Annotated in this window: 47 protein-coding genes and 1 pseudogene (2 of these 48 running past the window's edge); 28 read left to right on the plus strand and 20 right to left on the minus strand. The window is 47.1% G+C overall.

Features of this window, described 5'->3' with window-relative positions; translation table 11 throughout:
• The 3 genes from H5715_RS13460 to H5715_RS13470 form a co-directional block, all read left to right on the plus strand.
• On the plus strand, positions 1–1,563 hold the 3' portion of the coding sequence (locus tag H5715_RS13460) for an LruC domain-containing protein (RefSeq protein ID WP_075187210.1). Its footprint begins 408 nt before the window's first position; 1,563 of the gene's 1,971 nt are visible here — the last part of the coding sequence; its start codon lies beyond the left edge, outside the window; the stop codon is at positions 1,561–1,563.
• Between the two features lie 26 nt (positions 1,564–1,589).
• On the plus strand, positions 1,590–2,165 hold the full coding sequence (locus tag H5715_RS13465; RefSeq protein WP_139309877.1) for a hypothetical protein: 576 nt from the start codon (positions 1,590–1,592) through the stop codon (positions 2,163–2,165).
• 429 nt (positions 2,166–2,594) lie between these two features.
• Entirely contained in the window at positions 2,595–4,166 is a 1,572-nt protein-coding gene (locus H5715_RS13470) for a carbohydrate-binding domain-containing protein (RefSeq protein ID WP_083608179.1), read from the plus strand.
• Here the strand turns inward: H5715_RS13470 and H5715_RS13475 are convergent.
• The 4 genes from H5715_RS13475 to H5715_RS13490 all read right to left on the minus strand — a co-directional run bounded on the left by H5715_RS13475 (position 4,163) and on the right by H5715_RS13490 (position 10,424).
• The gene (locus tag H5715_RS13475; protein WP_175574317.1) at positions 4,163–4,315 is read right to left on the minus strand and encodes a hypothetical protein; all 153 of its coding nucleotides are present in this window, start codon (positions 4,313–4,315) and stop codon (positions 4,163–4,165) included. The two genes, H5715_RS13470 and H5715_RS13475, sit on opposite strands and share 4 nt — an antisense overlap.
• 192 nt (positions 4,316–4,507) lie before the next feature.
• Positions 4,508–7,177: a glycoside hydrolase family 9 protein gene (locus tag H5715_RS13480; RefSeq protein WP_425507042.1), complete on the minus strand. Its 2,670-nt coding sequence runs from the start codon at positions 7,175–7,177 to the stop codon at positions 4,508–4,510.
• A 778-nt stretch (positions 7,178–7,955) separates the two neighbouring features.
• Complete coding sequence (locus H5715_RS13485) at positions 7,956–9,008, minus strand: hypothetical protein (RefSeq protein ID WP_075187207.1); 1,053 nt, start codon at positions 9,006–9,008, stop codon at positions 7,956–7,958.
• A gap of 9 nt (positions 9,009–9,017) precedes the next feature.
• Positions 9,018–10,424: an MBOAT family O-acyltransferase gene (locus H5715_RS13490; RefSeq protein WP_075187206.1), complete on the minus strand. Its 1,407-nt coding sequence runs from the start codon at positions 10,422–10,424 to the stop codon at positions 9,018–9,020.
• A 1,674-nt stretch (positions 10,425–12,098) separates the two neighbouring features.
• Here H5715_RS13490 and H5715_RS20595 point away from each other — a divergent pair.
• Both H5715_RS20595 and H5715_RS13500 read left to right on the plus strand, forming a co-directional pair.
• Positions 12,099–12,407 carry a class I SAM-dependent methyltransferase gene (locus H5715_RS20595; protein ID WP_425507043.1) on the plus strand — a complete coding sequence of 103 codons (309 nt, stop codon included), beginning with the start codon at positions 12,099–12,101 and terminating at the stop codon, positions 12,405–12,407.
• Between the two features lie 952 nt (positions 12,408–13,359).
• The gene (locus H5715_RS13500; protein WP_075187205.1) at positions 13,360–13,659 is read left to right on the plus strand and encodes a hypothetical protein; all 300 of its coding nucleotides are present in this window, start codon (positions 13,360–13,362) and stop codon (positions 13,657–13,659) included.
• A 454-nt stretch (positions 13,660–14,113) separates the two neighbouring features.
• On the opposite strand, the gene H5715_RS13505 is transcribed toward H5715_RS13500, so the two are convergent.
• Complete coding sequence (locus tag H5715_RS13505) at positions 14,114–14,956, minus strand: GlxA family transcriptional regulator (protein ID WP_075187204.1); 843 nt, start codon at positions 14,954–14,956, stop codon at positions 14,114–14,116.
• Between the two features lie 141 nt (positions 14,957–15,097).
• On the opposite strand from H5715_RS13505, the gene H5715_RS20415 reads away from it, so the two are divergent.
• The 3 genes and pseudogenes from H5715_RS20415 (at position 15,098) to H5715_RS20420 (ending at position 15,636) form a co-directional block, all read left to right on the plus strand.
• Positions 15,098–15,364 (plus strand): cysteine hydrolase family protein, encoded by a 267-nt coding sequence (locus H5715_RS20415; protein ID WP_221892293.1) that lies wholly within the window; start codon positions 15,098–15,100, stop codon positions 15,362–15,364.
• Positions 15,365–15,381: 17 nt separating this feature from the next.
• Positions 15,382–15,453: pseudogene (locus H5715_RS20600) on the plus strand (isochorismatase family protein); the annotation flags it as partial.
• Positions 15,454–15,636 (plus strand): cysteine hydrolase family protein, encoded by a 183-nt coding sequence (locus H5715_RS20420; RefSeq protein WP_343044288.1) that lies wholly within the window; start codon positions 15,454–15,456, stop codon positions 15,634–15,636.
• Between the two features lie 725 nt (positions 15,637–16,361).
• Here the strand turns inward: H5715_RS20420 and H5715_RS13515 are convergent.
• A complete protein-coding gene (locus tag H5715_RS13515) occupies positions 16,362–16,856 on the minus strand; it encodes a hypothetical protein (RefSeq protein ID WP_075187203.1) in 495 nt (164 codons plus the stop codon).
• Positions 16,857–18,180: 1,324 nt separating this feature from the next.
• Between H5715_RS13515 and H5715_RS13520 the strand changes: the two genes are divergently transcribed.
• Positions 18,181–18,561, plus strand: a complete 381-nt coding sequence (locus tag H5715_RS13520; protein WP_083608177.1) for a hypothetical protein — start codon at positions 18,181–18,183, stop codon at positions 18,559–18,561.
• 587 nt (positions 18,562–19,148) lie between these two features.
• Positions 19,149–20,099, plus strand: coding sequence for a type 2 periplasmic-binding domain-containing protein (locus H5715_RS13525; RefSeq protein WP_083608176.1), 951 nt, complete (start codon positions 19,149–19,151; stop codon positions 20,097–20,099).
• A gap of 554 nt (positions 20,100–20,653) precedes the next feature.
• Here the strand turns inward: H5715_RS13525 and nhaA are convergent.
• Positions 20,654–21,871, minus strand: a complete 1,218-nt coding sequence (nhaA, locus tag H5715_RS13530) for a Na+/H+ antiporter NhaA (RefSeq protein WP_075187201.1) — start codon at positions 21,869–21,871, stop codon at positions 20,654–20,656.
• 496 nt (positions 21,872–22,367) lie between these two features.
• On the opposite strand from nhaA, the gene H5715_RS13535 reads away from it, so the two are divergent.
• Entirely contained in the window at positions 22,368–23,045 is a 678-nt protein-coding gene (locus tag H5715_RS13535) for an IS630 family transposase (protein WP_185906536.1), read from the plus strand.
• A 13-nt stretch (positions 23,046–23,058) separates the two neighbouring features.
• Positions 23,059–23,355: a transposase gene (locus H5715_RS20605; protein WP_185906620.1), complete on the plus strand. Its 297-nt coding sequence runs from the start codon at positions 23,059–23,061 to the stop codon at positions 23,353–23,355.
• 135 nt (positions 23,356–23,490) lie between these two features.
• Here H5715_RS20605 and H5715_RS13545 read toward each other — a convergent pair whose 3' ends face one another.
• Together H5715_RS13545 and H5715_RS13550 are read right to left on the minus strand one after the other, a co-directional pair.
• Entirely contained in the window at positions 23,491–23,712 is a 222-nt protein-coding gene (locus H5715_RS13545) for a transposase (RefSeq protein WP_484600452.1), read from the minus strand.
• 486 nt (positions 23,713–24,198) lie between these two features.
• Complete coding sequence (locus H5715_RS13550; RefSeq protein WP_185906537.1) at positions 24,199–24,405, minus strand: hypothetical protein; 207 nt, start codon at positions 24,403–24,405, stop codon at positions 24,199–24,201.
• 1,107 nt (positions 24,406–25,512) lie between these two features.
• On the opposite strand from H5715_RS13550, the gene H5715_RS13555 reads away from it, so the two are divergent.
• The gene (locus H5715_RS13555) at positions 25,513–26,721 is read left to right on the plus strand and encodes a glycoside hydrolase family 26 protein (RefSeq protein WP_083608278.1); all 1,209 of its coding nucleotides are present in this window, start codon (positions 25,513–25,515) and stop codon (positions 26,719–26,721) included.
• Between the two features lie 162 nt (positions 26,722–26,883).
• Here H5715_RS13555 and H5715_RS13560 read toward each other — a convergent pair whose 3' ends face one another.
• The 3 genes from H5715_RS13560 to H5715_RS13570 form a co-directional block, all read right to left on the minus strand.
• Positions 26,884–29,184 carry a hypothetical protein gene (locus H5715_RS13560; protein ID WP_185906538.1) on the minus strand — a complete coding sequence of 767 codons (2,301 nt, stop codon included), beginning with the start codon at positions 29,182–29,184 and terminating at the stop codon, positions 26,884–26,886.
• Between the two features lie 205 nt (positions 29,185–29,389).
• Complete coding sequence (locus H5715_RS13565) at positions 29,390–29,932, minus strand: chorismate--pyruvate lyase family protein (RefSeq protein ID WP_075188210.1); 543 nt, start codon at positions 29,930–29,932, stop codon at positions 29,390–29,392.
• A 12-nt stretch (positions 29,933–29,944) separates the two neighbouring features.
• A complete protein-coding gene (locus tag H5715_RS13570) occupies positions 29,945–30,229 on the minus strand; it encodes a TMEM165/GDT1 family protein (protein ID WP_075188211.1) in 285 nt (94 codons plus the stop codon).
• A 150-nt stretch (positions 30,230–30,379) separates the two neighbouring features.
• Here H5715_RS13570 and H5715_RS13575 point away from each other — a divergent pair, with 150 nt between their 5' ends.
• Positions 30,380–31,657, plus strand: coding sequence for an aspartate aminotransferase type Ic (locus H5715_RS13575; protein WP_075188212.1), 1,278 nt, complete (start codon positions 30,380–30,382; stop codon positions 31,655–31,657).
• A gap of 118 nt (positions 31,658–31,775) precedes the next feature.
• Here H5715_RS13575 and H5715_RS13580 read toward each other — a convergent pair whose 3' ends face one another.
• From H5715_RS13580 to H5715_RS13595, 4 genes are all read right to left on the minus strand, one after another.
• On the minus strand, positions 31,776–32,096 hold the full coding sequence (locus H5715_RS13580; protein WP_075188213.1) for a DUF3144 domain-containing protein: 321 nt from the start codon (positions 32,094–32,096) through the stop codon (positions 31,776–31,778).
• A 155-nt stretch (positions 32,097–32,251) separates the two neighbouring features.
• Positions 32,252–33,370: an NADH:flavin oxidoreductase/NADH oxidase gene (locus tag H5715_RS13585; RefSeq protein WP_075188214.1), complete on the minus strand. Its 1,119-nt coding sequence runs from the start codon at positions 33,368–33,370 to the stop codon at positions 32,252–32,254.
• Positions 33,371–33,448: 78 nt separating this feature from the next.
• Positions 33,449–34,465, minus strand: a complete 1,017-nt coding sequence (locus tag H5715_RS13590) for a zinc-dependent alcohol dehydrogenase family protein (RefSeq protein ID WP_075188215.1) — start codon at positions 34,463–34,465, stop codon at positions 33,449–33,451.
• 4 nt (positions 34,466–34,469) lie between these two features.
• Entirely contained in the window at positions 34,470–35,219 is a 750-nt protein-coding gene (locus H5715_RS13595) for an SDR family oxidoreductase (RefSeq protein WP_221892294.1), read from the minus strand.
• Between the two features lie 193 nt (positions 35,220–35,412).
• On the opposite strand from H5715_RS13595, the gene H5715_RS13600 reads away from it, so the two are divergent.
• Positions 35,413–36,309, plus strand: a complete 897-nt coding sequence (locus tag H5715_RS13600; protein ID WP_075188216.1) for an AraC family transcriptional regulator — start codon at positions 35,413–35,415, stop codon at positions 36,307–36,309.
• Positions 36,310–36,389: 80 nt separating this feature from the next.
• Here the strand turns inward: H5715_RS13600 and H5715_RS13605 are convergent, their stop codons facing one another.
• Together H5715_RS13605 and H5715_RS13610 are read right to left on the minus strand one after the other, a co-directional pair.
• Positions 36,390–37,148, minus strand: a complete 759-nt coding sequence (locus H5715_RS13605; protein WP_075188217.1) for an alpha/beta fold hydrolase — start codon at positions 37,146–37,148, stop codon at positions 36,390–36,392.
• Positions 37,148–37,483: a DUF1820 family protein gene (locus H5715_RS13610; protein WP_075188218.1), complete on the minus strand. Its 336-nt coding sequence runs from the start codon at positions 37,481–37,483 to the stop codon at positions 37,148–37,150. Before H5715_RS13610 ends, H5715_RS13605 begins: the two co-directional genes overlap by 1 nt.
• 182 nt (positions 37,484–37,665) lie before the next feature.
• Here H5715_RS13610 and miaB point away from each other — a divergent pair, with 182 nt between their 5' ends.
• The 7 genes from miaB (at position 37,666) to H5715_RS13645 (ending at position 46,338) form a co-directional block, all read left to right on the plus strand.
• Positions 37,666–39,024: a tRNA (N6-isopentenyl adenosine(37)-C2)-methylthiotransferase MiaB gene (gene miaB / locus H5715_RS13615; RefSeq protein WP_075188220.1), complete on the plus strand. Its 1,359-nt coding sequence runs from the start codon at positions 37,666–37,668 to the stop codon at positions 39,022–39,024.
• A 135-nt stretch (positions 39,025–39,159) separates the two neighbouring features.
• Entirely contained in the window at positions 39,160–40,155 is a 996-nt protein-coding gene (locus H5715_RS13620; protein WP_075188221.1) for a PhoH family protein, read from the plus strand.
• Position 40,156: 1 nt separating this feature from the next.
• Complete coding sequence (gene ybeY / locus H5715_RS13625) at positions 40,157–40,627, plus strand: rRNA maturation RNase YbeY (RefSeq protein WP_075188222.1); 471 nt, start codon at positions 40,157–40,159, stop codon at positions 40,625–40,627.
• Positions 40,628–40,659: 32 nt separating this feature from the next.
• Positions 40,660–41,535 (plus strand): CorC family transporter, encoded by an 876-nt coding sequence (locus H5715_RS13630; protein WP_175574351.1) that lies wholly within the window; start codon positions 40,660–40,662, stop codon positions 41,533–41,535.
• Positions 41,522–43,051 (plus strand): apolipoprotein N-acyltransferase, encoded by a 1,530-nt coding sequence (gene lnt, locus H5715_RS13635; RefSeq protein ID WP_075188223.1) that lies wholly within the window; start codon positions 41,522–41,524, stop codon positions 43,049–43,051. The genes H5715_RS13630 and lnt overlap by 14 nt, the downstream gene beginning before the upstream one ends.
• A 295-nt stretch (positions 43,052–43,346) precedes the next feature.
• Positions 43,347–45,263, plus strand: a complete 1,917-nt coding sequence (locus tag H5715_RS13640; RefSeq protein WP_075188224.1) for a di-heme-cytochrome C peroxidase — start codon at positions 43,347–43,349, stop codon at positions 45,261–45,263.
• Between the two features lie 202 nt (positions 45,264–45,465).
• Complete coding sequence (locus H5715_RS13645; protein ID WP_075188225.1) at positions 45,466–46,338, plus strand: DUF6279 family lipoprotein; 873 nt, start codon at positions 45,466–45,468, stop codon at positions 46,336–46,338.
• 6 nt (positions 46,339–46,344) lie between these two features.
• Here the strand turns inward: H5715_RS13645 and H5715_RS13650 are convergent, their stop codons facing one another.
• Positions 46,345–47,310: a lytic murein transglycosylase gene (locus H5715_RS13650; RefSeq protein WP_075188226.1), complete on the minus strand. Its 966-nt coding sequence runs from the start codon at positions 47,308–47,310 to the stop codon at positions 46,345–46,347.
• Between the two features lie 288 nt (positions 47,311–47,598).
• Positions 47,599–49,638 (minus strand): FG-GAP repeat protein, encoded by a 2,040-nt coding sequence (locus tag H5715_RS13655; protein WP_075188227.1) that lies wholly within the window; start codon positions 49,636–49,638, stop codon positions 47,599–47,601.
• A 241-nt stretch (positions 49,639–49,879) separates the two neighbouring features.
• Here H5715_RS13655 and H5715_RS13660 point away from each other — a divergent pair, with 241 nt between their 5' ends.
• From H5715_RS13660 to H5715_RS13685, 6 genes are all read left to right on the plus strand, one after another.
• Positions 49,880–52,372 (plus strand): cadherin-like beta sandwich domain-containing protein, encoded by a 2,493-nt coding sequence (locus H5715_RS13660; protein WP_075188228.1) that lies wholly within the window; start codon positions 49,880–49,882, stop codon positions 52,370–52,372.
• Between the two features lie 319 nt (positions 52,373–52,691).
• Complete coding sequence (gene leuS, locus H5715_RS13665; protein WP_075188229.1) at positions 52,692–55,151, plus strand: leucine--tRNA ligase; 2,460 nt, start codon at positions 52,692–52,694, stop codon at positions 55,149–55,151.
• 59 nt (positions 55,152–55,210) lie between these two features.
• Complete coding sequence (locus H5715_RS13670) at positions 55,211–55,720, plus strand: LPS-assembly lipoprotein LptE (RefSeq protein ID WP_075188230.1); 510 nt, start codon at positions 55,211–55,213, stop codon at positions 55,718–55,720.
• Between the two features lie 3 nt (positions 55,721–55,723).
• Positions 55,724–56,773: a DNA polymerase III subunit delta gene (holA, locus tag H5715_RS13675; protein ID WP_075188231.1), complete on the plus strand. Its 1,050-nt coding sequence runs from the start codon at positions 55,724–55,726 to the stop codon at positions 56,771–56,773.
• A gap of 17 nt (positions 56,774–56,790) precedes the next feature.
• Entirely contained in the window at positions 56,791–57,129 is a 339-nt protein-coding gene (locus H5715_RS13680; RefSeq protein ID WP_075188232.1) for a hypothetical protein, read from the plus strand.
• A gap of 329 nt (positions 57,130–57,458) precedes the next feature.
• A protein-coding gene (locus tag H5715_RS13685) for an RNA polymerase sigma factor (RefSeq protein WP_075188233.1) crosses the window boundary here: on the plus strand, positions 57,459–57,671 show its 5' end (the start). It continues 336 nt past the right edge of the window; 213 of the gene's 549 nt are visible here — the first part of the coding sequence; the start codon lies at positions 57,459–57,461; the stop codon falls past the right edge of the window.

The raw sequence follows: 57,671 nt of genomic DNA on the forward strand, positions 1-57,671 counted from the left end.
ATTGTGTTTCCCAACCTCTCGTTTCCGCATCTGGCCACGGGCCACCGATTAAGCCTCGGACACTTCAGTGCAGGTACCACCATCGGATTTTTCCTGGCTGCCAACGCTTTCTGGTACGACACCGGCGTTAAACCCTGGGAATCCCCGTTTTACTATTCCCTTCAAGACCTGAACCCAGACCCAACCGATAAGCTGCGTCAGCACAACGTGCTGCTCTACGACCAGGTAGTAGACGAGGTTGTTATTGGCTTCGAAGACTTACCGCGCTCCTGGGGAGATAACGATTTTAACGATGCGGTTTTTTCCGTAAAAGCCGCCTCACCGACCGCTATCGACACAGCGAATCTCGCGACCATGCCCAGTGCCGATGACAGCGATGCCGACGGTGTGGCCGATTGGGAAGACGAGTTCCCCAACGATTACCGCCGCGCCTTCAGCGCCTTTTACCCTTCCGCTAACGATTGGGTCACCCTCGCCTACGAAGATAACTGGCCCCATATGGGCGACTACGATATGAACGACCTGGTGGTTCGCGAACGCCTGCAAACTACCTACAACGCCGATGGCAGTATTAGCGGCTTTATCCTCGACGGCTTTATCGATGCCCGCGGCGCGGCGCAACACAATGGTTTTGCCTTACGTCTTATGGGGATGAGCCCGGATATTATTGCCCAGGGCAGCGTTACCATCGATGGCCAATCATTCGAACGCAGCCCGGAGCAATGGCAGTCAGAAGCGGTGCTGGTGCTCTGGCAGGACAGCCACGTGCACACCCAAACCGGTGAGTCCGACAGCTGCTCTCATTTCAACACCAAAAAAGAATGCGCCACCTTCGACCCGGTTCCATTCCGCCTGGATATTCATTTTGCCTACGCACCGGCCAACCTGAATCACTCGGAACTGGACTTCTTTATTTTCAAAACCGACTACCGTGGCCGCGAAATTCACTTCGCCAACTACCCACCAACCGATTTATTCGACGCAAGCCAATTCGGTCGTTACGAGGACACATCCTCCCCCGAAACCGGCCGCTATTTTAAGAACAGCACCAACCTACCCTGGGCATTAAAAGTGAACACCAACTGGTGCTACCCACGCGAATATATCGATGTGGTGTGGGCATATCCCGAGTACGAGCAGTGGGTGGAAAGCTCGGGTGGACTCGCCGTTGACTGGTTTCACCGCTCAGACCGCGATACCCACTTCTACTGCAGAGCAGATAACACGTTCAAACCCCTGGTAGCAGAAATTCCCGTCTCCAAAGCCGACCAACTGTCCTGCGAGATTACTTTTTTCAACCCGTGGAATAACGGCTACCAACTGGATCTTGCGGTAAACAATACCAGCTCTACGAATGTCGACGGCTGGCAGGTAACCCTGCAATTTGAAGAGGCTCCCGAGATCATTAATAGCTGGAGTTCATCGTTGGTAACCAATGGCACCACGGTCACCGCCAGCAACCTGGACTGGAACAGCAGTATCGCACCGGCAGGCTCAGTGTCCTTCGGCTTCGAGGGCTTGTCTGATGGCACGCTCACACAACCCACATGCACCGTAAATTAATGGCTTTAATACAGCAGGTATCCACCATGGCTTTTCAAAAAATACTTTGTCCACTTATGGCCGCTGCGCTACTCACTCTAACGGCCTGCGGTGGAGGCGGAGCCAGCCCTACCTCGGCAACGGCAACGAATACAACAGTAAGCTCGTCCAGCTCATTATCCAGCAACGCTGTCGATCCCACACCGCCCCCCGCACCGACGGCGAGCCCGGTAAGCTATTCACCAGACGAGGCCTTACTGGACGCCGGTGCCGCAGACTCAACCAAGCTGTATATTGAAGAAAGTTTCAATTTTGATCAGCACATCAACCTGCATTTGGACGTGCAAGCGATAAGCGCAGAGGGTGTTCCAATGGCCAATAAACGCGTGAAGATTACATCCATCAACGCAGCCATTAGCTCTTGGGACGATAGCCGGCTCAGCGAGAGAGCTTTGCTCGCAATCGGCAGTACCGATGCCAACGGATATTTTGTTAACACTCTTCAGATCCCCGCCAGCGTGCAAAAAATATTGCTCGAAGTGAATGTGATCGGAATACAAAATAAAGTGATATTGGCGATTGGTCTAGGCCAGGAAATGTCCATTTCACATATTTTTCATTAGGCACTCGACACGTTTTATTGACACAGGCCAATCAATAAATTGGCCTGCTTTTTTTCCAACACTAAAAACAAATCCGGTAGTTCAATAAACAATTGCTACACGATATTACACAGCTTTACCGAAAAAATTCACCCACCGTCGCCACACTTTATATCGCAAAAAGCCCTTAAATTAAGCCTCTATCCTCGCGGCTTATCCCAATTGAAAAACCAACCTGTTTTTTTCATAGCGCAGAAAATCTCAATAACTTCCACACGACATTCTTGCCATTTATGAAGCCGCACATCGACGAATGAGGCCTGCACCACAACTCCGCCATCCTATTTACATTAGCATTGGTCGGCAGCTTTGCTGGACGCTGCTTATGCTGTTTACCTCCACCATGCGAGAACAGACCCTTAAAAAATAACGGATAATATCAGGTGATTTATGAAAACGTTTTACAAGCAACTCCGGCTCTTGGGGCAAATACTCTTTATGCTAATTTTGAGTCTTGCAGCTTCCCGCGCTCTGGCACAACAATGTAATTGGTACGGAACCCTCTACCCCCTGTGCGACACAACCACCACCGGCTGGGGATGGGAAAATAGTCAAAGCTGTATTTCCATTAGCACATGCAGTGCTCAGCCCTCGCCCTATGGCATTGTCGGGGACACGTCCTCTTCACAATCGTCAAGTTCGTCTAGCAGCAGCGCCTGCCAAGGTACCACCATCACGCCTTATGCACAGGTTAACGGTGGCAGCTGGCAACAAACCGGAAGCGTTAACCTTTCCAGTGGTGACACCGTAACCTTCGGCCCCCACCCTACCAGCGGTAGCTGGAACTGGGAAGGCTGCTCGACCGGTGGCACAAGCCGAGAGCAAACGATATCGCCAAACAGTAGCTGCCAGGCGACTGCGCGCTACACAAACAGCTGCGGCGCAATAACCGAGTACACCCACACCGTTACGGTATCTGGCAGCAGCTCCAGCAGTAGCTCGAGTTCTTCCGCATCCGAGTGCGGCTCGGGAACACCGGATGCTCGTGTTACCGGAAGCCCAGGCAACTACCAAATCAACGGCAACCCAGCGGGGAGCAGCTACTTTGCAGCCATAAGCTCTGCCGTAAATAGTGTTGGCTACGGGCAACGCGTAACCGTTGATGCCAACGGCGCCATCGGAGATAACTCTATCGATTTACCCAGTGGCATTACCTTCGAGGTATGCGGCACCATGGACGTTGGTAACGTCAATAGCCGCGGCGCCGTTCAAGCCATTGGTCGACAAAATGTGAGTATTCCCCACCTTAAAATGACCGGTAGCCCTTATTTCGGTTTACGCTTTGGCGATGTCGACAATCTACACCTGGGGCAAATTGATCTTCGTTTGAACGGCGGGTTGGGTATTCGTTTTGAACGCGACCTGCCCGGCAGCAGCAATGTTACTATCGACTATGTGTATGTCTCAGGCACCGGGAATCACGGTGTTGAAACCTGGAATATAGATGGCCTTGAAATCGGTACCGTGGTTGCTCGCGATGTCGCTTACGCTGGGCTCCTGCTCAACAATACGCGCAACGCCACAATTGGGCTGGTTGACGGTGATAATGTTGCTACCGGAACGGGCTATGCAACCCTGCGCTTCGCCAATGAAAATGGCCGAATCAATGGCGGTTACCCCTCTAATATTTATGTAGAAAGTGTTATTTCCCGTGGTGGTGGCAGAGGGCTTTTCTGTGTATCCAATTCAGGTGGAGCGGAAATTAACCGTATTGATTTTGCCAACAATGGAAACAATTCGATTCTTATCGAAAATTGCCACAACGTTCGCATTAACGGCGGCCAAATCCGAGACGGTGGTGAAGTTCGATTATCGGCACGCGATGAGTTCCCGAACAACAGTGACATCACCATTTCCAACATTACAATATTAAACACCAACGTTCGCGAAAGCCCATGCGGTAATAATATTAACTGGGTAAATCTTAATGTGCAGGGAGGCAGTTTAAATATCTGTAACTAAACACCCCTAACAACGATTAAGCGAATACGGTCAACAACCCCGTTGGCCGCATTCGCTTTTACGACCGAAAATTCCGCATCAATGCGCACTAGGCGCATTCTTTTCAACGGTACACCAGCAAAAACACCTAACAAATACTGCACTATCACGCCAGTATCCACGCTTCAAATGGGATAAAAGTGGTTATCGGAATGCATGGGGCTATTAGCGGTTTAAATAAAAAATGGATGTGGTTGGCGTTATCAACACAGAGGCGCTATGCCAGAAAAGGCTCCTGCCTTTTAAGGAGGCAGGAGCGGTGGAGAACGATCAGACCATCAATCGTATTTATTAATCCTTAATTAGTGACATATTTCGACGACGCCACCATCCCCCCACTGATCGCTGCAGGTAGCGGTGCCAATACAGTTTTGGTTATTTTCCCATCCCCAGCCGGAATCCTGATCGTTACATACGGCGTAGTTACTTCCATACCAATCGCACTGTAGTTCACACTGGCTACTGCTGCTCGAGGAGCTCGAACTACTACTTGACGAGGATGAACTGGAACTGCTGCTGGACGAACTACTAGACGACTCGGAACTGCTGGACGATGAAGAACTGGAGCTTGATGAGCTGGAGCAATTATCCACCACGCCGCCATCACCCGATTGGCTACTACAGGTATCAACACCAATGCAGCTTTGCTGATTTTCCCAACCCCAACCACTCGTCTGGTTTTCACACAAAGGCCGCGTTTCACCGTACCAATTACATTCAACGCCGCAGCTACTGCTGGAACTGGATGAACTGCTAGAGCTTGAACTTAACGAGCTACTTGAACTTGAAGAACTACTCGAGCTTGAAGAACTGCTTGAACTTGAGCTTGACGAGCTGCTTGAACTTGAAGAACTACTCGAGCTAGAAGAACTGGAACTGCTAGAGGAACCGTCAGGTTCTGTTCCCCATACCAAATTAAAGTCTGCGTCATATAAAGCGATACTTTCGGCAAGCGTAAACGTTTCGCCGTTTAACCCTGCGGCAGAAGGGTCGTTACTATAATCCCATCCGCTGCCAACATAATCGCCAATGAATAGTTCCATTATTGCCGATTTTTCAGAGTCGCCTACGGGAGAAAGAAGCCCGGAGGTACCTTGTATATAGTACATTCCTGGCTCTGACCCCCATTTTTCAAGTGCTATCTGATTTTTGTTGGACGAATCATAGTAAGCCGATAACGTTAAGTTGTCTGGATCGTACCCGTTCGCTACCTCATCGGTAAGATCCATAAAATAGCGGAAGCTTACGTCAGCGATCTCTCTCGGTGGGTAGGCGGTTTCGTTAATCATTTCAATATTGATTAACGCCCCGGACTGTCGATCATCACCACTGGGGTAGCCAACTTTTGCTTGTACATACGCTTCAGGGGCGGATCTATCTTCTGGTTCAGGGAAGTTCGCCAGTGCCGTGCCGCCATAGATCTCCACCAAGCCAGCCAACGCACCAGTTAACCCGGCATTCATATCGGTGGCCACTTCCGTCATTGGGAAATCAGCACGATCGGTAGAATAGCTGTCATCATCCGCTGGGCCACCGGCAATTGCGCCGTAGAGAATGTGACGTGGAATTTCTGGGTCGCCAATATCGTTGCGGCTACTGCCATGTGAAGAGCGATGATGGGCAGCCAACTGCCACTGATCGCCGTAGCCCACCATATAGCTAAGATCATGTGGGTTATCGCCTAGAACATAATTCATCTGCGTCGTCGCGAATGCTGCAAGTTCGCTCTGAAATGCTGAATCCTTCGATTGCTCTACAAGATAATCACGATGAATTAAAGCGACCATTGAGGCCATCGCCGTTGCACGGGCCGAGGCAAAGCCATCAAGATAAATCATGCCGCCAGGAGTGTAATTTTTATTGTGTAACAACTCATTCAAATAGTTGGTGCAGTGCACCTCGTAATCGTAATAGCCGTCAATGTGATCGCTGTCGGTAATAAGGGTATCGGTTGCGTAGTCAGACGTTGCGGCAACCTTTTCCATCAGATAATAGACGGCGTTGCGAATATCATCCCAGGCCGGATACCAGGCAAAATGCCCGGTGTTGCCAGCAATCGCACTATAACCTTCCTCGGCCTTGTGTAAATAATCCGGATTTTGTGTAGCAAGATACAGCCAACCTGCAGCCCAAGGAATTTCATCTTTTGCACCGGAGGATGAATTATAGTAATTCATCGCATAATTGGTACCCTCGTCATCAACCAGCGAATTGGTATAGGTGCCGGGGTTTGGGTCATCACCACCGTGGGTAAAGTCTTTTGTTTGGTAGGCAAAATCAAACAGTTGCTCGGCGTGCTTTAACAACTCTTTTGCGTAGACAGCATCCTGCGGCTCGTTAACACTGTTTTTCTCAAAGATTAACGACGCTATCGTTAATGCCGCCGCTGTTTGACCAACAAGATCTGCCCCTGGGCTCTCTAGGGTAAGCTTTAAGGCTGGTCGGTATGTCTCAGCGCCGTGAATTCGCTTAAGTTCTGGCCCCTGGGTTTCGGGCGCGGCCCAAAGTGAATGGTCAATCACGCCGTCGCCCACTTGAGCATAAAGCTCATACTCCGCAACGTGCGCTTTTAAAAAGTAATCACTGACCCAACGCATATTGTCGATAGCGTAGGAAAGTTGCCCACTAGCTTCGTAGGCATCCCAAAACTCGAGAATACCCCAGCCGACGACACTAGCCGAAAAGGCCATTGGCAGACCAAACTTCACATGGTCTCCTGCGTCATGCCAGCCGCCGGTGAGATCCAAATCAATAAACTCACCAAACTGGTTGTATTGACCATCATCCAAATACGAATCACCGCGCCATTCAACACGGTTAATTAAAAAGCCATTGTGGAGATCGGTCGCTAAAAAATTATTCTCGCTATCGGGCAAAGGTCCGGACCGCTGAGTTTCGTAGAAATAAATCGATTTCTGCAGTGCTTCCGCGTAATTTTGGTCTGAATGAACGTGCGCAGAGGCACCAAACATGATTGCACAAATAAGGGGAATGCTGAATCTATGATTACAAGACATCGGGTCCTCCAGTTGGGGTTAGCCGAGGCATTCCCTTCCGAATAAAGGAAAATGAACCTGGCTATATCTTGTTGAGATTTTTTGCAACTAAGTTGGCATTATTATTTTGGGTAACACAACCGCATAACATCTTAAGGAAGATCAGCGTAGTCTTGTTATTGGACGATGTAAAAAACAAAAAATCCAGCTTATTAACGAGGCCATCTTTTTTTTTGATTTGGATTAAGTATTTTATGGATTAATATGGGCAGGGTTCGAACACTACACACCATTAACCAAAATAATCAGAACTACATATCTTATATAAAAAATAAATATTAAATTGCATCTAACTTATCGGGATCATTTAACGAACACGTTATAGCTAAAAAATGGATTCATCATATTAGAATCGCACAAAAACAACTTGGGCACCTTATCGCGATGCGTATTCGCCGCTACCCCGCCGGAACTATCTAAACCTACTGCCCAAAACGCAGGTTATAGTGAATACAATTTTGTTTTGAAACCCGGGAGCGGCTTACGGACTGAAAGAGTAACCGTCGTCGATATAGAAAAGAGGCGCCGTTATTGCTATAAGCAATAACATGTCGAAAATAAACAGAAAAATCAAACCAGCGCCCCATAATTTTACTGCCATCTTCGTACAAAAAATGAGGGTAAGTAGGCGATGGGCGATTTATGATGTTAGATAAACGGTGGGAATAACGAGAAAAACGTAAAACATCTACTACTAAAAGTCACAATTGTTTTTAATCTCCAATTCATTAAGAACGAGTGGCAACTCGCTGCTAAGAACATCAGCTATTAACCGACTATACCTTTCGTTTGGATGCGTATCGTTCTTCAACACGAAATGCTCTTGATAATATTCAGACAACTCTTTGCTGCCCATATCGGAACGAAAACTATCTGCGTTAACCTGCACTGCGGATGCATATTCTGACAATTCCGTTAATTTCCCTATTTCGTTGAAGAGATAATTTCCCGCGTCTGTTTCGTCAGAATTTCTTAGAAAGAATATCAGATTCGCTTTCTTACGTTCAGAATAATCTACAAGATCCTCCAGCGATCCCATATGGTTACCTAAGTGCTTAGCAATTCGCAACATATCGAACCCTAACGGTATTGGATTACCGCTAACCTTATTAGTCTCATATTTTCCCGCAAAGTTTTCAGTAATATACATTAACTTACGCAAGGAATATGCTCCAAAATTATCGAAATTCAAAATTCTTTTCTTGATACGATCTCGCTTCAGCCACTCTTCTCTATCGGATTCTGAAACAACCTTCGGATAGAGCGTGAAATCACCATAAGATAGCATTACCAGCATCAAATCCGGATTAAATATGTCGTAGTAAGCCTGCATATAATTCGCCCAATGATACGGCCCCCAACCTGGATTCGAGGAATTATATATAACGTAGTTATATATAGATGAACTTTCACTTGAGTTTAGGTAAGCTGACCATGTTTCATCTTGCTTTAGGCCAGAACCAAAGCCGCTCGAACTTCCGGTCGCTAGAATACGGTATTTGTTACATAAAAGTTTTTGATCCTTCTCTCGCGTCCCTACCGCACTTATAGATACCACATTAGATCGCCGCGTCATACCATGGGTCCAAGTAAATCCATTCTGTGATTCTTTGTATTTATGAAATGTTGCGTTATCGGTCCTATTAACAAGTACCGTCCCAGGATGCATTACGGTAAAATCCAATTTACCTATAATGTAAAAAATAGCAACAATAGATAACATATTAGCCATATTTTTTAAATACATACTACCCTCCTAAAACTGGAAGTAGATGAAACCAGGAGATTGAATAGATCCGTAAACAAACAAAAGATATATCCCCAACGCTATCAAGCAGTGCTGTACACTTTTGTAAAATTTTAAATAAAACGACATGTCTTTAGTGATAAACTGTAATAGCTGTATTAATATGAGCGGCCAGATATAACCCCCAACAAATTCAACATCATTGATAATTTTTTCCCAACCAATTCCCCATGTAGAAAATAGCCTACTTGTCATAACCGCCAACTGACGGAAAGAGTCACACCTGAATATTAACCAGCCATAGCACGTAAAGATAAACATTAAAAAAACAGAACAAATTGAAAAGTATTTATTAGTGGGAAGTTTAAAATTTGAAGATATATACCTATGGGCACAGAGTAGAAAGCCGTGATATGCGCCCCACATTACAAACGTCCATGCAGCCCCATGCCACAAACCTCCCAACAACATTGTTAGCATTAAGTTTCTATAAGTAACTAATGTACCTTTACGATTACCTCCCATCGAGATGTATAAATACTGCTTAAGCCAGTCGGAAAGGCTCATATGCCATCGTCGCCAAAAATCGGAGGGATTTTTAGCGAAATAAGGCAAATTGAAATTAAGTCTCAATTCGAACCCCAACAACCTAGCTGTGCCCCGCGCAATATCTGAATACCCGGAAAAATCACAATAAATCTGACACGCAAAGGCCACTGAAACCAGGGCAACTTCCACAGCCGATAAACTAGCATAATTAGAATAGCTTGCATCGACGAATGTAGATAGATTGTCCGCAATAAACACCTTTTTTACGAGACCCCAAAGAATTAGTACACCGCCAGATGTATAGTTGTACGAAACAATTTTTCTAGGGTTCTGAATTTGAGGCAATAATGAAGAGGCCGTTTCAATTGGGCCTGCCACCAGCTGAGGGAAAAAAGAAACAAACAAGCTGAAATCGACAAAAGAGTGGGTGGCTTTCACCCTTCTTCTATAGACATCCACACTATATGTAATCGTTTGAAAGGTGTAAAAAGATATTCCGACTGGCAATACTACATTAACTTCAAACCAAGATGGGCTATATCCAATCAGAGAGAGAGCGTGAGTGAATGAATCAGAAAAAAAGTTGAAGTATTTGAAGAACATCAATATTGAAATATTCACAACTATACTAAGAAGTACAAACCTCTTAGCGTCATGCTTGTTTTTGGCGAAATAGATACTCCTACCACAAAAATAGTCTACAACTGTGGAAATTAGAATCAAGCCAAGAAATCGCCAATCCCACCATCCGTAGAAGAAATAGCTCGCGCCTACAAGAAATATATTTTGACACCTTAGATTAAGATACCTGTATATAAGAAGCACAGCAGGGAGGAACATAAAAAATTCTATTGAATTAAATAGCATACAAAGAACCGTCCGTATTCATTGCCAACATCATTATTGGTGTATACTTAAAGCAACTATTTTTCTATTTATTAACTTGGATCACTCTAGACATCCACAAACTCTCTACTATCTTTTTATTCGTTTCTGTAACACATTAAATATTTACGCTGCGAAAAATGCAGAACTTTTCGAATTCACATCCAATGCGAACAAAGAAAGATAGTTCGAAAGAAGGCGGAATAGCAACAACCTAATACCTACGAACTAGCAGAGCTACATTTTCTTTGGCAACCGGATTATGTGGTAATTTTTACTACATCAGTATCGAATTTAGATATCTCATTTTCATTTTTTTCATCAATATGGCCGAATACAACACCCTTTTCATAAAACACACCATAACGAGTGGATTTTGCGAAGCCCAACTTTCGTCAGCATTACGCAAGGAAAAATGGATGTTTTCGATATTCTTTAACTTACGCTAACGCGTAAAGCTATTCACTTCAACTGTCAGCTCTACCGTTAACCTAGAAACCGCTGTCCTTGTCGTTGTTGCAGAGACCGATACGCCTAACGCCACTATGACGACAGAAAGAACTACAACTATATTTTTCGTCCTATTATGAGTATTAAAGATATAGTTCTATTCAGCAATAAGCTCCCAAAAGAAATTAACATAAATCAAATTTATAACGCAGGCCGATGACCCATAAATCTAACAGCTTGTGTTTCGCTGATTTTTCAAAACACTGAACCCGTATTGTAAACCCACACAGAAACTTAATATAAGTAACTAATTTGTTGCTGAACGTATTCCCTTTTCTAGAGATTTTTTACAAGATAGATCAAATTAACCCAAATTTACCTACGATTTGTCACTATATTATCAAAACAGGTCCTTGGCTTTATCTCAACACCCTACCTATGGAGCGTTGACTGCCAACCTTCCGCTAGCATGAAATTTATGTACATCAAAGACCCGCACGGCAGAAACCACTAGTATTATCCCGACTTTCGGCAATAGAAATCACAAACGCAGCAGTCAATGCCTACATTCATATAGAGCCATGCATACCGACTTCTAGTAGAAAACGGTGCTTTTCCCGGATACCTCCATTTTATTATCCGGCGTACTCTCTCTTGCTGACGGAACCTTATTACCAGCTTGATCTCTCGCAGATCAGCTCGCTTCATTGGATTTTTTCCGCAGGTATCCGGCGGTTATACCGACCTCTATTGTTACTTTTTTCTTTTGGATTATGCTGCGACTGAATTCAATGCCTAAAAATCGAAGTTTTCATCGCTTTTAGTTATTTAAGTAATGCTCTAATCACCGAACATAAATAGGGTGCTATTCAAGAGATTCGTCCCATAGATATAACTTCTGTAAATTTGATAATATCGCCAGTGGAAATTAGAATTAAATTCATTATGGCCTGACCGACGTCCCCTCCAATCGAGAGCCCCATATTTTCGGTGAAAATATGTAAAACCAACTAAAAGAGATAAGCCATAGACCAAAGCCGTTCGAATTTCATACCGCTGATTCCCTATTGTCCGACCCATATACATTGAAGAAAATTCTGGCTTATAATCTAAACGAAGACCTAGATATGGCTTCGAGAAATAATATCTATTCAAAGCTCCATTGAATGAATTGTTTCCCATTTTTCTGTTGATAGACAAACCAAAATTTGTGGTTTTGGCTACTATCCAGGCCTCTACATATTCGGTTTGGCAAGTACCTGCGCGGGAGTAAGGGGAGTAGATTTTTCAAACGGCTCTATTGAATACGCTAAAGCATACGCAAAAAAAGAGGGCCGAAGTATTGATTACATTCTTCAAAATTATCTGGATTACGCGTCTGAAGAGCAATACGACATCATTGCCATGATTATGTGTGACTTCTGCACTCTAAGCCCAACACAAAGAAAGGCAGTGTTCGAAAACTTTCATCGCCTACTTAAAAACAACGGGTGCTTATTATTAGATGCCTACTGATTAAGAGGTTTTGAATAAAGAGCGGAGACATCACTGTATGAACACATACAATTTTCTGGGTTCTGGCCAGGCAACGACTATTACGTTCGAATATGAGTGATAAAAAGTTATTCTGGATAAATATACCATTGCCTAAGAAAGCACTTCGAACGATGTTTATAACTGGCTACAGTATTTCGGTGGAGATACACTCAAGAAGGAACTAAAAGAGGCCGGCTTTAAAATTCAAGCGCTTTATGGCGATGTTGCCGGATCTAGCTATTCCGAAAATAGTACCGAATTCGCGATTATTGCAGACAAATAGACAAAGGTAAGCCATAGCAATACCATAAAAAATAGACGATAGAAAGAAACGAGCTATGAGGCAGGACCTCGATCATTAGAGAAGCCTGCTTTCGCTCCACCCCGGGATCGACTTATTCAATGCTGTTCGATAGCGTAAAACTTACCAAGGGAACCCCTGATTAAACATTCACGATGTCAGTTTATACATCACCGCGAACCTGGCAATATTTACATGGCTCAGAATTACGAGCGAAACATTGCACATGCCCCATACTAATCAATATTGGGTATATGGAAGGTACTTAGTCCATATTCTCAAGCCCTGCTTTGAGCTCCCTGTGGCACACAGGCCTCTACCAACCTGTTGTTAGCTCATGGTTCGGCCGCTGTTCTTTGATGCTCTATTTCTCTATGACAATCAGATGCGAATGGCGAGCGTATCGTTAGTCACAGAGCATCGCACCCTTTCAAAATGACTCGATTTACTCAAAACACAAACAGCAATAACGTTTTCTTGAAAGCGGCAATAGCTTTAATCGTAAGCTTGTATGTGGCTCCGTCTTTTGCTGCCAACGAAAAACTGCATATCAAACACCTTTATAAGGTTGCCACCGAAAAAATATACGCTAAATAAACAAGATGCTTAGTAGAACTACTCGATCTAACAATGAATAATTCTGGTTTAGATTATTCCCTGGAAAAAGTTCAATTAGATACCGTAACGGCGAATAGAAACACCCGCAATCTTGTATCGGGACTGTATGACGTTAATTGGATGCATACCAGTAAAGAACGTGAGCAAGTATTGCTCCCTATACGCATCTCCCTGTTTAAACAGCTTACTGGCTGGCGATTGATGATGCTAAGCAAAGGTAGTCAGCAGACGTTTGATTCGCTTACAAACGTGGCCGACATCAAACAGCTGGTTGGACGGCAGGGCACGACTGGCCCGACAACGAGATCCTGATATATCAGAGATTCCGCTTAATAAGCTCTACAAACCGAAGCAGCCTTACCCGCATGCTAGCGGGAATATGAGTGGACTATTTCCCTCGGACAGTAATGGAAATCTGGGACGAGTTGGAAGTCTACAAAAAAGAACCACTTGAAGTAGAATCCCGATTTGCATTGGTCTAGCCAACAGCACACTATTTTTCGTAGAACGCCATAATTTGAAATTGGCGGGCGCTTTAAGCAAGGGGCTAAACAGGGCCATTGAGGATGGTTCATTTAACGCCGTGTTTATCTCCCATTAAGGGGAAGATATTGCACAATCAAACCAGAAATTCCGAAAAATGTTTTACCTCGACGACGCCAACCTTTCACCGGAAACACCATCAAGTAGGCCGGAACTATGCTATTCCGTTGATACTGAAAAAATTTAGCACTCACACGCTGACCTTTTGCTTTGCTTTAAATTCCTACGGAGGAATGCCCGATATACTCTTAAATATCTTTATAAAATTACTGCTATCAGAATAACCAAGATCGGCACTGATTTCGTCAATACTGATCTTTCCTTGCTCCATGGATTTCTTAGCATCCTCTACCTTCAATTGCAGAATATATTGTTTTGGCGTAAAGCCCGTTGCCTCTTTAAAACGGCGTAGCAACGTGCGTTCGCTCGTATGGCAGTGCCCTGAAATGTCCAATACGCTTACATTTAAACGTAAACGAGAAGCGCAATACTGCTGCGCTTTGACTATCAATTTGTCGCCATGAGAAAAATCCGGATAAAACCGATTATAATAAGCCTGAAGTCTGCCATTAAGATCAAGAAGACAGAAGTCAGACACTTTTTTTGCCAAGGTATAGCCTGAAAATCTTGCTATAAGATGCAAAATTAAATATTGAAAAGCGTAAAGACCAGCGGCAGTGACGATATCGCCTTGGTCAACAACGACCTCCCTTCCATCGACAGACTTTATATTCGGAAAGTTATCGGACAAACGCTGACATAACCTCCAGTGAGTTCTCACTTGCTTACCATCCAATAGCCCAGAATTCGAAAGCCAAAACACGCCAGCGCAAGCTGCAACAATAACTGCTCTAGATTTATACCACAGCCTTAACAAAGCTAATGTATCCGGGTGTGAAAATGAGGGGAGATCTTCGGATAAGCATGGAGGAATAAATATAACTCTCCGCTCCCATTTAGTTTTTGGTACTGCGGATGTTAAAGGGTTAACAACAAATAGTGATTCACCAGCTTGATGGTTCGCAATTGTAAAGAGGTCTTGAACCCCAGTGATCGCGGACGGCATCGCTTCAGAGTATTTAAGTATGTAGAGAGAAATTTCTTTTTTTATGACGGCGATATATAACCATAATTCGTCATTTTACGCCATATCTATTTTCAGCTGGCTTTCTTATCATTCTCACATCAACACAACGCAGAGGTGGTAATGAAAAATACTGCATTAATTGTAATTGATATTCAAAATGACTATTTTCCTGGAGGAGCGCTTACCCTAGACGGTGTATCTGCCGCCGCAGAAAAAGCAAGCCAATTGATTCGGATGTTTAGATCGCACAAGCTACCTGTAATTCATATTCAGCATGAAAACACCAAACCGGAAATGGAGTTTATGCTGCCAGGTAGCTTTGGCCAGGGAAATCAGAAGGCAGCTATACCAAAAATTATCCAAGCGTATTTTGGAAAACGAAATTAGAAGCTTACTTAAATGATCTCAATATCGAGCATATCGTTATTGCTGGCATGATGACTCACATGTGTGTGAGTTCTACAACGAGAGCTGCAATGGAACGAGGGTTTTTAACGACCTTAATCAAAGATGCCTGCGCTACTCGCGCGATTGAATTTGATGGTGTCGTGATATCAGGAGAAACTGTACATAGAAAAGCTTTGGCGGAATTAACTCTAATTTCTAAAATAACTTCTCTTAGTAATTTTTCACAAGAATATTTTGGAGTTAATGTTTAGACTATTCAAGATAGTTTTTGGGGTTTTCGGCTGCACTAGAGAAACTTCCGCTTCAACTCGGAAGTTCGAACGTCCTCGTAACGCAGTGGTAACATGCGTTTTCTGACTAGAAAATATTTTATGCAAGATAGCGAATCCACCGAAAAACAGGGGAAACAAAATATTTTTCGGTGGCAGCCATTCATAGAAACGAAAAGCTGAAGACCACAAAATAAAAGGCAGAATATAATTGTCCGCTATAGCGCCATTACTAAATGGCCGCTAAAACTGCGGGCCAAAATTACACTTTCACATTGCAAATCAATTAGGTGGAAATACCGATTATTCTCTGGCCCGCCTATACAGGCCTTATATTTTAACCCTTTGCATTTGTTTTCTACCAAGTATTTTTTATGGACTTGTATTCGGGCAACCTTTTTAGCTTGACGTCACTCTAGTGACTTAAACTTCGGCTACAAGGTTCCCGTACGTAACGCCGCTCTCCACATCTGAAGACACCGGCACACTTGACCAATCATGCGCTCTCGATCAAGGCCGACTTCTCATTTCACAAAGTCGGCCCCTTGATCATTACTGGTATGGATTCTATTACCATTTTTTAGTAGGATTCCGTAACATTTTTTAAAACATCCAGCAACGAAGAAAACATAAAAATGCAAACACTATCAAACTAGAAAAAACCTGCTTTAACTTTCCCTCCATTGTTCGCCCCGATTAAGAATCAATCAATAAACCAGTTTCACTTTATATCGCGTAATTTCAGCACTACCTGCATATGACTCAACGAGTTTGTTATCTAAATACAACCCGACCTTACAGCCAACCACCTCTGAGCCACCGGCACGGGAAAATTCAAATTTCGTAACCAAATCTGCGCCAGCTGGCGGCGTAAGATCAAATTGGACACCGCACGTACCAGAGAATCCACCCCCTCCCTGCATCAAATTCAGAATGTAAGTTAATTCTTGCTGGGCAGGAATGCTAAAAGAAAATGAGGGCTTGTCATTCTTAATCAACTGTTGACCACCCCAACTTTCGTCACCATTACGCAAAGTAAAATAAACATTTTCGATATTCGTTAGCTTACGTTCAGGTGCAAAGTTAGTAACTTCAACAATTAGATTTGCCGTTGGCCCAGAGACCGGTGCCGTTATCGTTGTAGCACAACCCGATACGACTATAGCTATTACGGCTACTGAAAGAACTACCATTAACTTCATTTTTTTCTCCAATTATGGGTATTCAAGAAATTGCTATATTCCGCCATAGGAACCAAAATATAATTAACATACATCAGAGTTATACGACACAAGAACGAGCAAGAATCCGCAGGGACTATTTACGGTGTTCATCCATGCTCGTTTCTACATCTCCGTATTTCGCGATTTTCTCATAAGACGTATTCTTTATCGCAAGCCGTCAAAGACACGGACTATATATGCATCAAAATTGTTTTCTAACATATTCCCTTTTGTACCGTTTTTTTCAAGATAAATCAAATTAAACTAATTTAATCGGGGACTCTTTCCATATTATTAAGATTAACCATAGGTTTTAACTTAGTGTTTCTGTATGGAACATTAACAAACAATTCTTCCCGAAAACATGAAAATTTCATCCTGGCCGGCCGCATGGCAGTGACTATAAGTCTTTTCCCGCCTTTCGTTAACGGCAATCTTAAACTCAACAATCAGTGCCTGTGTACATATTAAGCCATGTAACCCAATATCCAGTTCGCAACTGGTGTACATTTATTATCCGGCGTATTCGTTCGGGCCGAGGTCACCTTACTGCCAGGCTAGTTTCCTGCAGTTTAGCCCATTTTGTATGTTTCTTTTACTGCAAGTGCTCGCCGGTTATACCAAGTTTTATCGTGGCTTATGCCGTTGAATTATTCTGGCGCGAACGCAATGATTGAAAGCCAATATTTTTATCCTTCTGGTGGTTAAGCCGATACTCTTGTTGCCAAACCCAAAATGATGAGTTTTACAAATTTAGTGATGTCGCCACTGGCAATTGGAATCAGATGTATTATGATCTGACAGTCTAGCCCCCTTAAATAGAGACCAAAATATTTTCGGTGGGAAATAACGTACGAACAACTAGAAGAGGTAAACCATAAACCAAAGGTCTTTGAATTTTATACCGCTGATTCTCTGTGGTCCGACCCTCATACATCGAACCAAATGCTAGCTTATCATTTAAACGAAGATCTTGACTTGCGTCGAGAAACAAAATATTTATTCAAAATTCATTGAATGGATTATTTCCCACTTTTCTGTTAGCAAACAAACTATAATTTTCGATTTCGGATGCAGACCGGACCGCTACACAGCAGGCTTGGCGCGTACCGGCGCGCAAGTAACGGGAGTAGATTTTTAAAACAGCGCCATTGAATACGCGGAAGCATACGCAAAACAAGAAGGCCTAAGCATAGACTATATTCTTCAAGATTATCTTGGGTACGATTCGGAAGAACAATACGACATCGTTACAATGATTATGTGTGACTTCTGTGCTCTAATCCCAACCCAGAGAAAGGGAATGCTCGAGAAATTTCATCACCGGCTTAAAGACGGAGGGAGATTACTATCATACGCCTATTCACTAAAAGGCTTTGAGGAAGGAATGGAAGCATCACTGAATGAACACATGCAATTGTATGGGTTCTTGTCAAGTAGCAATTACTGCGGCTTTATCAATACGTTCAAATATGAGGGCGAAAAAGTAATTCTGGATAAATATACTATTATCGAAGAAACCACTTCAAAAGTTATTTATAACTGGCTGCAGTATTTCAATAAAGATGCACTCACGAACGAACTGAAAGAGACCGGCTTTAAAATTCACGCTATTTATGGCGATGTCGCCGGATCTAACTATTCAGAAAATAAAACCGAATTTGCAGTTATCACAGACAAATAGAGAGCGGTATATAAACGACGCTAAAGTCAAACTAATACTGTAAAAAAGGCAACCACGAAATCCGCGCCAATATTACAGTACAGCCCTGTTTTAGCTCCTGTCCCCGCGCTCAAGCTCTTCGACTCTACTCAATAGAGTAAAAATTTACCAAGGAAACCTCTGATAAACATTCACGGTGTCAATTTACGCATTACCGTAATCCCCTTCAAACAGCGCACCCCTAGCAGCGATAGAACTTTGCATTTCTCTTATAGTAATCACCTGCTCGGGTGTCCACCGACTGGCGCTTTTCTTTACTCTAGCGGCCCTAAGCTATACACAAATAGCATTAACTTGGCCACATTACATTGCACTCAAATTGCGAGCGAACCTATCCACCTGCCCTGCACTAAGCACTATTGGGTATATTGATTCCACATTCCCAAACCATGCTTTAAACTCCCAGTGGCACGCGAGCCTGTACCGGCCTATTCTTAAATAGAAATTTGGCCCTGGCTCTACGGCCTTCTCTTTCCAGCTTGCAGTCGGGCGCTCACGGCCAGCGCATTGTTAGCAAAGAAGCAGGGGGTTATACACACCCGTGCAACATGACAGGATTTACTCGAAATACAGTGCCGAACAGCGTCTACCTAACGGCGGCAATAGCCTTGATTGCTGCATGGTGCGTGCCTACGTCTTATGCTTACAGTGAAACACTGCATATCAAGCACCCATATAACATTGCCAGCGATGAAATATATGCCGAAAAAACAAGGTACTTGGTAGAACTACTCGATCTAACGATGAGAAAATCTGGCTTGGATTATTCCCTAGAAAAAGTTCAATTAGATACCGTAACGGCGAATCGTAACACCCGTAACCTTCTTTCAGGACTGTATGACGTTAATTGGATGCACACCAATAAATATCGCGAGCAGATATTGCTCCCTATACGCATTCCCCTATTTAGAGGGCTGACTGGCTGGCGATTGATGATGCTACGCAAAGGTGGTCAGCAGGCGTTTGATTCAGTTAAAAGCCTGGCGGACATCAAACAGCTGGTTGCTGGCCAGGGCCACGATTGGCCGGATACAGCAATTTTGAAGTATCACAACTTCCGTTTAATAACCTCTACAAGCAGAAACAGTCTTACCCACATGCTAGAGGGAAAACGAGTGGACTATTTTCCTCGGGCGGTAATGGAAATTTGGGACGAATTGGAAGTTTATAAAGATGAACCGATTGAAATAGAATCCCGCTTTGCAATCGTTTACCCAACAGCTAATTATTTTTTTGTAAAACACAATAATTTTACATTGGGCGCAGCTTTAAGTAAGGGGCTAAACAAGTCCATTGCGGATGGCTCGTTTAACGCGCTATTTATGTCCCATTACGGAGAAGATATTGCACGATCAAACCTGCAATCCCGAACGATATTCTATCTCGACAACCCCAACCTTTCTCCGGAAACACCATTAAGCAGGCAGGAGCTTTGGTATTCAATTGATGCCGAAAAAAATAGCCCCATATTGAAAACGACGAATACTGTTACCCCCTAACAACACAAACGACCAATACTAAAGATCTATTCATTGGCCACGTTAAATTCTATGCATTTCTGCCGCTCCGCAATATAAGAGCCCCCCTAAATTTTCCGGAATTTTTTTTGGGCAAGCCGACCTAGATATAGGCCTTTACCCGAAGAGTATCCCGCCTGAAACGTAATAGCCTCTTGCCCATATGACAGCTATAACGGCTAATGCGGGAAAATATCGTTGGAAACTTTAAGGGTTTAAAACAACTTACCACTTAGCGTTAGAAACGCTATTGTGAAGATCAAGGTTAACGACCAAAATAAACTTTGTTTTACCCAATACAACAACGATGAAGCTTCATTTTTAAACCAAGATTCGTAACACAACGGAAAAAAAGCATAGCTAAAAGTAGCCGCTGAGCAATACAAACCAACCAGCTGCCAACTCTGTATAGAAATATTGCCAGAACCTCGCAGAGAAGTTAGGCAGGCGGCAAAAATTACCGCAGACAATATTTCAATTATAATCAGTGAGGGCCTAATTCTCGCGATAATCTCCATAATTACTGCCTCAATTCTTCAACCCACCGAGGTTTTTGTTTTCGGCAGAACCGGCTTGCTAGAACTTAAACAAACTCGCAGTATTGCGTACCCTAAAAGACCGGAAGCCAAAGAGCCGAAAATAATACCGAGCCTTTCATCAAACAACAAATTGACACCCGTTTCTTCGAATGCAAGAGAACCTACAAATAAGCTCATCGTGAACCCTATGCCACACAATGCTGAAGTACCATACAACGCAGGCCAACTCATTCCTGTAGGTAACTTAGTGATATTTAACTTCACACAGACCATACAAAAAACAAAAATACCTACCTGCTTACCAACAAATAGCCCCAGGGCTGTACCGATAGATACATTATGCGTTATTTGATCTAACGCTATACCCGCGAAGCTTATTCCTGCGTTTGCGAAGGCAAAAACAGGAAGTACAAAAAACGCGACAACGGAATGTAGATCATGTTCCAAGGATTTAAGTGGCGAATGATCTGAATTTATTTTTGAGCGAAGCGGAATAAACATCGCCAAAATTACACCGGCCAACGTAGCATGAACCCCAGACTTGAGAGTGGCCACCCACATTATCATACCCACTAAAAGATATGGGCTATTTGAAACCACATTACGCTTATTTAGTAGAGCCAGAACAAAAATACAAATAAAAACAATAAATAACGCAGACATTGATATTTTCGACGTATAGAAAAGAGCGATAATGACAATTGCACCAATGTCATCAAATATAGCTAATGATGTTAGAAATATTTTTATCGAAGTGGGCACCCGAGAACCAAGTAATGTTAAAACCCCTAGAGCGAAGGCTATATCAGTTGCTGCCGGTATAGCCCAGCCTTTTACGGCAACAGGATCACTAACATTAAAGTAGAGATAAATGAGCGCCGGAATAAGCATACCCCCGATAGCACCCACCCCTGGCAAGATGATATTGCGCTTATCTGACAGCGTTCCTTCGAGCAGCTCACGCTTCAACTCCAGACCAACTAAAAAAAAGAATACAGCCATAAGGCCGTCGTTTATCCAGAGCAGCAAAGGTTTAGCAACCTCCAACGCACCTACCCGTATTTCAACTGGAGTTGAAAGCAACAATTCGTAGTATGGTGCAAAGGAGCTATTGGCCGCGATTATCGCCAAAAAAGCAGACAGAAAGAGAAGGATTCCCCCCGCAGATTTAAGGTTAAAGAAGTATACAAGACACGAGTTTAGCTGACTCTTCATGAATTTCGTGGCTCCCACATCCCAGCGTTAAAAAGTACGTTTGGCTCGACAGTTTCACCGGCTTGCGTATTAAAACCGCGCGCAATACACAGTGAATACACCCTACCACAAACAAATATTTAGAACCGTCAAACATTTCCCTCCCGCTTTAAAGCTTGTCCATTTTAGGAGTTTAAGATCAAACAACCCGAATAGCGCACCGGCTAATATTCATTATTTACCCAGAAATTTCTCCTCTTTCATAGTACCCAGCAGGCTGCGGGATAGCGAGATTGCAATAGTTGAGGGCTTGATGTGTTATCTAGCTATATCTACCTCCTCCTCGGTTAATGTCCAATCGTAACGAGAGCCCACGTCAGTAATAACACCTGCCTCCGTAAGAATGGGCACAGCAATCATAAGTGAAGCCTCAAAGGATTGTTGACTTACTATTGACACATACTAGCAGGTCACTAACAATTAATACGGTTCATTTGAAACCTGTATAATAAAAGTCATGAAAAATGACGCAAGAAAACTTAGTACAGAAGAGCAGCATTTAATTCGTAAGATAGCAGTGCAGCGAGTGCATGATGGTGAAAGTGCGGCCGAAGTGACACGCAGCTTCGGTCTTGGAAGCCGAACAATTTTCACTTGGTTGCGTTTAGCGCGTGAAAAAGGAATTGAAGCTCTGGCACCCAAAGCACGAACTGGACGCAATCGAACACTATCCAATCTTGAGGAGCAAGAAATAAAAAGGTGGCTAATTGGCAGAGACCCTCGACAGCATGGCTTTGATTTTGGTTTGCGGACACGCCAAATTGTTGCTGATTTAATTCTTGAAAGATTTGGTGTTGCCTTGAGCCCTTCCGGTGTTGGTAAAATTCTGCATCGGTTAGGTTTGACGCCACAAAAACCGTTACGTAGAGCGGATGAGCGAGACGAGAAAGCGGTGCAAGAATGGGTTGATGATGTTTACCCTAAAGTTAAGAAATACGATAAAAAGAAAGGGGCTGAGATATTTTGGTTGGATGAAGCCACTATTCGTTCAGATGATCCTTTACAGCGTACCTGGAGTGAAAAAGGGAATACACCTGTCGTCACAACAAGCGGTCAAAGACAGGCAATTAATGCGATCTCAGCGTTATCGAATAAATGTGGCTTTTGGTATCACGTTTTTGACGTGAAAATTTAATGCGGATAAATGTATTGAATGCTTAAAAAGTTTCCAAAAAGGCCGTAACTCTCCCGTCATACTCATCGTTGATGGGCATCCTGTACATAAATCAAAGAAGGTCACGGACTATATTGAGTCACTTGAAGGAAAAGTTGAAATGGTATTTCTACCACCGTATGCGCCTGACTTAAATCCAGATGAGCTTGTGTGGAATCAGATGAGAAATATCGGCACATCAAAAAAGCCACTCAAGAAAGGAGAATCACTAAAGAATCGTGCCATTTTAGACCTGGAAAGTATCAAACGGGATAAGGCTCTGATTAAATAATTTTTCCAAGAGGCAACTGTATTTTTTGCTGCTGCCTAGGTAGTATGCTCTTCCAGCAAATGCCTGAACTTGAGCATTGTTGATTCATCACGGATCTGACCATTCAGCCTTAGCCCCGCAAATCGACGCATAGACTCAAATCTCATACAAAGTATCTTCCATTCCCGGATCGCTTAAATTGCAAAATAATTTCAGGCAGGGAATACGGAGTATTGCAGATAGCGGGTAAAGCTTTCGGCCATTGCCTTCTTTTGCGTAATATCGGTGTACTTTATTTTCCAGCTGTTTCCAAGGAATCAGCGTATCCATCTGCTCATGAAACTTATCGCGGCATGTTTTTACGTTTCTTGACGTTATATTTGGCTTCGGGAAAAGAAATCTGGTCCATAACTTAACGCTAAAATGATAGTTTTTTGTATTATGCCAAAGATGGAGACTTAATCAGATTTTCCTTAGGTGTTTTTTTGTCGAAATTTGCAATTCCCCAAAACCTTCCCCCACCTAAAGCATAACGCAAGCCAGTGGGTAATCGTCTTTCAAAATACCTCTCTGTTTCGACCATATAGAAATCAGAGCCAAAAAGTATCTTTCTTGATAGGCTTTCCTCGTCCAACATAACACTCAAATAAGGAATATTTTCCTGAAAATTGAAAACAGTATACGAAATATCAGCAAACAGGCTTGTTACTTTTCCATCACCTCGATGTAACGTTCAGGATCTGCATATGTACTATCAAGTACTTATATTTTTGCTATTTACAGATCCGGGCGAACAATGAGCCTTAAGAGGAGTGTTTCTTTCCACCATATATGGATATATATAATCTATCAGTACTTTGTCATTTACCCATACCCTAAAGTTGGGTATATTTTTACCTCCCGGAAATTATGCGGTTCTACCAATGACTTCAAACTAGCTAAAGCCTCAGGCCTTATAGGGTCAATATGTGTGAACGGAATTAGTACATCCTTGTATTTTTCATTTTTCAGAAGCCGACCCGCTTCCTGATGCTGCTGATCAATATCTTCCTTCATTTTTTCCGCGCCCATGTACGCAAAATCCATTGGTAACACAATGAATTTTTTCTCTTTAGGGTACTAATTTATCAAATGCTTCAAATTATCTTCTTGGCCCATTTCATCACCAAACCCTGCGTCGAGACCTTGGCGAGGGCAACCCTCTGATTTACGCTAAGGGCCTGGAACAATACGGTCTTTACGCCTTTTTGCCAAACTTCTACACCTTCACTGATCGCTTCACACCGAAGCAAAGGTCAGGATTTTTTTCACGTTCCGAAAAGCTCGAATGACAAAGCGCTGGTACCCCCGCGCGGAATAAGCGCATCGAAGAGGTTGCCAGACAAATCGCAAGCATGAAGAATACATCAGAAAAGATTGAGTGCGGCCCCTACACCCATACCGCAATCACTAATACAGGTTTTCAATCCGAAGCGGAGCAATTGAGCACAGCAGAACGCCCTCCGGTGTTAACGGTGTGGGTTCAACGGTTTCTGGAGACCTTTCGAGGCTGCATTTAACGCCGGAGCCTGTGCCGAATGATAGTACCCGTGAAATAAAAGACTTTTGTGCTACGCACCCCCAGCATTCCGACTGTCAAACCCCGAATAAAAACTGAAGTAATGCGGCCCCCACGCAAGATCACCCCGGTATATCCCGCAAGGCTTGTATAACGGTTGAATAGCGTGGAGGAGTAGCGCTTGTTAAAAAACGACCTGAGCTGGCGCGCCTTGTTTATGTTTTTCAATAAGCTGATAGTGGAGCTTCGGCGGCGTAGACAAACACCCCTGTTGTTTTTTTAACCCATAGTTGTGGAGCATCAAAGTTTGTACTTAATGGATCATGGCCTCGCATTGAGTGCAAGCGAAGCATTTGCTTTCAACGAAAACACCTATTAGCCTATACCAAGGCTAACGAAGCCAAGTGACTTGCTGGCGTCAAAGCTGTTCTCAGCAAAAGATGCCAGGTGAGTGGGATGCTACGGTGCAGATCAATAAACCGTGTGCTTTTGAACTCTACTCTTATCGAGGGGGATCTTGTCACCGGGCTTTCAAGCTTCTCTTTAGCTTCCAGCGACTATCGCTGGTCTACAATTGAGTTTGTTCTTTCCCTTCCAACTAATAACAGAGTAAACCGAATATGATTCGCCAACTCATACGCAGCCTCGCCTGCGTCTCTACCTATATCATGTTAACGTCCTGCGGAGGCCAAGTAGCCGAGACCTCAGGTATCATGGGTGCTCCAAGCCTGGTCACCGAAAACTCAACCGCCCAAACCCAAGCGCTCTACCGCAATTTGGCCACTGTCGGCAAAACCCAGGTGCTCTTTGGCCACCAAAATACTACCGCGTATGGCGTTAACTGGATCAATGAAGAAGGCCGTTCTGACGTCAAAGATGTAACCGGTTCCAATCCTGCCGTTTTTGGCTGGGATTTGGCCCATTTGGAGTCGGGGGATGAGAAGAGCCTGGACAATATTTCCTTCGATTTTATCCGCGATCAGATTAAGGCCAGCTACCAGCGTGGCGCTATCAATACCCTTAGCTGGCATATGCGCGACCCCGTTACCGGTGGGAGCTCCTGGGATAAAAACCCCACGGTTGCCAAGCTGATTCCCGGTGGTGAAGCGCACGATAAATTGAAGGCGAACCTAGATACTTTCGTCGCTTTTAACGAAACACTTAAGGTTAAAAACGCAGATGGCAAGATGGAGTATGTGCCCATTATCTTTCGCCCCTGGCACGAGCATAACGGCGATTGGTTTTGGTGGGGCAAGGGTGAAAACCTGACCAGCGAGGAAGACTACATTGCTCTGTGGCGCTTTACCGTGGATTACCTGCGTGACGAAAAGGGCCTTCGCAACTTAATTTACGCCTTTTCTCCAGACCGCAGCCGTATGGATTTAAGTCTGCTGCCAGAATCTTACCTCTATGCTTATCCCGGCGATAACTACGTGGATATTATTGGGCTGGATAACTACTGGGATCTGGGCCACCCCTATAACAATGAGCCACTGGAAGCGCGTCGCGGCTACTTTGTCGCCAGTCTGGAAGCAATCAGCGATATCGCCAAAGCTAAAAATAAAGTTGCTGCACTCACCGAAGGCGGACAGGAAACCGTCCACCAGGATAAATTCTGGACCGATATGATCTTAAGTAACGTGTTGGCCACCGAGAGCAGTGCGAACATTGCCTACCTGCTGGTATGGCGAAATGCCAATAAGGCGCGGGAAAATAGGGATCACTTCTATGCACCGTATAAAGGGCATAAGAGTGAGCAGGACTTTATCGATTTCTATAATCACCCTGCCACAGTATTTGAAAGCAATTTGCCGAATATGTACGAATAGAGTTTTCATCTTTGCCAGGTAAGGTAATCCCCCCCCCGCTCAGGCGGGGGCTTTTACTGGCACGAAGAGGGGGCCGGAGGGCTCTGCCAACAACAACCCTGCTTGGCTGAATGCCGCGGTGTTTACCTTCTTATAAATAAGCCAGGATTCGACCTGCCGATGTTACTGCAACCTTGTAACATGCAGAGTGTCGCGCAGCACGGAAAAAGCTGTATTTCCGCTCGGGCTAACTTCCAACGCTTCAGTAATGTACGATTGCATTGGCGGCAACGTTTCCAGCACAGCTCTATCGAACTGGCTGGACTCATTAAGAGCTACAAAATCGTACCACGCGATAGTAGAAAAATCGGTGGTATAAAGACGTGGGCCAGATACAGAAAACATCATCACACTGCTGAAACTTTCCAACTCTCCAACTTTCTCATTATCACGATTATAAACGGACTGATCACGTACCCGATAATTACCGTCGTTGCTAATTGCCGTATAGTGATATCGATCGGTAAGCGTTACGGATTTATTCTCTGGATCAAATTCGGCGGCATAAAACCTGGATTCAACCCGCGAATACAAAATTAACTCAATGTAAGACAGGTCCCCTGCGTAAACCAAGCCCGAATACTCACGAAAAGAATCGGCAGGTTCAACCCGCTCCAGATCGATTTCAACAAGCTCCTGGGTAAGCAAATTGATAACGTGTAACGCGTTGTAGGGTATTCCTCGCACAAGAAGAACCTCTGTGCTGGAAAGTACTAACATGTCTTGAGCGTCGTCAGTCACAGGCATTGGCGAGGCCTTCTCCAAAATCATCGCATTCAGATCCATTTGATACAGATATGTTTCATGTTCGGTAGAGCCAAGGCAAAAAACTTTATTGCCATCAACAGAAATTCGTGGCAGAGAAAGCTGCAAATTATTTGCCCCCTGTATGGCCTTACGCGCCCACTCACCCTTGATATATTGATAAACAAATATCACAAGGGAGCCTCCCTCGTAGCCGGAGACGATTAAATGCTGACTCACTGGTTCGTAGAGTACCTTGTGGTAAAAACTCGCGCCGGGATCACTAATAGACGCATCGAGATACACTTCCGGCTCTATGACATGTAAGCGAGCCACAGAAAATAATGCTTCGAAATTATTACCAGAATCAAGGCCCGAACTACCAATTGCTGCGGGTGTTACCTCAATGGATATTTTAGAGTCGCTTACAACCTGGTAGTCACTGATCTCGTTCCCAAAAATGTTGAGCGGCGCACCATTTAATCGCTCAAAATTTTCACCACTCACGGTCACTGTGGCATTCTGGTCTTTGAAAGCGAAGTACGGAGAAAACGAATTAAAACGCACTAAATCTACTGAGAGCGCAACCGGAATGTGATAACTGCGACTACCGCCGGAACTATCTTCAACCATAACCATGGCGCTGTGTGTTCCATTATTTAGGCTCTTCGCATTCTCGTTAATGGAAACATTTACCTGCGATGCGTCGATAACATCGAGATCCAGCCAGTCCACATCGGCTGTCGCTGTCAGCTCAATATGCTCTCGCGTATCGCTGACCGTTACAGTATCTCTGCCTGCGCTACTGCTGTCGCCGGTACTTATACTGAAATCAAGAGCTGTTTTATCCACCGTAAATTCTGCCCTAGAAACCGAGTAGCTAATCTGCAGCTCTGTATCGACAATTCTTTCGCTATTACCGTTAATTCTCACGGTCGCCGAATACTCACCGACTGGAATGTTTTTTACGATATCAAGATCCAACATTAAATTATTATTAATATCCTTATGCAGAAGAGCTGCCAGCCAAGCGGTTTCACTCTCGTTATACTGGACACTTGCTGTGAAAGCATCTCTCGGATGAACTGCATCAAGTTGAAAGCTGGAGGTAGTGACTGAAATATTTTTGTATGTTGGATATTGCCCCTGCGCCCCTGCGAGGTTGGCACTACTCACACCGGTAGCAATTTGCGCTTTGTTAACGGTGTACGTAATGTTTACTGTTCGTGGGCTATTTTCAAATTGGCGGTTACAGGTAGCATCGTAACAGGTGAGCACCTGAAAGGAATCGCTGTGAACCCCCGTGCCAACGGAGTCTGCAGATGCTACGCTGACCTCTATCACGCCTCGATTCGGCTCCATAACAATGCTTGCGTCAAAAATACTATTGGGATTCACAAGCACAAACGCGTAAATAGTGTCAGTTAGCGACTGAGAGTTGTCGATATAGCCGTATAGGGTTTGCGCTGCCGGATTATCGGTACCCAGCTCAGACGAAAAATTCAATTGTTGCGTGGACAACCGAAGGCTTGGATGTGATGAGCCTGAGCTTCCGCTAGACGAAGCACTACTGCTGCTGCCTCCGCCACCGCCACCACCACCACCACAGGCGCTTAGCCCGAAGAGAAGGAGAAATGAAAGATAAGGTATTGTTTTTAAAGTTTTTCTTGAGAACATCATGTGAACCTAATTTTTAAGTTTTATTATTTTGGCAACAAATCTAAACAAAAGATGGCCAATGAACAAGCGTTGGTTGTGTAGATCGGCATTTTCAGCCTAAGTTTTAAACAGGAAAAGTGCCGAACCAAGGCGGAAAAATAACGAGGCGTATGAAAGAGAACCTATAGACCTAAAAAAGCCGGAACCAACGCCCGGCTTTTTTAGGTCACTGGTAGATAGAAAGCGGAAAGAATTCTGTAATTTGAATAAATGGCTGGTGCTCCATCACGATTCTGTAACTGCGCCAGATCGCATCATCATCCGCGAGGCTTTCGCCTTTCCCTCCTTCGCCGAGGGCGACGATTTCCCGGTAGGTTTCCAGGCCACACTCGCGCAATAATTCCCCAACGCCGACGAGACCCGCTTCCAATTCCGAACGCAACTGCTCACTTAGCAATTCGGTGCAGATCAGAGAGATGGCTGTCGCATAGCATGTACCCGATTTCTCACCCACTAGCTGCACGGTGCGGCGCAGTACTTGATCACCAGCCTGCCGGTTGATAACCGGGGCATCCGTTTCGAGCTGCCAATATTGCTGGCCGCAATTCTTAACTTTTACCGGCTCCCAAAAAAAAGATTCAAGACTCTTGGTAACGGTGCCATCGGTGGTCAGTAATACTCTTAAAAAAGGCGGCAGGGTGTGCAGCGGTAGCGTCGAAGATTGATCATCTGCTTCCATATAGCCTGTCGAGGTAAATAATCGCGTCATGGGTCTTATCCGTTAAGTGTGGTTTATGGCCTTGGCGATGGTTAATACGCCCAACACCAAGAAACCTATTCCCGCAACCCAAGCCAATAACCTTTCATCCACCCAATGGGAAAACATATTCCCGGCCAACACACCAATTCCGGTTGCCACCACCAACGCCATGGACACTCCCACAAACACTACGAGCGGACTGGCTGACTTATTCGACACAAATAGTAAGGTTAATACTTGGGATTTATCTCCCAACTCGGCAACAAAGGCTGTGAAAAACACTAAGGCAAGTACTTTTACATCCATAGATATGACTCAATAATTGATTAATCCCGCCATTCTACCATCTGAAGGTTGCTGATTTCCGTGTTGGCTGCCTGTATAATTCGCCGGCAGTTTTGGGCCCGCTGCCGCCCTTGATACAGGCAGCACCATATTTACCAGAAGGGGAATACCTTGGAACTGAACAACGCCTCCGCAGAACAACTTGCACAGTGGGAACAACAACTAGCCGCCGAGTTCGACGCTATTAAAGCAAAAACACTTAGCCTGGACTTGACCCGCGGTAAACCATCTTCCGAGCAACTCACCCTGTCCGATAGCATGGACGGCATTCTGAAGGGCGACTACACAACGACCGACGGCGTAGATTGCCGTAACTATGGAGGCCTCGACGGTATTACCGAAGCGCGCGCTATTGGTGCCGACATTCTGGGCGTACCGGTAACCAATATTATGGCTGGCGGCAACAGCAGCCTGACGCTGATGCATCAGGCGATGTCCGTGGCTCACTTCTTTGGCCTTGAAGGTGCCGACTCCGCCTGGAGCAAAGAAGAAACCGTAAAATTCCTGTGTCCGGTTCCCGGCTATGATCGCCACTACTCTGTGTGTGAGCACCTGGGTATTGAAATGATTACCGTGGCCATGACCTCTACCGGCCCGGATATGGATGAAGTTGAGCGCCTGGTTGCTGCCGACAAATCTATCAAAGGTATGTGGTGTGTGCCCAAGTACTCCAACCCAACCGGCGTGGTGTACAGCGACGAAACCGTAAAACGCATTGCCGGTCTGGGCAAAATTGCCGCCGCTAACTTCCGTGTATTCTGGGATAACGCCTACGGCGTACACGATCTTTCCGACAAGCCCGTACAACTGGCCAGCATTTTTGACGCCTGCGTGGAAGCCGGAACGGAAAGCAGTGTTATCCAGTTCGCCTCCACCTCTAAGATCACCTTTGCCGGTGCCGGTGTTGCGTTTATGGCTGCCAGCGACGCCAACCTCAAAGGCTTCAAGCAATCGTTGGGCTTTATGACGATTGGCCCAGACAAGATCAACCAGCTGCGCCACGCAAAATTCTTTGCCCCAGAAGGCTCCTTACGTGCACATATGCAAAAGCATGCGGAGATTATCAAGCCGCGCTTTGCCAGTGTGCTTAGCCACCTGGAAGCTGCTTTTGGCGATAACGATCTGGGTGAGTGGGAATCGGCCGATGGCGGTTACTTTATCTCGTTCGATACAAAGCCTGGCCTGGCAAAAGAAGTGGTTAAAATGGCGGGAGAAGCCGGTGTGAAGTTGACACCAGCGGGCGCTACCTTCCCTTACGGCAACGACCCTAAAGACTGCAATATTCGAATTGCACCAACCGTTCCAACCGAAGCGCAAGTGGACGAAGCCATGAAAGTCTTTGTTACCTGTGTAAAACTGGCCACTGTTCGCCAAGCATTGGCAGGCTAAGACTCTACAAATAGAGGCGCCACCTTCGGTGCCTCTATTCTTACTCGCAAACCAGTAGAGGGCGAAGCGAACGCTTCAGAAACCGACTAAGACGGCGCCTCCATAAAAATCAAAGGCTTTATTTTGGTTCCTCTTCATCCTTCATATAGATTTTATAGTTCTCACCGTAATCTGCCATATTCTCTTCCAGCAGTTTTCTAAACTCTTGAACCAAGTGGTTTACCGAGTCCTCGGTGTCGCTGATAAAATCTTTGCGTGACTCAGAAAAACTGGCGACATTAAAAGCACAGTAACGCGCCGCCGCATACACAACAGCCGAGCTGATTACACCCGGATCGCATTTTTCTGCGGCCGTATTTGCGGTATCGATAAACATATCGACCGCATCCCAAAATTGCTGCTCCTCAGTACTGAGGTTACTAGGTTTCTCGCTGCTCATAGTTCCCTCCGCTGTATATTAAGAACGATTCAATTATCTGAAACACCTGCCGGAAGTTTACACCGATTCCAATACATTTGTGTGCTTTCAATGAAGGCAAAAAAACGGGCCTCTCTTTTGGAGAGCGCCCGTCTTTTGGTGCTGACTCTATGCCGCTATGTTAAATCTCGAAGATGCCTGGCGCGATGCTCAAGCCACCAGCCCGATTGAAGCGACCAGGAGGCGAAGGTTTCTTCGGATTTATTTAATTGCGCTTCAGCGAATAAGGCCCACTGGGGGTTTGCCAGAGCTTCTCGACCAATCGCGACAAAGTCTGCGCTCTGTGTGGCAACAATATCTTCTGCTTGTGCGGGGTCAGTAATCAATCCGACAGCCATTGTGCCGACGCCTACCTCTTTACGAATCTGAGCCGCATAAGGAACCTGATGCCCTAAAGTCGATGGCAGTTCATAACGGGGCACCACACCACCAGATGAACAATCTACAATATCCACGCCCATGGCTTTCAGCTCTTTTGCAAACGCCACACTATCGGCAATTTCAACGCCGCCTTCAACGCCATCAACGGCGGAAATTCGCACAAAAAGAGGTTTGCCTTCAGGCCAGACTTCGCGAACCGCTTTTACAACCTCAAGCGGGAAGCGCATTCTATTTTCTAAACTTCCACCGTATTGGTCGGATCTTGTGTTGGTTAGTGGCGACAAAAAACTATTCATTAGATAGCCGTGAGCACAATGAACCTCCAGCACATCAAAACCGGATTTATCTGCCCTTAGTGCCGCATCCACAAAGGCTTTTTTGTGGCTCTGAATCGCTTCTATCGACAGGGCTTGTGGCTTTAACCAACCCTCATCAAAAGGCTGATCTGTGGCGGAAACAACCGTCCACGGAAGCTCCCCTCGCTCGGAATCTTCGTCATTAAGCGGGCCATTGCCAAGCCAGGGCCGCTGTGTGCAGGCCTTGGGCCCCGCGTGGCCAATTTGAATACCCGCGACAGCGCCATTAGCCTTTAGAGCATCGGCGATACGAGCCATTCCACTAATTTGGTCATCGGACCACAAACCCAAACACCCGTGAGTTATTCGCCCCTCAGGCAGCACTGCCGTTGCTTCCAAAAACACTAAACCGAATCCGCCCAGAGCGAAGCGGCCTAGGTGAATCAGGTGATAATCATTAATAAACCCATCGTTTGCGGAATATTGACACATGGGCGAGACAGCTAAACGATTACGAAACATCACGTCTTTCAACGTGAAAGGCTGAAATAAAGTCATTACATTTTACTCTTTTGGGGGACACAGCATCGAAAAATTCTGTGGGGTCAATTTTAGCACCCACAGAGTCAATCCATCTTAACCAGTAATGTTGATCACAATTTTGCCAACATGCTGTGATTTGTTGAGCTGGACCAAAGCTTCTGGAGCCTCTTCAAACCCATAGCTTCGGTAGATAACAGGGCGAATATTGTTGCGTTCAATGCAGGCGTTTAGCTGCTCAAACATTTCCCTCGAACCCACCATAATGCCGCGAACAATTGCTCCGCTCGCAAGAATAGACAATGGGTTCATCGCTTCACCATCGGCGAGTAAACCAATCAAACTCACCACGCCACCGGGCCGAGAAGAAGCAACGGATTTTGGCATGGTCCCCGCGCCGCCAACTTCAATAACATGGTCGACTCCATCTCCGCCTGTTAGACGAAGCACCTCGTTTTCCCAATCGGGATGTGTGCGGTAATTAATGGTATCTGTTGCGCCTATAGCGACGGTTTGTGTCAGCTTTGCATCGCTGGAGGAGGTCGCGATCACTCGGGCCCCCGCAGCAGCCGCCAGCTGAATCGCAAATACTGAAACCCCTCCGGTTCCCAATGCCAATACCGTTTGCCCGGGCAGCAGAGGCTTAACGCCATAGAGCGCATTCCAAGCCGTAACGGCCGCTACTGGTAGCGTGGCTGCCTCGTCAAAAGACAGGGAGTCTGGAACGCGCACCAAACCGTTTTCATGTAACACCGCTTCTTCGGCCAGCATTCCGTCCACCGCACCGCCCAACGTGGTATCCCACGCATCGCGAACCTGGGAACCGCCCAACCAGCTTTGCGAAAAGATGCCCACCACACGATCACCGACCTGCCAGCGGGTTACACCCTCGCCCACTTCAATAACTTCGCCAGCGCCATCGGAAACCGGAACTAAATCGGGTGTGGGATTTGAAAAGCCGTAGCGTCCAGTCACCAGAAGAATGTCGCGATAATTTAAGGAAACGGCGTGTACACGAATGCGGACCTGCCCCAAGCCCAGCGGCTTTGAGCTTTTTTCTACGAGCCGCCAACTGCCCAACCCATTCAACGTTCCAATTTCATAAGCGCGCATAAAATTAAAACTCCTGAACCGCAGGGCGCAGCACTATCTCATTAATATCCACCTCGGCGGGTTGCTCAATCGCGTAGGCAATGGCGCGCGCAACGGCATCGGCGGGAATTGCCTGCTTATAAAATTCAACGACAAAATCACGGCTTTGTTGGTCACCGCTGCCAAATTTCAATTCGCTGTCTACGGCCCCTGGTTCAATGGTGGTTACGCGAATTTTTTCTCCCACTTCATGGCGAAGACCTTCGGAAATCGCGCGAACGGCAAACTTGGTACCCGAATACACGCTTCCGCCTGGGCTAAAAACTTTTATGCCGGCAACGGACGAAATATTAATAAAGTGCCCAGAACCTTGCTTTTCAAAAATAGGTAGAGCCGCCGCCACGCCATAGAGCACACCCTTGATATTGATGTCGATCATCCGATCCCACTCATCGGTTCGGCACTGCTGCAAAGGTGCGATGGCCATTAAGCCCGCGTTATTAACAAGGACATCAACACGGCCAAACTGCTCCACGGTCGACGCGACCAACGCCTCCACTTGTGCTTTATTGGTTACATCGGCGGTAAAGGCCGCAGCGGTTCCGCCAGACTGTTGAATATCTTTAACAATCGCGTCTAGCTTGTCGCTTCTACGCGCGGCAATCACCACTTTCGCCCCCAACGCAGCCAAATGACGTGCCGTGGCTTCACCCAAACCACTGCTTCCACCGGTAATAACAACAACTTTGTTTTCAATATTCATATTCTGTTTCATGTTCGCTTCTCTTTAGTGACTGGAGATGGCGCTATCTTAGGAAGGCTGACGCTTTTGTTCAGCTCGATACCTACAAATTTATTGCCTGTTTCTACAAAAGCAGACTATTCCATAAAACGATCGGACTATAATTCTTCAACACCACCCCCCAGCAGAACGCAAGCGGGGTGAATACCGAGCCAGAGGGAACAGCATGAAGACAACGCGCGCGCAGGTTAAATCTATTATCGAAGCGAATATTCACCTGGACGGCGTCTCTCAAACCTCTCTCAAGCACTGCTCTCTCGCGCGTTTTTCCAGCCCTGGGGTCACAATTCCGGCACTTTACGTACCATCCGTTTGCCTGATTGTGAACGGCTCAAAAACTGCCGCCACGGAAGAACGATCTATCAGCTATAACGAAGAACACTGCCTGGTCGCCTCCATGAACGTGCCCACAATGGCATTGATAGAACGGGCCTCCGCAGAGGCGCCCTATCTGGGTATTCAGATAGAATTGGATATTCCATTACTCCGAAAGCTAGCGGAGAGTCTTGATATCTATCGCTCGCCCCCTATCCAGGAAGATCCATTTTGTCTGGCCGTCGCGGCACTGGAAGCCCCGTTCCTTGCGAGCGTTGCGCATTACCTTTCACTACTGGAAACACCAAGCGATATTGCCGACCTCCAGGAGGTTCGCCTGCTGGAAGTGTATTCGCGATTGCTGCGCGGCCCACATGCGCCGAGCATTCTTACTCTGCTGCAATCCGACAGCCATTCCGAAAAAATATCGCGAGCAGTCTCCTATATCAGCAACAATCTCTCTCAACCGATAACCATAGAAAAGCTTGCGACTGTGGCCACCATGAGCACGTCGTCTTTCCACCAGCACTTCAAAAACTTAATTGATTTCAGCCCGCTGCAATATATAAAACGTACGCGGCTAATCGAGGCGAGAAAACTAATGCTCCTGGACGGATTAAATGCGGCAAAAGCTTCATTCCATGTGGGCTACGAAAGCCCTTCCCAGTTTAGCCGTGATTACCGCCGCTTATTTGGGCAGCCGCCAAAAAAAGACGTTGCTCAACTCCATGAACGGTTTATTCAATAGTGATTACAGTAGAGAGCTGAATACCCTCCGAGGAATGGGCTGAGCAAGACGCAGCCCGGTGCTTTAGGCGCACCAACGGTTTACATCAAAAACTGCTGCAGCAAGCGCGAAACCATGGCAGGCTTTTCGGCATGAAGCCAGTGCCCGGTACCCGGTACAATTTTCATCTGGGCGTGGGGGAAGCGGACGAGAATTTCTTCTCGATGGTGATGCTCAATATAGTTGGATTTGGCGCCCTTAAGAAACAGTGTCCTACCTTTGAAGCAGGCGCCACTGCGGTTGCCTCCCACAAGCTTGGGGTAGTTGCGATACAGCGAGTTAAGATTCATACGCCAACTAAAGCCTTCGTCCCCGCGTACGAGGTTCTTCAGTAAAAAACTGCGAATGGCGGGTTCCTCCACATACTGGGAGAGTATTGCCTCGGCTTCACTACGCGTTTTCAGTGTTCGCGGATCTAGTGACAACAAACCCTTAAACACCTGTTTATGATGGGGGTCATAATGAACCGGAGCAATATCTAACACCGCAAGCCTGTCGACGGCTTCGGGGTGAGTAAGCGCCAACTCCATCGCCACTTTACCACCCAGAGAGTGGCCAATAAAATTCGCGTGCGGAAGGCATTGTTTCTGCAGCCATTGATACACCGTAGCGGCCATTTGCGGCAGGCTGGTGTCTTCGGTGTGCAGGGAGCGGCCGTGATTGGGTAGATCCAGAGAGTAAACGTGATGCTGTTTGGCCAGTTCCCGGGCAATACCGCCGAGATTTTCCAGCGAGCCAAATAAGCCGTGAATCAAAACCACCGGCTTACCGGCGCCACGCTCTTTAACGTGCAGCGGCATTAGTCTTTGCCAGGCGTTGGCACAGGAGAAGGGAATGGGAATTGGGCGATTTTGTCGCCAGCTTTTACCTCACTAACCTTGACCGAACCTTCCTTCTCCACTTCGTCGATCCGAATAATGCTGTGCATGGGAATATAGGAGCGTTTTACACCATTAAATTCGCTTTTCAGCTTTTCCTCGCCGGGATCCACCACCAGCTGTGTACGCTCACCGAAAACAAACTCTTCTACCTCGATAAAACCGTACATCTCGCTCTGATAGATAGCACGAGCGTAAACTTCGTAAACCTGGTCACGGTTGTAAAACACCACTTTAAAAACAGGGTTGGATGACATGAAAAACTATACCTCGGGCGCCAGAGTAACCGCGAAAAATACCGGTTTTGAGCTGCACCTAATAATTAAGAGAGTACCACAATATGGGCTCAACCAACGGGAATTCAAGCGGGACAAGCGACATGCCTGCCGCTATAATGCGCGCTCGATTTTTGCGCAGCCTTTAACCTTTCGAGAACCCCATGTCCGACACTAGCACTCCTACAAAAAAACTGTTTATCCAGACCCACGGCTGCCAGATGAATGAATACGATTCTGCCCGTATGCAGGATCTGCTGGGCGTTTCCCACCAGATGGAGCCGACAGACAACCCGGAAGAGGCGGATGTACTGTTAGTGAACACTTGCTCCATTCGCGAAAAAGCCCAGGACAAGCTGTACCACCAGCTGGGCCGCTGGAAGCACCTAAAGGAAAAAAATCCTGATTTGATTATTGGTGTAGGCGGCTGTGTAGCCAGCCAGGAAGGTGATGCCATCGCCAAGCGCGCCCCCTATGTCGATCTAATCTTCGGCCCCCAAACCCTGCACCGCCTGCCGGAAATGATGGAAAATAAGCGAGAGAATGGCGCCATTGTCGTCGATATCAGCTTCCCAGAGATTGAAAAGTTCGACAATCTGCCCGAGCCCGAAGCCGATGGCGCTACTGCGTTTGTATCGGTAATGGAAGGCTGTTCCAAATACTGTACCTTCTGCGTAGTCCCTTACACGCGCGGCGAAGAAGTCAGCCGCCCACTGAAAGATGTACTGCACGAAATCGCGCACTTGGCATCCCAGGGTGTACGCGAAGTTAACCTCCTCGGCCAGAACGTCAACGCTTACCGAGGCGACGGGCCAGACGGCATCGTGGATTTAGCCGAGCTAATCACCCTGGCCGCAAAAATTGAGGGCATTGACCGCATCCGTTATACCACTTCGCACCCGGTCGAATTTACCGATGCGCTTATTCAGGTTTATGCCGACGTACCAGAACTGGTCAGCCACCTGCATCTGCCGGTACAAAGCGGTTCCGACCGTATCCTGATGGCCATGAAGCGCGGACACACAGCACTGGAATATAAATCCAAAATGCGGAAAATCCGCCAGATTCGACCGGATATCTGCTTCTCGTCTGACTTTATTATTGGCTTCCCCGGCGAAACAGAAGCCGACTTCAAGGCCACAATGAAACTGATTGCAGATATCGGCTTCGATATGTCCTTCAGCTTTATCTACAGCCCGCGCCCCGGAACACCCGCCGCCGATATGCAGGACGACACCCCCGAATCGCTGAAGAAAGAGCGCCTCACCCTCCTACAGCAGCGCATTAACCAGCAAGCCCAGGATATTAGCCGCAAAATGGTTGGCAATACCGAGCGCGTACTGGTCACAGGCTACAGCAAAAAAGACCCTGGTCAGCTTTCTGGCCGCACCGAAAATAACCGTGTGGTGAATTTCCGCTGCGACCAGCCAGAGCTTATAGGGAAGTTTGCCGACATTCTGATTGAAGAAGCCCTACCAAATTCGCTAAGAGGCATTTTGTTAGGTTCCGAGCTGGATGATTGACATTGAATTGGGGTAGGCTACCAACAGACATATTTGCACATAGTTAGCGCGACACCTTGGACTCAACGTCCGCACGCCAGCGGCCGTGGGTTTCGGAAGCAAACACCCAACTTTGAGAGAGAACAGATACTACCCTTGAATACACCATCACCCAAAACCGAGTCGCTTTCTTTAAGCCTGGAACCCGTCGATTCACGCCGACTCGCCATCCTAAGCGGTCAGTTCGGCTCCCACCTAAAGCAGGTTGAGCAGCGCCTGAATGTCCACATCAACAATCGTGGAAACGACTTTAGCGTAAGTGGTCGCAGCGCCAAGAGTGCCGTCCAAGTTATCCAACAGCTCTACCAGCATACTGCCAATGGCAACGAGTTAACGCCGGATGAAGTGCATCTGGCCATACAGGAATCTAAAATGGAATCAGCAGCTGTCGAAGATGCCAAACAAGCTATCGATACCGCCAGTATTATTCGCACGAAAAAGTGCACCATTAAGCCTCGCGGTGACAACCAAAAAGACTATGTCGCCGCCGTGCGCACTAACGACATTAATTTCGGCGTCGGCCCTGCGGGTACGGGCAAAACCTATCTCGCGGTTGCCTGTGCGGTCGAATCGTTATTAAAAGACGAAGTCGAGCGCATTCTGCTGGTACGCCCAGCAGTAGAAGCCGGTGAAAAGCTCGGCTTTCTGCCCGGCGATTTGGCCCAGAAAGTCGACCCCTACCTTCGCCCGCTCTACGACGCACTCTACGAAATGCTCGGTTTTGAAACCGTCGCCAAGTTTATTGAACGCAACGTTATTGAAGTGGCGCCACTCGCCTATATGCGCGGCCGCACCCTTAACAGCTCCTTTGTGATTCTCGATGAAAGCCAAAACACCACCCGCGAACAGATGAAAATGTTCCTCACCCGTATTGGCTTTGGCTCCACCGCCGTGATTACCGGCGACCCATCCCAAATCGATTTGCCCCGTGGCCAAGCTTCTGGCCTTAAGCATGCGATTGGCGTTCTTGAGGGTGTCGACGGCGTGAGCTTTACTCATTTTTGCGCAAAAGACGTGGTTCGCCACCCTATCGTGCAGCGTATAGTCGAGGCCTATGAGGCCGCCGAAGCACACGCCGATCGAGCCGAGTAATATGCCCCAACTTAGCATCGACCTGGAAAACGCCTCTTCGATAGCCGATGACGACTTGCCCAGCGAAGACGCGTTTCTGCGCTGGGCCGCTCCCTGCCTGGAGCACAGAGACAACAAACACTCGAACCCCAGCCTGAGCATTCGCGTTGTTGATGAAGACGAAAGCCAGGAGCTAAACTTTCACTATCGTCATAAAAACACCTCCACCAATGTACTATCCTTCCCTTGCGAGCTACCTCCAGAGGTAGAACTGGATTTGCTGGGAGACTTAGTCATTTGCGCCCAAGTTGTCGCAAAAGAGGCTCGCGAGCAGGGTAAAACCGCAGATGCACACTGGGCCCACATGGTCGTTCACGGCTGCTTACATCTGCTGGGTTTCGACCATATAGAAGATGCAGAAGCCGAAGAAATGGAAGCGCTGGAAACAGCAATGCTTACAGCGCTGGACTTCCCACCACCCTATGAACAATAATTTGCTCCCCTTTCCTGGAAAAGACTAACAAAATGTCGGAAGAACCTTCGAGTAGTCACTCGTCAAACGACGAGCCCACCCGTAATCGTTCATGGTTGGAACGCTTGTTCTCCAACTTCGCAAGCGAACCCAAATCCCGAGCCGAGCTTCTGGATATCATTAAGGGCGCCGCCAACAACAAGGTGGTGGACCAGGAAGCACTCAGCATTATTGAAGGCGCTCTGGATGTCGCCAAGTTGCAAGTGCGCGAAATTATGATTCCACGCTCGCAAATGGTCGTGATAAAAGAAGAAGAAACACCCGCTGATTTTCTACCCAAGGTCATCGAAAGCGGCCACTCGCGCTTCCCGGTGATCGGCGAATCCAGCGACGATGTAAAAGGCGTTCTACTCGCCAAGGATTTACTGCCCCTTGTTCTTGATGGCCAGGAAAGCTTTAGCTGGAAATCGGTTCTGCGCACAGCCAACATCATCCCCGAAAGCAAGCGCCTCAACGTACTGCTAAAAGAGTTTCGTGAAAACCGCTACCACATGGCATTGGTTATCGACGAGTACGGCGGTATTTCCGGGCTGGTAACCATTGAAGATATTCTTGAAGAAATTGTCGGCGAAATTGAAGACGAAACCGATGAAGAAAACGAAGACTTTATTCGGCAGGTATCCGAAACGGACTACATATTAAAAGCCCTCACGCCTATCGATGAATTTAACACATTCTTCAACGCAAAATTGAGTGATGACGAATTCGACACTATCGGCGGTATTATCACCCAGGCTTTTGGCCATATGCCCAGCCGCAACGAAACCGTCAACTTAAACGAGTTCACCTTCCGCGTGCTCTACTCAGATAATCGAAAGGTACACCTGCTACGCGCAACACGCTCAACCAAAACGAATGCCGATAGCTAAAACCGAAAATACCCACAGCCCTCTTTTAACGCGATGGCCCGGAGATTTGCTAAGCCTTATTTCCGGCGGGTTAATCTTTCTTTCTCTCGCCCCCTACAATTTTTGGCCTGTTGCAATTGCCGCAAGTGGTATTTTTGCGCTTAGCCTGAACGGTCTCTCAAACAAACTCGCCTGGTTGCGCAGTTTTATATTTGGGCTGGGAATGTACAGCAGCGGTGTTTCCTGGGTCTATATCAGCATCCACGATTTTGGCTACGCCCCCCCCTGGCTGGCAGCGCTGATGACTTTTCTATTCGTTGCCTTTTTAGCTCTGGTATTTTCCATTCCCTTTTATTTTTATCAGCGATTCCTAAGCCGATCAAAAATAAGCATGCTGCTGGGCTTTCCCGCTATTTGGGTTTTAGGTGAATGGTCGCGCAGCTGGCTACTTACTGGCTTCCCCTGGCTTTTCCTGGGGTACGGCCATAGCGATACCTGGCTCTCTGGCTGGGCGCCGATTGCCGGTGTTTATGCACTCTCCTTCCTAGTCGTTTTAACCGGCACTGCACTGTTTTCCCTGCGCAACGGTGGCGAGCGAAAAATACCGGCTCTGGCGCTCGCAGGGGTGTTACTGCTCTGGCTAGCGGGATTGGGTTTAAAGCACGTAGAGTGGACACGCTATACCGAAGCGGACAAACGTAGCGTCAGCATTGTACAACCCAATATTCCACTGGAGTTAAAGTGGAATCCCTATTATCGCCCGGCCATAATGCGGCAGCTGCGCGAGCTTACGGAGCCAAACTGGCAATCGGATATTGTCCTGTGGCCGGAAGCTGCCATCCCGCTTATGTATAACGACGCGGACGATTTTATTGCCGAACTCGAAGCGCTGGCCAGCGAACACGGTACTGCGCTCATTAGCGGCATACTGTTCGACGACTTGGAAAAAAATAAGTATTACAACAGTATTTTCGGTGTGGGAGCAGCTGACAATATTTATTTTAAACAGCGCCTCGTGCCTTTTGGTGAATATGTTCCAATGGAAGAATACCTGCGCGGTCTGATTGATTTTTTTGATTTACCCAACTCCATTATTCACAAAGGCCCGGAAAACCAAGAGGGTATTCAGGTTGACGGCTACTCCATCGCACCCTATATTTGCTACGAAATTGTCTACCCGGATCTGGTGGCAAAAAATCTCGAAGACGCACGATTAATGATCACGATCAGCAACGACGCATGGTTTGGAGAATCCATAGGACCGCTACAGCACTTTGAAATGGCGAGAATGCGTGCACTGGAAAACGGCCGCTATCTCATTCGCGGTACCAATACAGGGCTTAGCGGCATTATTTCCCATAAGGGCGAAATCGTCTTACAGGGCACGCCCTTTATTCCAGAAGCTATTACCGGTGAAGTCTATTTAACTCAGGGAAAAACTCCTTTTACCTATACCCGCTCACTACCTATTATTGCCTTAAGCTTTATTTTTTTACTGGGAGCCTACCTTTCCAGAGCAAAGAACGTAACGAAATAAAGACTAGCACTGGTAGATACACGCTAACAGGCTGCTTAGAAACTACCCGCGTTGCTAGCCCACTGTTAACTAAACGAAACAAATCAAACAAAAACCTTTACGAGAACCCCCTTTTTTTACGTAAAAAATAAAAGGGGGGTTATTTTTTTTCCGTTTTCAGTTAACAATAACGCCACTAAGAATCAGGAATATAGCCATGCGCTTTCTGCGGACATTTTGCAACGCAAATTTTGGCATATACTGTAAAATTCACCTATTTGTATCAGCTCTAGCCAATACTTGAAGCGGGGAAAAAATGAAAAAAATTATAAGCCTCAAAACACTGTTCCTGATCCTGGTTGCTCTTTTTATCTTCTCTGCACTTGGCTATCTGGTTCGATGGTTTATGGCTCCCGACGACCGAGGCGCTAAACCTGCAGAGGCCGATTTTTTTGGCGACAGCGTTTCCAGCGTTATTTACCTCGACCAAAACTGGGGCGCTTACGATAGTCTTTGGTTTTACAATACCACCCAGGGCTCCGATTTAATTCCCTATGACCTTTTCCTGCACCTGGAGCAAGCTGACAATCAGGCGCTGTTCCGTGGAGAGGAAAACATATTGCGCTATCGCTATCTGGTGCAAAAACCCAGCTTCGACAACCCCGAGGGTTTACCCCTCGGTTTTGTAAAAGATCGCTACCAAGGCAAAGACTACATCGGTTTTACCTGCGCCGCCTGCCATACCAATCAGCTGAACTATCAAGGTGTGGGTATACGTATTGATGGTGGCCCAACACTGGCAGATATGGAGCAATTTCTCTTGGCTTTGGAGCGCGCGTTTAATGCCACCCTGCAGGACGACGCTAAACTGCAGCGCCTTAGCAACGCCCTCTTTAGCAAGACCGACACGCAAACCTTAACGCAAACACGCGAGCTCGTTACCCAGGCGCGAGACCGGCAGAAGCGCTACAACACTGCCAACCAACCATCTCACGGTGACCAGGTTGTTCACTATGGCTACGGCCGGCTCGATGCCTTTGGCCGCATATTCAACCGTATCCTGAGCCACCTGACACCAGAGGACCACGACAACTTTAACCCCGCCAGCGCGCCCGTGAGTTACCCCTTCCTGTGGGATACCCCTCAGCACGATTTTGTGCAGTGGAATGGCGTCAGCCAAAATGCCAAAACCGGCGCACTGGGCCGCAATGTCGGCGAAGTGATGGGCGTATTCGGAACAATGAATTTGAGCCACCTCACCAAGCAGAACGGCTACCCCTCATCAGTGGATGTGCGAAATATTATCCGTATGGAACGCCACTTGATGAAACTGGAATCGCCACTCTGGCCGGAGCAGCTGCCCGCCATCGACCAGGCAAAAGCCGAGCGCGGACGGGAAGTCTACGAGCAATACCGCTGCCAGCAGTGCCACTGGGATATCGATCGCAGCAACCCCAAGCGTACGATTAAGGCTCAAATGGCCTCCCTCCCCTACCTCGGCACCGACCCACAAGCAATGATGAATGCTGTTACCTACGCGGGAAAGAGCGGCTACTTTAACGGTATGCCGGTCAATCACGACGAACCCGCAGGCGCTAAATTCGAAGTAGAAAGCAAAGTGCTGCCACTGGTGGCGGAGGCTGGCCGCGGCGTGGTAACGCAGCCGGATATGCAGAAACCCGCCGCCTATCGCGGACTGTTGCGTATGTTCGATGTATTGGTTTCGATTATGGACAACCCCGCCCAAACGGGAGACCGCCATTTAAATTTCGAGCCCAACACCAATCCTGCTGAATATTTGCTCTCCTACAAGGGCCGTCCGTTGAACGGCATCTGGGCCACTGCGCCCTATCTGCACAACGGCTCGGTACAAAACCTCTACGAACTATTTTTACCCCAGTGTAGCGAACAACAAATAGCCGAAGGCGCTGTTGAAGCTAAAGACTGCCGTTCCGTTACCTTTACCGTGGGCGCACGCGAGTTCGACCCCATTAATGTCGGCTACCTGAACCGAGCAGAGGAAGACTACCCAGGCCTATTCGTATTCGATACCCGCCTGCCCAGTAACACCAACGCCGGCCACGAATATGCCGCAGGCAAGACTCCCGTCATTAATCTAGACAAGAATGGCAACCCCCTACGCAATCCGGACAATAGTTATCAGGTTGATGTTTTACCTCCTATCAATGATAAAGATCGCTGGGCGTTGGTGGAATATTTGAAGACACTGTAAAAAAAGACAGCGCGCCCTACGCTTCTGGGGCGCCCGCTGGGCGGGCTGTTGGAACCGACAGCTTCGGCTAGCGGCCGTTGCAAGCAGCACCCGGTATTCAGGAGGGCCTACAGGCCGAGCAGAGAACCTACAAAACCTAACACTTATCCCTCAAGGAATTCTATAATCTCCCTTTTTGCCTCGACCGGATACGGATATTGCAATGCGTAAGCTTTTCAAGCGACTTGGCCTCTCCGCACTTTGCCTGCTGCTGCTTAACGGCTGTGCCACCAAGCTAGCCTATAATTTTCTCGACTTTGCCACACTCTGGTATATCGAAAGCTATGTAAACCTCGATAGACAACAGAAGCAATACGCCAAAGATTACCTGGATACCTTTCACGACTGGCACCGCTACTCGCAACTGCCCCGCTATGCTCTCTATATGGAGGGTTTGCAGCTACGCATAGCTACAGGAAAAATGACTGGCCAGCAGGTGCACAACGAAACAGACCAAATACAGGTTTTTCTCGACGAAACCCTTAACTATCTAACACCCATGTTCACCCACTTGGCCGGAAGCCTGAGCGACGAGCAAGTAGCTGAGCTGATGAAAAGCCTCCAAAAAGAACGCGATCAATACCAAAAAGACTTTGTTGACGTTAAGGGCGATAAGCTTCACAAAGCGCGTGTCGATGAGCTGAAATCTCACCTTTCTCTGGGCCTCAGCGGTTTTAGTCAGAGTCAAAATCAGGAAATGTACCGATGGAGCAAGTCACTTCTACCATTTGAGAGCCTCACCCTGCGCCAGCAGGAAATCTGGGCAGAAGAACTCTTGGCAGCCTTAAACAAACGCGATGAAAAAGAACAGCTAAATAAAACCATCCGAAAGTTACTGTTTGTTCATACTGATCACTGGGATGAAGAGTTGGAAAGACGAATGGATAAAAACCAGAAAATCACCTATGACATGCTGGCAACAATCCTGAATAGCCTTACGCAGGAACAACGCAAAAAAATGAATAGAAAGTTGACTGGCTATTCAACAGATTTTCGCGAACTAGCCGTCGCCAAGCGCACCGAAAAAGCAAAATAAAAAAGCCTACCCTTCGGCGGGCAGACTCAACCAATCGTTCATATCATCTTCGTGCCAGCGGCGGATCTGTAGCAGTCCATCGCTGACCAAACTCCAATACACATCAATAATTTCCGTTGCGAGAGTAAAAAATTGTTGGCTCGGTGTTTTAATTTCCAAGCCCGAGAGCACATCGTGCTCTACCGTATTCAGTAGATACAGTAGCTTTAACTCAAGGTTTTTCAACTCGTCAAAAGAATCCAACCCTTTCTCAACGTGATCGTGAATCCGCTCGGCCTGCACACGTAACTTGTCATTCTGCTCCCGAGCACACTGCAGTAAATAGCGCAGCTTCCGGTCACTATAGAAATCCACACTACCGGCGGTAGCCGCATACACCGACAAGCCCCGAACCTTCGCCACCTGCTCAATCATGTCTGGCAGCTGGCGAGCAACAAAATTCAGTATTTCAATCTTTTTAAACAGCCGCGGGTAGCTCATGCCCGCACCAGTATCGCCCTCCACCAACTCAGGTAACAGTGGTCTTTCCATCTGCCGCGACAGAGAGGACAGCATGGCCTGTAGCTGTTCGACAAAATGCGTGTGCAACTCGAAATTATCACTGAGTTTGTCATCCTGCCAATCCTGCCGGATAGTTGCCCAGGCCAAATGGAGGTTTTCCTTTTCTCTATCGGAAAGCGCGCCCCCCGTTGAACGGGCAAAACACTGTAGCAAGGTCAAACGCTTTTCCATTTCCGCTTGCAGAGAGTTAAACCTCGGCAAATAACTATCATCACCAGCTAATAAGCCCATACTGACACCGCGGTGCTTCTGTACGACCTTAATAAGCTGGTTAATTTGGTTGATCAGCGTTAGTACATCTTCACGCTGACGATAGTATTTACGGAAAAGTGTATAGGGCTGCTCACTGGCGTGATCATCCGAATCCATCTCACCATCAGACATCGAAGGCGCTGGAGAGCTATCGGTCATGTGCGCTTCTCACACGGCAAAGGTTTAGTTTAAAAATGCTTAGCTGCAAACCTCATACCATGACTAAAATTGTGGAGTAATGCACACAAACCCCCTCAGATAAGCATCATCACAGGGCACACCACGGAAACGCTGTAGAAATTTGACCAACCACCGCCTTATTTTGGTTACAAAAAGGGCGCTTCAGCCCCAATATAGGTCACCGATTAAGTGGGGCGAGCGACACTGAAAGAGCTAAATCGGTGAAATAAAAAAGAGGAATAGGCCATCCGTGGCATTGAGACATCATCAATAGAGGTATACGGCACCCGCCTTATTCGCCAGGTTATTGGATCGACTACCGGAAATCCCAATCGCGTCACTCTGCTCAAATGGGGCTCCGATCAAAAGCGCATCGCCAGACGCATCCAAATCAAGGGTACTTGCAAAGAAATCACCGGCATCGGTATTGGGAGCTTTCACATAACTCAACTGCTCCCAATTATTTTCGCTTAGGGTAAAAGTATAAGCTGCACCGGCATCGGTGGCACTGTTGTCGTATTCGTTACCGTGAATCGCTTCAGCGACACTACTCTCACCAGGAGCGCCAACGACGATAAGGCTCCCCTCCGCATTAATGGCAACAGCACTGCCAAAGCGATCACTTGAATCACTGTTCTGAGCCTTCAAGTACGCAACCTGCTGCCAGTCAGAGCCGTTTATCTCGAACACGTATCCCGCGCCTGCATCCGCGAAAGACGTATCCGCCTCATCCCCATTCACGCTAAAAGCATTGCTCGATTCACCGGGTGCACCAACAACAGCCGTAGCGCCATCCGCAGCCAAGGCCACTGCAGCGCCAAAGCGCATGCCGTCCCGAGCATTCGATGCACTGAGTTCCTGTGCAAGCACCCAAGTGTTGTCAGACCGATCAAAAACATACGCCCTGCCAGTCGTCGCCGAAGGGGAGAGGCCATCTTTATAGTACTCAGCACCAACTAACAGACGATTGCCATTGGCTGAGAGTGAGATATCACTACCAAAGGTAGCATCATCTCCGGGCACCGGCGCGTTCAACTCGGCCAATTCCACCCAATTGTCGCCGGTCAATTCATACACAAAAACGCCACCGGCCTGAGCCGCAGTGCTATCGGCCGCGGTGATATTACGACCGGGAGCCGACACCACAAGCGTTCCGCCGAAATCACTTAACTCAACCTCTAGGCCAAACTGATCGCCAGCCGCTCCGGCGCTCGGTTTGATAAAGTTTTGCTGAAACCACGTCTCACCAAAGCGCCTAAAAACATACACCGCGCCCGAATCCTGGGCCGTATTATCCAGAGCATCACCATCGATCTTAAAATCAGCACTATCATCGAAGGGCACACCTACCACAAGAGTACTGCCATCGGAACTCAAGCTGACTGACGAACCAAATGCATCACCATCATCGGGCGCAGGGGCTTTAATATAGGATTGCAAACGCCAGGCACCATCGTCATTTACATAGACAAATACGGCGCCGGAACCACTAATGGAGTTGTCGCCATCATCGCGATTCACGCCAAGGGAACCACTGTCTTCACCCGGTGCACCCACCGCAATGGTGTTGCCATCCGCACTGATCGCTAGCACTCCAAACAAATCATTTTCTTCCGAATTCGACGCTTTGAAGTACCCGATCGAACGGCCCATAAAATTGTACAGTGAAATTTCGTCGGTGGTGGAGCAGTAGGCGTTGGTACAAGCTTCAAGCTTATATTCAGCCCCCAACCAATCGTGTTTATGAACGGCCACATCCATTTCGTAGCCAATCGCTTCACTGCTGAACAAACGGCCTTTTTGAACAAACTCTGCGTTTTCGTTGATTTTTTCAAGAATTTTGTAATTCACCGCACCAGTTACCGACGGCCAACTAAACACAATGTTTTTAAATCCGTCGCGAGCGCTCAGCGCAATATCTACAGTCTTAACCGTGAAGGTATCTTCCTCATCACCGACATATAAAACGGCTTCAGTTTCGGTGGACAGAAGTTCAGAAGATAACACACGCACATAGACTTCCTGCTCGTTCGTTATTTCGCCTTCCTCATCTGTAAACGCTGCTCCATCGATGGAATACTCTCCCCCCTCGATCCAAATGATTGTTTCGGTGTCTATGCCTTCTATAGTTACAGGCTCAGAAATAACGTATTCTCCAAGGCCTATATCATCCTCATCATCAAAATAAAATGCGTCTGGATTTGTATCTTCATCTTCACCCAGACCACCACCACAACCTACCATAGAGGCAAAAAATCCAGAGACCAACACAATAGCGAACGTACGGGAAATGTTTTTGTTTTTCATATAAAAGTCCAAATTAATCTATATCGCAGAAATTTAGGACACTGACAACAGCAAAATAAATCCCTAAATTTTCAACTTTACAAAACTTATCTTTTCTCATTATTAGTTTACAGATTACCTACAATTCTTTTCTTTTCTCTACCCATTACATCGAAACTAAACCCTTACAACGACACTCTCACCTTCACACCTTAGCCATGCCTATTTTTTAGGCCCTAATTATCGCGACAGCAAAGCTTTCATGACCATTAAAAATAGACCCTATATTTTATTAGTAGCACTCATTGTATTTTCCACCTTTATTTGTGGCTGCAGCCAATCAGTTAACGAAGAAGTCGAGAATTTACCTAATAACACCCTGGCATCACTCGAGATAGAAAACCACGAATTGGATTTTGATAGTGACAAAACAGGGATATACACACTTGTTGTTCCGAACCAAACATCGAGCATCACATTAACCGCGACCCCTACCGACAACGACGTAAGGTTAAACTATCGCGTATCCAATGCAGAAGACGACAGCGATATTATTACTTTTACATCGGGAGAAAAAATTACTGTTGATTTACAGGAGGGCGAAAACATTATTCGCTTCTATATAGGTGATATTGGTGAGGAAGAAGGCGAAGATATCACCAGCGATATAGAGGCCGACGTTTATCTTACTTACACTCTGCTCGTTAGCAGGCCAAGCTCCGACGCATCATTATCCCAATATGTGTTCTACACATCGTCTGACAATACTGAATCGCAAATCCCATTAACCCCTACCTTTGACCCTACCGTTTTTTATTACACTGCAGAAGTGCCGTATGAAATCTGCAATTATGTTTCCCAATTTTATGCCGGCGAAAGTGGATCAACCGTTCAAGTCAATGGCAAACAAATCGACTCCAGCGAGTATTACTACGCCAATCTTATTCCCGGCGAGAACATTGTCGACGCTTACGTGACTGCCGCAGCGAAAACCCGAGTAGAGCGCTACAGTTTTACCATTACCCGAACATTGCCCACAGCCGCTCAAAAAGAAATAAACGCAAAATTAAAAAGCTTGGATATAGAGGGCTCCGATGTCGATTACCTATGCGGCCAATCGTCCTACGGTATATCCGTAAATAAAAACGCAGACCATATTGTTATCACCGCCATTCCAGAAGTGGCTGGAGCCAAACTGCGGATCAAAGAAATGGACGTGCTGTCCGGAGTGGCGACAGAAATACCCTTAACAGAAGACGAAACATTTATTACCCTTTCCGTCGTTGCATCTAACGGCAGCAGCTCGAAGAGCTATACGTTATATATCGACAGACAAAGCAGCAATATTGTTGAAGTGGATACAACTCAGGAACTGCAAACGGCGCTAAAAAATGCCAACCCCAGTGATTTAATTATTGTCGCGCCTGGCGTGTACTATGGTTTAGCGAGCACAACCACAAGCGGATCAGAAAAAGCACATTTTTACTCTAATCGATCGGGATCTGCACTTAACCCCATTTACCTGACCGTAGAAACCAGCGATGAAGAAACCGCACTGGAAGGCGACTTCGAAAATAATACCAGCGTTTTATTGCTGGAGGGTGATTACTGGCAGGTAACCGGGCTTGAGATTAGAAACGCCAACCAGGGTATAATCTTGAATAACGCTCATCACAACACACTCTTTGGTCTTGATGTAAATAGCATTACTGAACATGCCGTGAGTATTTCCCAGGGTAGCTCCGATAACCGTCTGCTCGACTCCGAATTATCGGTGTCCAGCGATACCGATTTTTCGACAAACGCAGCTTTAGTGCAGGTGATCAGCGATCAAAATTCAAGCACCACCGGCAATATTATTCGCCGCAACACGCTCACCAGCGGCGCGGATAAAGTAGCTTTGCTTTTGGCCGCTGGAACCCAACACAACACCGTGGAAAACAATCGCTTCGATATCCTCGAGCAATCCTCCGTCGAACAAATACAACCTCAACTCACCATCGAAGCCAACAATACTATAATTCGCTTTAACACCTTTTACCCCATGGCCAGCAACGACACCACAGCACCGATACACGTCAACACCGTCCCACAATCTTCGATGCCTTCGGGAGACAATACGGTTATTTACCAGAACTGGATGAAAAGTGAATCTGAAACCCTGCCGTTTGTTTTTTCTGAATCGGGGGAAAACCTGCGGGTGGGGGAAAATTATTACAAACCCGAAGATCTGAAAGAAGACGACGCCATCCCGGTAACGTATTCAGGTAAAGCCGTACAGGAAGCGGCTGTCAGCTCACCTCGATATCAAATTCGTCTGGCCGACAATGACGAGTTATGCATTGCGGCAGAGGAAATCGATGAACTGTACTTTGGCCTAGTAAAAAAATGCGAAGACAATCCACTGTTTTACTGGCAACTGGAGCTATCGGATGATCACTACACCTATATTCGTAATATGGGCGTGGATGAGGACGACAACTACTTTATGGCCTCCACCGATTTTGTCAGTTACTGCGAATCCATCGCTACTGCCACCAGTTTTAATTTTCTGACTTCCAAGTTGGTGGGCTATGCACAACAATGGGGCCTATACGACAACAGCAGAGACAGCAGCCTGTATATCGTCAATAAACGTAATACCGCCTACGGCCTGACGGTGGCTGGCGCCACCTATACGGAAAACACGCCTTCCGTTGTCTGCCCGCTTGTCGGCAATAAACGACAGCATTTTATGCTTATAGAGGTACCGTAAAACGCACAGCAGCGCCTACGGTGAATGGCACGAAACCTTGCACAACCGCTGGCGATATTGGCCGGTGTGGACGGGTGCCCAACCCATCAACACCGCTCGCTAAAACACACTCGAGATATTCCCGCAGGTGCGCCGACACGAGTTATTTAGCCGCTCCAGATGCACGCTGTGCGGGCTCAACAGCCGTAAAACCCACAAAACAATCGATAATCGACGAATGCTAACGCTACGTAATGTAATAACGCCCCGTTTTTTGTCATAATGCACGGCCGTTTTTTAGGCTCACCATTACCTTTTATCGCAGGTTAAAATCCCACCCATGAAAGACCACTATCTACCGTCTGAAATCGAACAAGCCGCCCAAGAATACTGGGAATCCAACAAAAGCTTCGACGTTACCGAAGATCCGGACAGGGAAAAGTTCTACTGTCTGGCCATGTTCCCCTACCCCAGCGGTCGATTGCACATGGGCCACGTACGCAACTACACAATTTCCGATGTGATTGCCCGCTTTCAGCGTATGCAGGGCAAGAACGTACTGCACCCCATGGGATGGGATGCCTTTGGTCTACCCGCCGAAAACGCCGCCATTAAAAACAACACGGCACCGGCAGCCTGGACCTACGACAACACCAACTACATGCGCAAGCAGTTAACAGAGCTGGGCTTTGGTTTCGACTGGACCCGCGAAGTTACCACCTGCAAGCCCGACTACTATCGCTGGGAGCAGTGGTTCTTCACCCGGCTCTACGAAAAAGGTCTGGCCTACAAAAAAGTTTCGGCCGTTAACTGGTGCCCCCACGACCAAACTGTGCTCGCCAATGAGCAAGTCGTTGAAGGTTGCTGCTGGCGCTGCGACACCCCGGTAGAGCGCAAGGAAATCCCCCAGTGGTTTATCCGCATTACCGATTACGCCGACGAACTGCTGGCCGATCTCGACAAGCTGCCCAACTGGCCCGAGCAGGTTAAAACCATGCAGCGCAACTGGATAGGCAAGAGCCGTGGTGTGGATATGCGCTTCGACCTACCCAAAGCGGTGGCCAGCCACAACAGCTTCGAGGTGTACACCACCCGGCCCGATACATTGATGGGCGTGACCTACGTCAGCCTTGCCGCCGAACACCCTATCTCCCAAGCGCTGGCCGAAAACAATCCCGAACTAGCCACCTTTATCCAAGAGTGTAAAGTCCAATCCGTGGCCGAAGCGGATATGGCCAATATGGAAAAGAAAGGTATCGATACCGGCCTGAAAGCCCTGCACCCCATTACAGGTGAAGAAGTTTCCGTGTGGGTGGGCAACTATGTATTAATGGATTACGGCTCCGGTGCCGTAATGGCCGTACCCGCGCACGACCAGCGCGACTGGGAGTTTGCCAAAAAATACGGTATTGCGATTTCCCAGGTCATTGCACCGGCAGCCGGAGAAGAGATTGACCTGGCCAAAGAGGCCTTTGTCGAAAAAGGTGTGCTGGTTAATTCCGGCGAATACGACGGTCTCGATTTTAGCGCCGCGTTTGAAGCTATTTCGCAAACCCTTATCGCCGCCAACAAAGGCCGCGTAACCACCAATTACCGCCTGCGCGACTGGGGTGTTTCCCGTCAGCGATACTGGGGCGCACCCATCCCGATTTTCAACCTGCCCGACGGTGGCGAAATTCCCGTTCCCGCCGACCGCCTACCCATGCTGTTGCCGGAAGATGTCGTGATGGATGGTGTGCAATCACCCATTAAAGCCGACCCGGAATGGAAAAAAGACGAGCTTAACGGCCAGGCCGTAGAGCGCGAAACAGACACCTTCGATACCTTTATGGAATCGTCCTGGTACTACGCTCGCTACGCCGCACCCAGCGACAACGGTATGCTCGACCCAGATAAAGCCGCCTACTGGTTGCCAGTAGACCAATATGTGGGTGGAATCGAACACGCCATTCTGCACCTGTTGTACGCGCGCTTCTTCCACAAACTGATGCGTGATGAAGGCCTGGTAAGCTGCGACGAGCCTTTCGAACGCCTGCTGTGCCAAGGCATGGTGCTGAAAGATGGCACCAAAATGTCTAAGTCCAAGGGCAATACTGTCGACCCGGAAGATTTGATCAATCAGTACGGTGCCGATACCGTTCGCCTGTTTTCCATGTTTGCCGCTCCTCCCGAGCAAAGCCTTGAATGGACAGAAACAGGTGTGGAAGGCGCATTCCGTTTTCTGAAAAAGCTCTGGAAAGCCGTGGCAGCTCACCTGGCTGCAGGCACGCCCGGCAAGCTGGATACCAAGGCTCTGGACGACGCACACAAAGATTTACGCCGCAAGACGCACGAGACCATCAGCAAGGTCAGTGACGACTTCGGCCGCAGACAGACCTTCAACACCGCCATTGCCGCCGTTATGGAACTACTCAATGAAGCCAGCCGCAAAGCAGACCGCAGCACCCCGCTGGGTCTGGCTGTCGAACGTGAAGCCCTCGAAGCTGCAGTCTTAGTGCTGGCGCCAATCGTCCCCCATGTTTGTCATAGTCTGTGGCGTGAACTGGGTAACGACACCGCCATACTCGACGAAAGCTGGCCCGACGTGGACGAGACGGCGCTGGTGAAAAGTTCCATTACACTGGTGGTTCAGGTGAACGGCAAAGTACGTGCAAAGCTGGAAGTCCCCGCCGATACCGACAAAGAAACACTGGAAAAATTGGCTCTTGGCGATGAAAATGTGAAGAAATATATCGAAGATAAAATGATTCGCAAAGTGATCGTCGTTCCCGGCAAGCTAGTGAATATTGTCGCCAATTAAACCATAGCGTGGGTTTGGCATAGCCGAACCCAACAAACAGCAACTGCAGGAACGCAGCAATGATAAAACCATTTTCACGACTCGTTCTATTGCTTGGCTTAGTACTGCTTACCGCTTGTGGTTGGCAGTTACGCGGCACGGATTCATCGCTGTCCGATGCCCGTTCAGGCACACTGCCTGGACAATTGCATGTCATCGTGCAGGAGCGCAACAGTAAAGTCGCCCCGGTGCTTTATAACGTTCTGCGTAGTAAAAACGTCGAACGCACCAGTGAAGCACCCATGATTCTGGTGATTGAAGAAGAGCGTTTGGACAAGCGCCCACTATCGGTAACAGACACCGGTGTAACCGCCCAATACCAGTTGATTCTCAGTGTGTACTACCACTACAAAACCAACAGTGGCGGCGATGGTGGCGAAATAACGCAGTCTTCGCGCAAGGCCATGAGCTGGCGCAGTTACGATTTTGATGCAAAACTGATCGTTGCCAAAAACCAGGAAGAACAATCACTGCTACAGGAAATGCGCGAAGAGCTCGCCTTCCGTATCCTCGATAGCCAGCCTGAGTAATCCATGCCAAAACTACGCGCGGAACAACTCCCCGGCGAGCTGAAAAAACAGCTCGCCCCCATCTATTTTATTTCCGGCGACGAACCCCTGATTGTGCAGGAATGCTGCGACGCCATTCGCGGCGCAGCCCGCGCTAATGGCTTTAGCGAACGCGAACTACACCATACCGATTCAGGTTTTAGCTGGGATGAGCTTTACAACAGCGCTAATGCGCTTTCCCTTTTTGCCGACAAAAAAATCATCGAAATTCGCATTCACAACGGCAAACCCGGTGATGCCGGCAGTAAAGCGATTAGCGAATACTGTTCGAACCCCAATGAAGACACGCTGCTGTTGCTGGTCAGCCCCAAAATCGACAGCCGCAGCCAGAAAAGCAAGTGGTTCACCGCCATAGAAAAGCTCGGTATAACCATACAGGTTTGGCCTGTTGGCCCCCAACAAATGCACCGTTGGATAGACCAACGTTTAAAAATGGCCGGTTTAAATGCCGACAGCGAAGCCATTGATATACTCTGCGCAAAAACGGAGGGCAATCTACTGGCTGCCGTGCAGGAAATCGAAAAATTAAAACTGGCGACGGATGAACCATTGATCAACGCCCAGCAAATGACCGCAGCGGTTATGGATTCTGCCCGCTACGACATTTTTGGCTTGGTCGATAAAGCCATGCATGGCGACAGCCGAGCCGCGACAGCAAGCCTTCAAGGGCTGCGTGCCGAAGGCACCGAACCCTTAACACTGCTCTGGGCGCTAACCCGCGAAATTCGCAGCCTAAACAATATTAAAGACGCTATCGACAGTGGCGAAAACTTTGATTCTGCCGCACGCCGCAACGGCGTTTGGGATAAACGTAAACCCCTCTTTAAATCGGCCCTACACAGACTTAAACCACGACAACTGCAGGACTTGATTCGCAAATCAGCACTGGCTGACCGCGCCACTAAAGGCGTTGCCACTGGTAATGTTTGGAATATACTAACGGATATCACCTTAGGATTGGCCGGAGTGACCGTGCTTAACCCCAAGACTCAACGAATGGAATTTAGAAGTTAGCCAGAGGTGTTACGCAAATGGATAATAACAAGCAACTCACCCGCGGTTCAGCGACGCTATCAATAAAATATTTGCTGTTTGCAGGCTTATGTTTCCTTTTCAGCAATATTATCAGCTGCCAGAAAAAACCCGAATTCAGCGCAATAGATGAAAGTACTCAAGAAGCCTACCTAGTGCTTAACGGCTATTTAAAGCGCCGAGGCATGCAGGCTACAAAAGCCGACCTTTCCGTAAAGGAAAGCGAAGTAGGTTATATTTTTCGCTGGCAGTCCACCGATGCCGAACAGCTGTTTGAAGTCATACAAAAAGACAGCGCCTGGCAGATTAAGGCATTTACCGATTCGTCCCACCCCTAGCCGTCAGGCCCACATCTAAACATTACTGACACCTCAAAAAAGTTTAGCTACTGCCCCGCAACCATACTGCACCACCGCCCGCAACAAAACGAGCAGCACAGGACAGCACTACGTTCAGTCATAGAGTAAAAATGTAGCAATAAACTCACCCGCATCCATTCGACCAGTGCCATACAATTGTCATGTTCAGGCATCAAGGTACTCGGTGGATCCACGCGCGACTAGAGATCACCTGTTCCGGGCGCCGAATCCGAAATGTAAAAAAAGTACTATATGTAACCACCATAACCAGACGATATCGCCGAACTAAAATATGAGATTTCCGGCACATGAATTTTTATCATTCAACACAAGATCTTTACGAACTTCTCGTTGACGAGAAACCTAAAATGATCGCCTTCATCCGCGCAAAAAAACAGAGCCATACGGAATGCGAAGACATCTACCAGGAAGCCATGGAGCGCTTTCTTCGGCGTTTTCAGCAGGGGTCTAACCCGTCTGAACCCATTCCCTACGTATATCGGATTATTTTAAACATTATC

This window comes from Teredinibacter haidensis (genome assembly GCF_014211975.1).
Classification (GTDB): domain Bacteria; phylum Pseudomonadota; class Gammaproteobacteria; order Pseudomonadales; family Cellvibrionaceae; genus Teredinibacter; species Teredinibacter haidensis.

What these genes read in the sequence shown, in the direction of transcription:
- H5715_RS13465 (WP_139309877.1), top strand. Translation starts at nt 1,590, where the DNA reads ATGGCTTTTCAAAAAATACTTTGTCCACTTATGGCCGCTGCGCTACTC.
- H5715_RS13470 (WP_083608179.1), top strand. Translation starts at nt 2,595, where the DNA reads ATGAAAACGTTTTACAAGCAACTCCGGCTCTTGGGGCAAATACTCTTT.
- H5715_RS13480 (WP_425507042.1), bottom strand. Translation starts at nt 7,177, where the DNA reads ATGTTTGGTGCCTCTGCGCACGTTCATTCAGACCAAAATTACGCGGAA.
- H5715_RS13485 (WP_075187207.1), bottom strand. Translation starts at nt 9,008, where the DNA reads ATGTATTTAAAAAATATGGCTAATATGTTATCTATTGTTGCTATTTTT.
- H5715_RS13490 (WP_075187206.1), bottom strand. Translation starts at nt 10,424, where the DNA reads ATGCTATTTAATTCAATAGAATTTTTTATGTTCCTCCCTGCTGTGCTT.
- H5715_RS13500 (WP_075187205.1), top strand. Translation starts at nt 13,360, where the DNA reads ATGAATAATTCTGGTTTAGATTATTCCCTGGAAAAAGTTCAATTAGAT.
- H5715_RS13505 (WP_075187204.1), bottom strand. Translation starts at nt 14,956, where the DNA reads ATGCCGTCCGCGATCACTGGGGTTCAAGACCTCTTTACAATTGCGAAC.
- H5715_RS20415 (WP_221892293.1), top strand. Translation starts at nt 15,098, where the DNA reads ATGAAAAATACTGCATTAATTGTAATTGATATTCAAAATGACTATTTT.
- H5715_RS20420 (WP_343044288.1), top strand. Translation starts at nt 15,454, where the DNA reads ATGGAACGAGGGTTTTTAACGACCTTAATCAAAGATGCCTGCGCTACT.
- H5715_RS13515 (WP_075187203.1), bottom strand. Translation starts at nt 16,856, where the DNA reads ATGAAGTTAATGGTAGTTCTTTCAGTAGCCGTAATAGCTATAGTCGTA.
- H5715_RS13520 (WP_083608177.1), top strand. Translation starts at nt 18,181, where the DNA reads ATGCTCGAGAAATTTCATCACCGGCTTAAAGACGGAGGGAGATTACTA.
- H5715_RS13525 (WP_083608176.1), top strand. Translation starts at nt 19,149, where the DNA reads ATGACAGGATTTACTCGAAATACAGTGCCGAACAGCGTCTACCTAACG.
- nhaA (WP_075187201.1), bottom strand. Translation starts at nt 21,871, where the DNA reads ATGAAGAGTCAGCTAAACTCGTGTCTTGTATACTTCTTTAACCTTAAA.
- H5715_RS13535 (WP_185906536.1), top strand. Translation starts at nt 22,368, where the DNA reads ATGAAAAATGACGCAAGAAAACTTAGTACAGAAGAGCAGCATTTAATT.
- H5715_RS13550 (WP_185906537.1), bottom strand. Translation starts at nt 24,405, where the DNA reads ATGGGCGCGGAAAAAATGAAGGAAGATATTGATCAGCAGCATCAGGAA.
- H5715_RS13555 (WP_083608278.1), top strand. Translation starts at nt 25,513, where the DNA reads ATGATTCGCCAACTCATACGCAGCCTCGCCTGCGTCTCTACCTATATC.
- H5715_RS13560 (WP_185906538.1), bottom strand. Translation starts at nt 29,184, where the DNA reads ATGATGTTCTCAAGAAAAACTTTAAAAACAATACCTTATCTTTCATTT.
- H5715_RS13565 (WP_075188210.1), bottom strand. Translation starts at nt 29,932, where the DNA reads ATGACGCGATTATTTACCTCGACAGGCTATATGGAAGCAGATGATCAA.
- H5715_RS13570 (WP_075188211.1), bottom strand. Translation starts at nt 30,229, where the DNA reads ATGGATGTAAAAGTACTTGCCTTAGTGTTTTTCACAGCCTTTGTTGCC.
- H5715_RS13580 (WP_075188213.1), bottom strand. Translation starts at nt 32,096, where the DNA reads ATGAGCAGCGAGAAACCTAGTAACCTCAGTACTGAGGAGCAGCAATTT.
- H5715_RS13585 (WP_075188214.1), bottom strand. Translation starts at nt 33,370, where the DNA reads ATGACTTTATTTCAGCCTTTCACGTTGAAAGACGTGATGTTTCGTAAT.
- H5715_RS13590 (WP_075188215.1), bottom strand. Translation starts at nt 34,465, where the DNA reads ATGCGCGCTTATGAAATTGGAACGTTGAATGGGTTGGGCAGTTGGCGG.
- H5715_RS13595 (WP_221892294.1), bottom strand. Translation starts at nt 35,219, where the DNA reads ATGAAACAGAATATGAATATTGAAAACAAAGTTGTTGTTATTACCGGT.
- H5715_RS13600 (WP_075188216.1), top strand. Translation starts at nt 35,413, where the DNA reads ATGAAGACAACGCGCGCGCAGGTTAAATCTATTATCGAAGCGAATATT.
- H5715_RS13605 (WP_075188217.1), bottom strand. Translation starts at nt 37,148, where the DNA reads ATGCCGCTGCACGTTAAAGAGCGTGGCGCCGGTAAGCCGGTGGTTTTG.
- H5715_RS13610 (WP_075188218.1), bottom strand. Translation starts at nt 37,483, where the DNA reads ATGTCATCCAACCCTGTTTTTAAAGTGGTGTTTTACAACCGTGACCAG.
- miaB (WP_075188220.1), top strand. Translation starts at nt 37,666, where the DNA reads ATGTCCGACACTAGCACTCCTACAAAAAAACTGTTTATCCAGACCCAC.
- ybeY (WP_075188222.1), top strand. Translation starts at nt 40,157, where the DNA reads ATGCCCCAACTTAGCATCGACCTGGAAAACGCCTCTTCGATAGCCGAT.
- H5715_RS13630 (WP_175574351.1), top strand. Translation starts at nt 40,660, where the DNA reads ATGTCGGAAGAACCTTCGAGTAGTCACTCGTCAAACGACGAGCCCACC.
- lnt (WP_075188223.1), top strand. Translation starts at nt 41,522, where the DNA reads ATGCCGATAGCTAAAACCGAAAATACCCACAGCCCTCTTTTAACGCGA.
- H5715_RS13640 (WP_075188224.1), top strand. Translation starts at nt 43,347, where the DNA reads ATGAAAAAAATTATAAGCCTCAAAACACTGTTCCTGATCCTGGTTGCT.
- H5715_RS13645 (WP_075188225.1), top strand. Translation starts at nt 45,466, where the DNA reads ATGCGTAAGCTTTTCAAGCGACTTGGCCTCTCCGCACTTTGCCTGCTG.
- H5715_RS13650 (WP_075188226.1), bottom strand. Translation starts at nt 47,310, where the DNA reads ATGACCGATAGCTCTCCAGCGCCTTCGATGTCTGATGGTGAGATGGAT.
- H5715_RS13655 (WP_075188227.1), bottom strand. Translation starts at nt 49,638, where the DNA reads ATGAAAAACAAAAACATTTCCCGTACGTTCGCTATTGTGTTGGTCTCT.
- H5715_RS13660 (WP_075188228.1), top strand. Translation starts at nt 49,880, where the DNA reads ATGACCATTAAAAATAGACCCTATATTTTATTAGTAGCACTCATTGTA.
- leuS (WP_075188229.1), top strand. Translation starts at nt 52,692, where the DNA reads ATGAAAGACCACTATCTACCGTCTGAAATCGAACAAGCCGCCCAAGAA.
- H5715_RS13670 (WP_075188230.1), top strand. Translation starts at nt 55,211, where the DNA reads ATGATAAAACCATTTTCACGACTCGTTCTATTGCTTGGCTTAGTACTG.
- holA (WP_075188231.1), top strand. Translation starts at nt 55,724, where the DNA reads ATGCCAAAACTACGCGCGGAACAACTCCCCGGCGAGCTGAAAAAACAG.
- H5715_RS13680 (WP_075188232.1), top strand. Translation starts at nt 56,791, where the DNA reads ATGGATAATAACAAGCAACTCACCCGCGGTTCAGCGACGCTATCAATA.